The organism is Variovorax sp. N23, from assembly GCF_025486315.1.
Taxonomy (GTDB): domain Bacteria; phylum Pseudomonadota; class Gammaproteobacteria; order Burkholderiales; family Burkholderiaceae_C; genus Variovorax.
On record NZ_JAOOPY010000007.1, the window covers coordinates 112,230 to 168,482 of the forward strand.

The following is a 56,253-nucleotide window of genomic DNA, read 5'->3' on the forward strand; positions in this document are numbered from 1 at the left end:
ATGAGAAAGGCGCCGAGCTTGAACTGGCGGGTGGATGAAACCATGGGTCGAGTGCCTGAAGAGGAAAAGGAGAAGAAACAAAAGCCTGCGAACGGATCGCAGCGATCACCACGCCAACTGCAGCCGCCACGGCTGGCCGGTGTCGGCCGCACCGACCGGCTGTGCGGCGAGGGGCGCGCGGTCGCTGTCGAAGTCGAGGAAGTCGCTCAACACGTCGTCGCGCAGGGCGATGAAGGCCGGATCGCTGCGGTTGCGCGGGTGGGGCAGGTCGACGTCGACGATGCGCCGGATGCGTCCCGGCGATGGCTGCATCACCACCACGCGGTCGCCGAGGAACACCGCCTCTTCCACGTCATGGGTGACCAGCAGCATCGTGATCTTTTCCTTCTGCCAGATGCGCTGCAGTTCGTTCTGCAGCCGCGAGCGGGTGAGCGCGTCGAGCGCACCGAAGGGCTCGTCGAGCAGCAGCACGCTGGGGCGGTTGACCAGGCCGCGCGCAATGGCCACGCGCTGGGCCATGCCGCCGGAGATCTGGTGGGGCCACGAGCGCTCGAAGCCGGTCAACCCGACCAGCGCCACGTGTTCCGCCACCAGTTCGGTTTTCTCCTTCGCCGTGAAAGGCGCATTGCGCAGGCCGACCGCGATGTTCTGCGCGACCGTGAGCCACGGAAAGAGCCGGTGGTCCTGGAAGACGATGCCTCGCTCGCGTCCGGTGCCGGCGATGGCCTGGCCGCCGAGCAGGATCTGGCCTTCGTACTGGCTGTCGAGGCCGAGGATGAGGCGCAGCAGCGTCGACTTGCCGCAGCCGCTGGCGCCCACGATGCTCACGAAGCGGCCCGCCGGCACGTGCAGGTCGATGCCTTCGAGCACCTGCAGCTCGCCGCTTTTGGCCTGCGCGTGGGTGTAGCGCTTGCCGAGGCCGCGGATATCGAGTTCGTTGTTGGAGGCAGAGGATGTCGAAAGAGTGCTCATTGGGATCTCAGGTTGTGCGGCCGGTCCAGCGCGCCAGCCTGCGTTCCAGCGCGCGGGCCGCTGCATTCATCAGCCAGCCGACCGTGCCGATCACGACCATGCCGAAGATCACCAGGTCCATCTGGAAATGCTCGCTGCCTTCGATCAGCGTGTTGCCGATGCCCTTGCCGGCCACCAGCAGGTACTCGGCGCCGATGGTCGCAAGCCAGGAATAGATCAGCGCGAGGTACACGCCCGTGAAGATCGCGGGCAGGGCCGCCGGCAGCACCACCTGCGTGACCGTCTGCCAGCGCGTGAAGCCGTACACCCGCGCCACCTCCAGCAAGCCGCGCGGCACGGTGCGGATGCCGTCACAGGTGTTCACGACCACCGGCACCAGCGCGGCCAGCGACAGGAAGACGACCTTCGCCACGTCGCCGAGGCCGAACCACACCGAGATCAGCGGAATCCATGCGAACAGCGAGATCTGCTTGAAGGTGTTGAAGCTCGGTCCGACGATGCGGTTGAACATCGGCGACAGGCCCAGCAGCATGCCGAGCAGCAAGCCTGCCACGGTGCCGATGGTGAAGCCGGTCGCCTCGCGCGCCAGGCTGGCGCTCAACGCGCGCCAGAGCCGCCCGCTCAAGACCTGCTCGACGGCGGTGTCGAACACCTTGGCCGGCGACACCAGCAAGGCCGAGTTGACGACGTCGAGAGACGACAGCAGCCACCACAGCGCCACGGCCACCACCGGCAACACGAAACCGCGCCAGCGGCCGCGCTGTTCGGGGCGTAGCGGCTGGACCACCGCCAGTTCGGCGGCGTCTCGCGTGGCGCCGCTCATGGCTCGGCCCCGCCGGGTTGTCGCCGGTGCACCGCGGTCTCGAGCCGGTCGAGCAGCCGGTCGATGGCATAGCCAATGGCACCCACCACGATCACGGCCGCCATCACCAGGTCGAGCTGGAACAGCTGTCGGCCGTAAACGATGAGGTAGCCCAGCCCTTCGCTGGAGGCCACCAGCTCGACCACCACCAGCGACAGCCAGGCCTTGGTGAAGCCCAGCCGGATGCCGGTGAAGAGCGTGGGCACGGCATGCGGCAGCACGATCTCCAACACCTGCTGGCGCCGGCTGTAACCGTAGACCTCGCCGACCTCGCGCAGCGCCACGGGCGTCTGGCGAAAGCCCTGCAACGTGTTGAGCGCCACCGGCACCAGGGCCGCCTTGGCGATGAGGATGTACTTCAGCGGCTCGCCGATGCCCACGATCAGCAGCACGAAGGGCAACCATGCCAGGACCGGGATCTGCACCAGCGCATTGAAGGTCGGCAGCACGTAGGCCTCGAAACGTCGCGACAGGCCCATGGCGGAGCCCAGCACGAGCCCCAACAGCGTGCCGACGGCGAAGCCCACGCCCACGCGCATGAAACTGGTGCTCACGTGCAGCCACAGGTCGCCGTTGACCGCCAGGTCGCGCAGGGTTTCCCAGACGAAGAGGGGCGGCGGCAGCACCTGCGGCGAGATCCAGCCTTGCTCGGCGCCGATGAACCACAACGCCACCAGCGCAACGGGCAGCAGCCAGGGCAGGGCGGCGTCCGCCGCTCTCGTGGCCGTTGCGGCAAAGCGTCGCCAGGGGAGCGATGCACGCGCCGGCCCGTGCTGGCCCTTGCCGTGCAATACCGCGGACAGCTCGGCTTCCGCGCTCATCGCGAGGCGATCGACGAGCCCGCTTTCTTGGGCTGGCCCTTGGCATCGAAGGCCGTCCAGTAGTCCTCCAGACCCTGCTTCTTCAGCGCCGCCTTCAGGTAGCGCGTGTCGAACCAGTCGTCGACCGTGACCTCGCGGCGGATCAGCTTGAGCTTGAGCGCGTCGGCCACCACGGCCTTGTAGCGCGCGATGATGAAATCGTCGACCAACGGCGAGTTCCTGATGGTCAGTGGCTGCTGGTCGAACTCGGCCGCCCATGACGCGACCGGCGTGCCGCTGCGCGCCCAGACGCGGAAGAGTTCGTCGCGGTTCTTCTCGTCCGACGACCAGCGCGCGGCGCGCACGAACACGTCGACCACGCGCTGCACCTCGGCCGGATTGGCCTGCTCGAACTCGCTGCGTACCAGCAGGGAGGCCTGGCGCGTGAGGGCCGGGTCCTTGCCCTGCGTGGAATACACCACCTTGGCCAGTCCCGCATCACGCACCTTGAACCACTCGTAGCCTCCGAAGGCCGCGTCCACGCCGTTGGACACCAGCGCGGCTTGCGCGCTGCCCGCGTCCAGGTTCACGCCCTTCACGTCGCGCTCCGCCAACCCGCTTGCTGCCAGCACGTTGATGGCGACCAGATGCCCGTTGGTGCCGCGAAAGATCGACACGTTGCGGCCCTTCAGGTCTTTGACCGACTCGATGTCGGACTTGGGAGGCGTCACCAGGTAGAGGTTATTGCGTGCGCCGCTCACCATCAGCAGCTTGGTCTTCAGCCCGTTGGAGCGTCCGACGATTTGCGGCAGGTCGCCCTGGTAGGCGAAGTCGATCTGCTTGTTCGACAGCGCCTCGTTCACCGCCGGCCCCGCGCCCTTGAAGAACAGCCACTCGACCTTGATGCCCGAAGCCTTGAATTCGTCCTCCAGCCAGTTGTTGCTGCGCGCCACGCCGCCGGGCGAGCCACCGAAGGTGACCGGGTCGCCGCCGCCGGCCGATGCGACGCCGATTCGGATGGTGTCGGGCGCGGCGTGGGCCGATGCGGCCAAGGCCAGGGCGAGCGTCGCGGCCCAGTGCACAAGACGTGTGATGCTGCTCATTTCGTATCCTTCAGCGCGAGCTTGCGGCCGACCTCGGTGCCTTCGAAGAAGCGTGGATTCGCCTCCGTGTAGAAGCGGTGCGGGTTGTCGAAGACGAAGGCCTTGAAGTCGGTGGCGGAGATTACGCCCTGCTGCACCAGGTCCCAGGTCTCGGCCAGCGGCTCGGTGAACTCGGGCACGTCCCAGTGGCCCACGTCGGACGACCAGATCGCGTTGATCTTCACGCCCAGCGGATTCACCTTGTCGTTGAAGGCGGCGGCCACCGTGCGGTCGTCGGCTTCGGAGCCGAAGTAGAAGTTGTTCACCCAGCGGTCGCGGATGTCTTCGACCTTCTCGATGCCTGCCAGCGCGAAGTCATCGATCTCCGATTCGTTCGGCTCGCGGCTGTGCGGCAACGCGGAAATGCCCAGGCTGTCGCGCAGCAGCGTGGACTTGTCGAGCGTGCGGCCCTTCAGAAGGTCGTCCCCGTATTGCTCGAACAGCGAGGCGAGCAGTTCGATGTCGGCCTCCGCCGGATCGTAGTTGCGCACCGCGTGCTTGTTGCGCTTTTCAAAGCGGTCCACCAGGTGTGTGTAGACATGCGACCCCCAATCGGCGCCGCCTTCGAGCAGGCCCACACGCAGCCCGGGAAAGCGCCGGGTCACGCCGCCGAAGAACAGCGCCTTGGCGAAGGCTTGCGAGCCGTCGGCGAAGTGGCCGATGTGGTTGTTCATGTAGTTGCTGATCGACTGGCGCCCGGTCCAGCCCTGGCTGCCGTAGTGCGTGGTAACCGGCACGCCGAGTTCGACCACCTTGGCCCAGAACGGGTCGTAGTCGTGCTCGCTGTCGATGCCGTAGAAGTCGATGTAGCCGACCTGCTTGGCGATCTCGGGGTGTTCCTTGGCCGGATACTTCTCGGCGATGGCGCGGATCGGCCGGCGCACGCCGCCGGCGATGTTGATCACCTTCAGGCCCAGCGTCTTGACTGCGAACTCGAGCTCCTCGATGCCCTCCTGCGGCGTGTGCAGCGGGATGCCCGCGACCGGGGTCAGGCGGTCGGCGTAAGGCCGGTACTGGTCGGCATGGAAGTGGTTGATCGCGCGATGCAGCGGCTGGCGGTATTCGCTGCCGGCGGCGGCTGGCGAGAGCACGTCGTTGGGAAACAGGATCGAATAGTCCGAGCCTTGCTCGCCCAGACGCTCGTGCAGCAGCGCGGGCAGCGTGTAGGTGGCCAGGTCGTAGGTGTTGCGCGTCACGCGGGCCCACCAGGGCGCCCGCAGCGTGCGATGGAACTGGCGTTCCTCGGCACTTTGTTGGTACCAGTCCTTGCCGCCACCGTTGCGCGTGACGAATCGCCCACCCAGCGCCTTGCGCAACGCATCGACCAGCTGGTTGCCGCCGTACTGCGCCACGTAGTCCTCCAGCACCGGCGCGAAGTCGTTGACATGGACATCCGTGTCGATCACCGGATGGTCGAGGCCGGCCTTGACGGCGGCGGAGCGCGAAGCGTGCGCGCGTTTCAAACGATCGTTCATCTGCGGGTTCCTCGATGGGGGAAGGAGCCGTGCAGGCTACGCGCCGGCCGTGCGCTCGCCAAAGAAGGCTTTTGGTGTTGCTTAGCCGTTGCTTGCATAAGGCGAGGCCGCGCGAGGAGGAGCGAAGAGGGCATGCCGCGCATGCAGGAAAAACAGATATCGAAGCGCGCATCCGTTGTTTGGCCCGCCGCAACGCGCGGCTAACCTGCGGCCCCGCTGCATGTGATGCGGCCCCTTCGGCTTTCCGAGAAAAAGACATGACGACACCCTGGACTTCCACGCGGCCGATGCCGCAGCGCACGGCATCGACCGTGGTCGCCGTTCTTGCCTTCGCGGCACTGACCGTCACAGCCCAGCCGCGGCCGGGCGGCACGCTGACCTGGCTGATCAACCCCGTGCCCTCGTCGATCGTTCCGCTCACCACCACGGCAGGCGGCAATGCCGAGATCGGCCCAAAGGTGGTCGAGGGCCTGTTGACCTACGACTACGAGCTCAAGCCCAAGCCGCTGCTCGCGACTGCCTGGTCGCAGAGCGCGGACGGCCTGCAGTACACCTTCACGCTGCGCAAAGGCGTGAAGTGGCACGACGGGAAGGACTTCACCTCCGCCGATGTCGCGTTCTCGATCCTCACGCTCAAGCAGGTGCATCCGCGCGGGCGCGGTACCTTCGCCAACGTGGTGGAGGTGAAGACGCCCGACCCTCACACGGCCGTCATCGTGCTGAGCAAGCCCTCGCCGTTCCTGCTGACGGCGCTGGCCTCCACCGAGTCGCCGATCGTGCCGAAGCACCTCTACGAGGGCACCGACATCGCGTCCAACAAGTACAACAGCGCACCGGTGGGCACCGGGCCTTTCATCTTCAAGGAGTGGGTGCAGGGCAGCCACATCATCCTGGAGCGCAATCCGAACTACTGGGACAAGCCCAAGCCCTACCTCGAGCGCGTGGTGGTGCGCTTCGTGCTCGACGCCGCGGCGCGTGCAGCCGCGCTGGAGTCGGGCGCGGCCGACTTGGCCAACGGCACCGGTGGCATTCCGCTGTCGGACGTGGAGCGGTTCAAGAAGCTCCCCGGCATCGAGATCGACGCCCGCATCTCGCCCTACCTCGGCAGTCACCAGCAGATCTACTTCAACCTGGACACGCCGGTGCTGCAGAAGCGCGAGGTGCGACAAGCGATTGCGCAGGCCATCGACGTGAACGCGTTCGCCAAGACGGTGTGGTACGGCTACGGCACGCCGTCGGCTTCGCCGATCGGCAAGGGCATTGCGCGCTACCACGACGCGAGCATCCAGCCTTATCCGTACAACCCGAAGGAGGCCGAGGCGGCGCTCGATGCGGCCGGCCTCCAGCGCGGCGCCGGCGGCACGCGCCTGAAGCTGCGGCTGCTCTACAACCCCTTCCAGGATCGGCGAGCGGCGGACTTCGTGCGCCAGTCGCTGGGCCGCATCGGCATCGACGCGGCGGTCGAGAACTACGACTTCGCGACCTACGTCACCAAGGCCTACACCGAACGGGCCTTCGACATCACGCTGGAGAGCCTCACGAACCTGTTCGATCCCACGGTCGGTGTGCAGCGCGTGTTCTGGTCAAAGAACTTCAAGATCGGCCTGCCGTTCTCCAACGCGCCGCACTACGTGAACCCGGAGGTGGATCGCCTGCTGGAGGCCGCGGCGGTCGAGGTGGACGAGGTCAAGCGCCGCCAGCTCTTCGTCGACTTCCAGCAGATCGTGCACCGTGACATCCCGTCGATCGAGCTGGGCGCCAATCCGCAGATCACGGTGGCGGCGAAGAAGGTGCGCAACTATGCGCCGACGGGCGAGAACATCCGCGGGAGCTTCGCGGACCTGTACTTCCAGCCGTGAACCGAGTCGTGGTTTCGTCGGGCCAGAGGCGCGGGTCGCAAGCCTCGGGCTCGTCGTGCTACTTCTTCGCCTCATCCACCCACACGTCCGCCAGGTTCGACTCCACTCCATCGGCCGTCAGCGAGTGGTCGTGCACGCGCTGGTTGGCGATGGTGATGAACACCGGCTGGTAGAGGTTCAGGTCGGGCACGTCACGTGCCACGGTGTCCTGGAAGTCCTTGAAGAGCTTCAGCCGCTTGGCGCGGTCGTTCTCCACGGCCGCGTCTTCCAGCAGCTTGTCCACCACCGGGTTCTGGTAGTGCGTGCCGTTGGAGAAGGGCACACCCTTGATGAAGTTCTTCGACCAGTACAGCCGCTGCACGCCCACCGTCGGGTCGAACAGGTTGCTCGCACCGTTGGTGGTGAAGGCAAAGTCGCGGTCGGTGTAGATGCGCTTGATGAAGGCGCTGGGGTCTTGCGCACGCACGGTCACCGCGATGCCGATGCGCGCCAGCGTCGAGCGCAGGTAGTCGGCCAGCCGCGCGCCGTCGGAGCCGATCGGGTTGAAGTCGAGCGGCACGCTGAAGCGCACGCCACCGGTCTTCTTCGGATAGCCGGCTTCGTCGAGCAGCGCATTGGCTTTCTTCAGGTCGACGGCGTAGGGAGAGGGCGCCGGGTCGTGGAAGGACTTCAGGCCGGGCGCGATCGGCGAATAGCTGACTTGACCGTAGCCGTAGTTCACCACCTTCACGATCACGTTGCGGTCCACCGCGTGGGCCACGGCCTGGCGCACCTTCTCGTTCTTGAAGTACTCGTTGTCGAGGTTGAACTCCAGCCGCGTCACGTTCGACGAGTAGCTGTTGCCCTTGGTCTCGAAGCGCAGCGCGGGCACCTTCTTCAGGCGCTCCAGGTCGGCCAGTGGTACGGGCGTGCGGTAGCCCAGGTCGACGGTGCCGGTCTCGAAGGCCACGGCGGCGGCCGCCGGGTCGGTCACGAAGCGCACGATCAACTGGTCGACGAAGGGCTTGGGCTTGTCCCAGTAGTCCGTGTTGCGTTCGTACACGATGTGGCTGCCGCGCACCCATTCCTTGAACTTGAACGGGCCGGTGCCGATGGGCGCGTTGTTGTTCGGGTTGTTGCCGGGGTCGGTGCCTTCGTAGATGTGCCGGGGCACGATGGGCGTCTCGGTCGCGACCAGCGCGCGGATCAGGTACGGCGCGGGCTTGGACAGCCGCAGGACGGCGGTGTACTTGTCGGGCGTGTCGATGGCGGTGAGGTTGGCGAAGGTGTTGCGCCCGCGCGGGTGGATCTTCTTGAGCAGCTCGATGGAATACGCCACGTCGGCCGAGGTGAAGTCCTTGCCATCGTGCCACTTCACGCCCTGGCGCAGCGTGAAGGTGTAGGTCAGGCCGTCGGGGCTGATCGTCCACTGGGTGGCCAGCTGCGGCTGCGGGTTGACGTCGTAGTCGTACTTCAGCAGGCCTTCGGTGACCTTGGCGCTCACACTCAGGATGGGCGTGGCGACGTTGCCGATGGTGACGAGCGCGGTCGGCTCGCTGGTTGTCAGCAGTGTGAGCGTGCCGCTGTGGTTGGGGGGGGCTGCGTGGGCGGCGAGGCCCACGGCGAGCAGTGCGGCGAGGAGGGCGCTGCGAAGCGGGAAGGAACGTGTCGAGAAAAACATGGTGTGAAAAACAGGGTCGGAAAAAAAAGAAAAAAGTCAGGCGCCGACAGGTTCGGCCGGTGCGGCATCGGCCTGCGCCGTGGCGGCTTGCGGCGACACCAGCCCTTCGCGCAGGTCGCGCGCCACCAGCGCCGGGTCGCGCTTGGACGGGTCGCCCAGGCCACCGCCACCGGGCGTCTCGACGATCAGGCGATCGCCCGCCGGCACGATCTGCCGGCCCTTGGCGCGCAGCGTGGCGCCCGAGGCGAGCCGCAGCGCACCCGACGCGCCATGGCCACCGCCGAGCGCGCCGCGCGCGGGGTTGGCGACGCGGTCGAAGGCCGCGGCGATCAGGAAGGCGGCGTCCGGCTGCGCATGCCGAACCTCGATCACCTGGCCCAGGCCGCCGCGCGCGGCGCCGGTGCCACCGGAGTCGGCGCGAAACTCCTTGCGCTCGAAAACGACCGGGGCCTGGGTCTCCAGGATCTCGAGCGACACGTTGCGCACGCCGCTAGGGAATGCGGTCACCGACAGCCCGTCCTTGCCGGGCCGCGCGCCGGTGCCGCCGGTGGAGAAGCTGATGACGTTGAAGCGTGGGCCGCGGCGCACCGCCTCGGCGTCGGCCTGGCTCGTGCCCGCAAGCACCTCGCCGCCGACCAGTTGCAGGTTCCACAGCGACGAGGCGCCCTCGGCCGGCACGCGGCCGGGCCGGGCCTGGCGCAGCGCGCCGAACACCGCGTCGGGCAGCAGCTGGCCGACCACATGGCGCGCCGTCACCGCGGCCGGATGCAGCGCGTTCAGGATGCAACCCGCGGGCGCCTCCACGCGGATGGGTGCGAGCGAGCCTGCGTTGTTCGGCACGTCGGGCCCGATCAGGCAGCGGATGCCGAAGGAGGTGTAGGCATCGGTGTAGGCCTTGGGCACGTTGATGCCGCGCGCCACGCTGCCGGAGGTGCCGGCATAGTCGACCGTGATGCCGTCGTCGGCGATGGTCACCGACACCTGCAGCGTGATCGGCGCGTCGTAGCCGTCGGCCACCAGGGTGTGGTGCCATGTGCCGCGCGGCCAGTCGCGCAGCGCCTCGCGCATGGCCTGGGCCGAGCGTGCGATGACGAAGTCGCCCAGCGCCTCGAGGTCGTCGAAGCTGAACTCGCGCAGCAGCGTGCGCAACCGCCGGCCGCCCACCTCGTTGCAGGCCACCAGCGCGTACAGGTCGCCCTCGACCTGCTCGGGGTCGCGCACGTTGGCGCGGATGATGGCGCGCACGGCTGGGTCCACCGTGCCCTGGCGCACGAAGCGCAGGATGGGCAGGAACAGGCCCTCGTGGTAGATCTCCAGTCCGTCGGGGCTGGAGCCGATGCCGCCGATGTCCACCACGTGCAGCGTGGAGGCGAACAGCGCCACGGGTTTCTTCGCTTCGCCTTCGCCATGGAAGATGGGCGTGACCATCGTCATGTCGAACAGGTGGCCGGTGCCCTTCCACGGGTCGTTGGTGAGGAACACGTCGCCGTCTTCCATCGTGTCGATGGGAAAGCGCTGCAGAAAGTGCTTGACCGATTCGGCCATCGAGTTGACGTGGCCGGGCGTGCCGGTCACGGCCTGCGCGATCATCTGGCCATCGGGCAGGAACACCCCCGCCGACAGGTCGCCGGCCTCGCGCGTGGAGGTGCCGAAGGCGGTGTGGATCAGCACCTGCGCCTGCTCCTCGACGACGGAGAGCAGCCGGTTCCAGGCGAGCTGGTTGCGGATGAGCTGGCGGCTGGCCAGCGCCTTTGGGGTAGGGGTGGTGCTCATGCAGCGGTTCCTGCGAAATTCTTGTGGGGGGTGGTGGTGGTCTGCGTGACCAGTCCGGCCTTCAGGTCCCGTGCCACCAGCACGGGGTCGCGCTCTGCCGGGTCGCCCAGGCCCGCGCCGCCGGGCGTCTCGACCACGAGCACGTCGCCGGCCGGAATGACCTGCCGGCCCTTGCCGCGCAGCACGGTGCCCGCATGCTTGAGCCGCGCGGCACCCGGCGCGCCGTCGCCGCCGCCGAGCGCGCCGCGCGCGGGAAAGCGGATACGGTCCCAGGTGGCCGAGAGCACCATCGGGTCGCCGTCGGCGTTCTCGATCTCGATGACCTGCCCGAGGCCACCGCGCGACGCACCGACGCCGCCCGAGTCGGCGCGGTACTCCTTGCGGCGAAACAGCAGCGGCGCCTGGGTCTCGAGGATTTCGAGCGACACGTTGCGCACACCGCTCGGATAGGCCGTGGCCGACAGCCCGTCCTTGCCCGGCCGCGCGCCGGTGCCACCGGTGGAAAAGCTCACGATGTTGAAACGCCGCGCGCGCCGCAGCGCATCGTTCGGGCCGCCCTCGATCGGCTGCCCGCCGAAGAGGCGGATGTTCCACAGCGACGACGCGCCTTCGGCCGGCACGCGCTCGGGCCGCGCCTGGCGCAGCGCGCCAAACACCAGGTCGGGAAGCATCTGGCCGATGGCTGCGCGCGCCGCGACGGCGGCCGGCGGTAGCGCGTTGACGATGGAGCCTTCGGGCGCGACCACGCGAATAGGCGCGAGCGAGCCCGAGTTGTTCGGCACGTCCGCGCCCACCAGGCAGCGGATGCCGAAGGAGGTGTAGGCGTCGGTGTAGGCCTTGGGCACGTTGATGCCACGCGCAATGCTGGCCGACGTGCCCGCGAAGTCGACCAGGATGCCGTCGTCCGACACGGTGACTGCCGCATGCAGTTCCAGCGGCGTGTCGTAGCCGTCCACTGTCATGTGGTTGCGCCAGGTGCCCTTGGGCCATTCGCGCAATGCCTCGCGCATGGCCAGCCGCGAGCGCTCGATGATGTAGTCGCCCTGCGCCTGCAGGTCGGCCAGCTTGAACTCGCGCAGCAGGCGCTGCAACCGCACGGCGCCCACGGCGTTGCAGGCCACCAGCGCATGGAAGTCGCCTTCGACCTGGCCGGGCTCGCGCACGTTGGCGCGCACGATGTCGAGCACGGCTTCTTCGATCACGCCCTGGCTCACGAAGCGCAGTGGCGGTAGGAACAGGCCCTCGTGGAAGATCTCCAGCGCATCGGGCCCGGCGTTGACACCGCCGATGTCGACCACGTGCACGGTGGACGCGAAGAGCGCTACGGGCCTGCCGTCGTGGAACACAGGTGTGACCATGACCACGTCGAACAGGTGGCCCGTTCCTTTCCACGGATCGTTGGTGACGAACACGTCGCCGTCGCGCATGGTCTCGATGGGAAAGGCGCGCAGGAAGTGCAGCACCGAATCGGCCATCGAGTTGACATGGCCCGGCGTGCCGGTGACCGCCTGCGCGACCATGCGCCCGTCGGGCAGGAACACACCGGCCGACAGATCGCCGGCCTCGCGCGTCGGCGTGCCGAAGGCGGTGCGGATGAGTGCCTGCGCCTGTTCTTCGACCACGGCGAGCAGGCGGCTCCAGACCAGTTGCTGGCGCAGGGCCTGGCGGCCGGCGGAAGCCGTCATGCGGCCTCCGCTTCGACGAGCTCGGCCCGGTCTTGCGGAGCCACGGTGGTGTCGTTCAGGACCAGCGCACCGAGGCGGCTGGCACGCGCCTCGAAGCCCGCGATCACGTGCGTGGTTGTCTCGTCTTCCACGACCAGCGCCGGGCCTTCGATCCATCGGCCGGCACCGAGTGCGGTGCGTTCATAGATCGGCACCTCGGTCCACTGGCCCGCGTCTGCGTCGTACAGGCGGCGCGTGCCCGACGGCGCTGCGCGGCCGGTGTCGGCCACCACCTCGTCGGGCTCAGGCGCGGCGCGGCCGCCGGCCTCCACCGCGACCGACCAGCTTACCGCCTCGGCCGCGATATGCGGCAGGCTGCGGCCGTAGAGCGCGGCATAGCGTTCCTCGAAGCGCTGGTGCAACGCCTTGCTCGCGGCCGCGTCGAACTGGCCTTCGGGCAGCTCGACCGGAATCTCGTGGCCCTGGCCCGCGTAGCGCATGAAGGCCTGCCGATGGCGCACCAGCGCGGCACCGGGCGCGGCGCGCAGCACCACGTCGTCGGCGGTGGCGGTGAGCTCGCCGAGCAGCTTATCGACAGCCGCGTGGTCGATGCGGTCCAGCCGCTGCGCGAGGCTGCGCACCGTCTGATACGCCACCGGCGCCCACAGAAAGCCGAGCGCAGAACCGACACCGGCCGAGTTGGGAATCACCAGCCGTGCCACGCCCAGCTTGCGCGCGAGCAGCGCGGCATGCAGCGGCGCCGCACCGCCGAAGGCGATGAGCGTGCTTTCTTCGGCCACCTTGCCGAGTTCGGACGCATGCACGCGCGCGGCGTTGGCCATGTTCTCGGTGACGACCTCGATCACGGCTTGCGCGGCGGACTCGACGTCGAGGCCGGTCTGCGCGGCAAGGCCCTGCAGCAGCGCGTCGCGCGCACGCTGCGGGTCGAGCCGCACCTTGCCGACGGCGAAGCGCGCCGGGTCGATTGTGCCTAGCGCGGCGTGCGCGTCGGTCACGGTGGGCAGCTCGCCGCCCAGGCCGTAGGCGGCCGGGCCGGGCGAGGAGCCCGCGCTGTCGGGCCCGACCTGCACCACGCCCAGGTGGTTCACGCGCGCGATCGAACCACCGCCTGCGCCGATCTCCACCATCTCGATGACCGGGATGCGAATGGGCAGGCCCGAGCCCTTCAGGTGCCGGTGCACCCGGCCGAACTCGAAGCTGCGGCTGATCTGCGGTTGGTAGTCGTCGATGAAGCAGATCTTGGCCGTGGTGCCGCCCATGTCAAAAGAGAGCGCGCGCGTAGCGCCGATCTGCTCGGCCACCTGGCGCGCCAGGACCGCACCGCCGGCCGGACCGGACTCGACCAGTCGCACCGGTTCGTCGATGCCGGCCTGCAGCGTGGTGATGGCTCCGCCCGAGGTCATGAGGAAAGGTTCGGCGCGCAGGCCGAGCGCGCTGGCGCCTTCCTGCAGGCGGCGCAGGTAGCCCGCCACCTGCGGCTGCACATAGGCGTTGGCGCTGATGGTCGACAGGCGTTCGTACTCGCGGATCTCGGGGCACACGTCGGAGGCCAGCGACACCCACAGGCCGGGCGCGTGTTCGCGCAGCAACTCGCGCACGCGGCGCTCGTGCGTGGGGTTGGCATAGCCGTGCAGGAAGCACACGGCCACGCTCTCGATGCCGTCGGCCAGCAGTTGCTTCGCGAGCACGGCCACTTGCGCTTCATCCAGCGGCGTGATCACGCGGCCGGCTGCGTCCACGCGCTCGACCACACCGTGGCGCCAGTGGCGCGGTACCAGCGGCGCGGGCTTGTCGAGGAACACGTCGTACTGCGCGAAGCGGTCTTCCAGGCCGATCTCCACCAGGTCGCGAAAGCCGTGCGTGGTGAGCAGCGCGGTGGGCGCGCCCTTGCGCTCGATCAGCGCGTTGGTGGCCAGCGTGGTGCCGAGGATCAGCAGGTCGACGTCGGCCCAGCCGGCGCTGGCCTGCTGCAGCACTTCTTCCACGCCGCCGAGCACGGCCTGCTCGGGCGCGGTCGGCGTGGTGAGGACCTTCAGCGTGTGTTTCTCGTCGCCGCGCAGCAGCACCACGTCGGTGAAGGTGCCGCCGACGTCGACGGCGACACGCACGCGCGGGTCGGAGGATGGATGGGGGTTCGAGGCCATGAGGTGAGGTGTTCGTATGGAGAGAAATCAGCGCTGCGCCTTGGCAGCGGCGGCGGCAAAGGCCTGCGACAGGTCGGCGATCAGGTCCGCCGGGTCTTCAAGCCCGATGTGCAGCCGCACCGCCGGCGCGTCGCCGGTCCACTGCCGGTGCTCGCGCAGCCGCTCGGGCTGGGCGGCCAGCGCCAGGCTTTCGTAGCCGCCCCAGGACGCACCGATCCCGAAGAGCGCGAGCGCATCGACGAATGCGTCGGCCGCGGCCGGCGTGGCATGGCGGAACGCGAAGGTCACGAGGCCGCTGGCGCCGCTGAAGTCGCGCTTCCACAGCGCATGGCCCGGGTCGGAGGGCAGCGCCGGATAGAACACGCGCGCCACCTGCGGCTGTTGCTGCAGGAACTCGGCCACTGCGGTCGCGTGGCGCTGGTGCTGCGCGAGCCGCACAGGCAGCGTGCGCAGGCCGCGCAGCGCGAGGTAGGCGTCGTCGGCGCCGATGGTCAGGCCGAGCGCCTCGTAGGCGGTGGAGAGCTTGGCGGCCAGCGCCGGGCTGTCGACCACCACGATGCCCTGCATCAGATCGGAATGGCCCGAGATGTACTTGGTGGCTGCCTGGATCGAGATGTTCGCGCCCAGTGCCAGGGGCTTGTAGAACCAGCCGCCGCTCCAGGTGTTGTCGGTCGCGACCGTCACGCCGCGGTCGCGCGCGATGGCGCTGAGCGCCGGCAGGTCGAGCACCTCGTAGAGCAGCGAGCTCGGCGATTCGAGGTACAGCAGGCGCGTGTTGGGGCGGATGCGGCTTGTCAGGTCGTCGTGCGCGGGCGAGAAGTACTCGACCTTGATGCCCAGGCGCTGCAGCAGCGTGCTGTCGACGCGGCGCAGCGGCGCGTAAACGCCGTCGGCCACCAGCGCATGGTCGCCGGGCGATAGCAATGCGAGCAGCACCAGCGTGATGGCCGACAGGCCGGAGGGCGTGAGGAAGGCGCGATGCCCGCCTTCGAGGCCCGTCACCGCGTCTTCGAGCGCGCGGTGCGTGTCCAGCCCATGGCGGCCGTACGAGGCCACGCGCTCGCCGGCCGTGCGGCGGTGGTGGTAGTCGGCGTGCGCGGCGGTGTTCTCGAAGCGCACGGTGCTGGTTCGCACCACGGGCACGTTGACCGGGCCGCTGCCGTCGCGCAGGGCGGGCGCGCCAGCGTGCAGCAGGCGGGTGCCGGCGCCCAGCTTCTTTGCGCTCTTGCCCTCGCTCATGCCGCCACCTGGCTCGGCGTCATCTGCGTGGCGTTGTAGTTCACGACCGCGCCGGTCGCCAGGTTCACGCCGATGCGCTGCGAGAGCGTTTCCAGCGGCCGGCCATACAGGTGGAAGTGCAGCGTGGGCTGCTCGCCAATCACGTGGATGCTGTGCAGGTCGTCGGCCAGGAAGCCGATCGACGTGCCCGGCTGCACGGTCACTTCGCGGTCGAGTTCGAGCCTGGCCACGGCGGGGTCGCTGCCGTCGTCGGTGCGGCGGTAGACGCGGTTCTCTTCCTGGCCCTCGACCGCAACGATGGTGGCCCAGGTCGTGTGGTTGTGCGGAATCGAGGTCTTGCCGGGGTTGATGGAGTTCAGGTAGAGCGCCACGCCGTCGTCGCCGTCCGCGGGGTTGAGGCGGTAGCGCGTGGAGGCGCCGACGCCCTCGTCGATGGCGGGCGGCGGAAAGTCGGCACGGGTGAACAGCGCGCTGTGCGAGGCCAGCTGTTCGAGCCGCGCCGTGATGCGCGCGAGCACCTCGCGGTCGAAGGGCTGCGTGGCGGCGATGGCGCGCACGTCGTTCAGAGCCTGGTCAATGGCGGCGCGGCGTTGGGGGGCGACGTCCGCGGAAGAAGGGGTGGAGGTTGCTGTTGTCATGGTTCTTGGGGGAAGCAAGGTGGGTTCAGAGTGCGAAGCGCAGCCGCTCGAATGGCAGCGTCTCGGAGAATGGGGCCGGCAGGGCCCGCGGCATCGGCGAGGCACGCTGGCCTTCGCCCAGCGCGCGGTGCAGGAAGGCGCGGGTGCGCTCGCTCTCGGGCGCGCCGAAGATCCGTGCCGCCGGCCCGTGCTCGACGATCACGCCGGCCTCGGTGAAGTACACGGTGTCGCTGATCTCCTCGGCAAAGCGCATCTCGTGCGTGACCAGCACGCAGGTCAGGCCGTCGCGCACCAGGTCGCGGATGACGGTGAGCACTTCGCCCACGGTCTCGGGGTCGAGCGCGGAGGTCACCTCGTCGAACAGCATCAGCTCGGGCCGCATGGCCAGCGCGCGCGCGATGGCCACGCGCTGCTGCTGCCCGCCCGACAGTTCGCCGGGGTAGGCCGCTTCCTTGTGCGACAGGCGCACCTTGTCGAGCAGCGCGCGCGCGTCGCGCTCGGCCGTGGCGCGGTCGCGGCCGGCCACGCGGGTGGGTGCGATGACGAGGTTCTCAAGCACCGTGAGGTGCGGGAACAGGTTGTATTGCTGGAACACGAAGCCCACGCGCTTGCGCAGCGCGATGAGCTCGGCCTCGGTGCGCAGCGTGTCTACGCGCGTGGCGGCCACGCGGATCTCGCCGCGCTGCGGGCGCAGCAGCCCGGTGATGCAACGCAGGATGGTCGACTTGCCTGATCCCGAGGGGCCGATGATCGACACCGCCTGGCCGCGCTGCACCTCGAAGTCGATGCCCTTGAGCACCGGGTTGGCGCCGAAGGACAGGTGCACCTCATGCAGGGAGACCAGCGGTGCGTTCGCCGCGGTGGCAGGCGCGGCGGCAAGGAGGGAGTCAGTGGCGTTCATGGCGGCGTTCCAGCGCGCGGGTGGCGCGGGCGATCGGGTAGCAGTAGGCGAAGAACAGGCCCAGCAGCGTGCAATAGACGAGGATGGTGAAGTCGGTGCGCGCCACGGTGTTGCTGGCGATCTGCGCCGTGTCCACCACGTCGTGCACGCCCACCAGCGAGGCCAGTGAGGTGCTCATGGTGATGCTGGCGTAGAGGTTCATCCAGGGCGGCAGCATGCGCCGCACGCATTGCGGCAGCACGATCAGGCGGAAGATCTCGCCGCGGCGGAAGGCCAGGGACTGCGCGGCCTCCCACTGCGCGCTCGGGATTGACTGGATCGCGCCGCGGAAGATCTCCGCCACGATGGCGCTGGCCGGTAGCGCCAGCCCCAGCACCACCTTGATCCAGTCGGGGAAGGGGACGATCCATCTCGCGACCTGCAGCTCGAACGGGAACACGTAGGTGGTGAAGTAGATGAGCACTAGCACCGGCGCGTTGCGAAAAACCTGCACGTACCAGCGCACCAGCACGCGCAGCGCGCGCGAGGGAGACAGGGACAGTGCGCCGATCGCCAGCCCGGCGAGCGTGCCCAGCGCCATTGCCAGCACGCTGATCTCGATGTTGACCAGCAGCCCGCGGAGCAACACCGGCAGCCAGCGCCAGAGGTGGGTCACGACGGCCGGCGTGCTGCCGGTGGCGCTCCAGAACGTGAGCACCGCGGCCACGCCGAGAGCGGCCAGCGTCCAGGGATTGCGCCACGGGCCGGCATCTGCACCGGCCGCCGCCGGTCGGCCCGCGGGGTTCAGGGCGTGTTCACTGGCCATAGCCGGGCATCCTCCAGCGTCGTTCGAGCCAGCGGCCCGCCAGGCTCACCAGCCAGGTCAGCAGGCCGAAGTACAGCAGGATCAGCAGCAGCAGCTCGAGCACGTTGTCGCGCTGCGTCCAGATCATGATCGACTCATAGGTCACGTCACCCACGGCGATGGCGGAGGCCACCGCCGTCATCTTCACCAGGTCCACCAGGTTGTTGACCAGCGAGGGCAGGGCGAAGCGCACCGCCAGCGGCAGCTCCACGCGGGCAAGCAGTTGCCGCTGTGAAAAGCCCAACGAGCGCGCGGCCTCGAGCGTCACGCGCGGCACCGCCTCGATGCCGGCTCGCAGCGCTTCGGCATGGAACGCACCCTTGTGCAGCGACACCACGATCACCACCCAGACGAAGGGACCGAGCGGGTTGGTGCCGCCCAGTGGTTTCAATTGCTGGGTGATGAGCATGTTGAGCACGAGGAAGGCGCAGTACAGCTGCACCAGCGTCGGCGTGTTGCGCGTGACCTCCACGAAAGCGCGCGCCGGCCGTGCCAGCCAGGGGCGGCCCGACGTCAGCGCCGCGGCGATCGCCACGCCTGAGAGCAGGCTGCCCGGAATGGTCAGCAGGCACAGCTGCAGCGTCACGCCCAGGCCGCGCACGAAGGCCTGGCGCTCGCCCGCGTCGAGCGCGAAGGCATAGTTCAAGCCCAGCGGCTTGAGCGCCGCCACCAGGGCCGGGAGCAGGCCGTCGGTCATCGGCTCACGGGGCCACGGCGATGGCGGCTGCGGGCGCAGGCGCAGCAAGCCGCAGCGCACCGACCGCACGTGCGATGCGTTGCACGGCCTCGGCCAGCACCGCGTCGCTGGCGGCGATGGATACGCGGAAGTAGGGCGAGAGGCCATAGGCCGCGCCGTCCACCACGGCCACCCCCTCGGCATCGAGCAGCCAGTCCACCACGTCGGCATCGGAGGCGATCGGTCGCCCGTCCGGCCGCAACCGGCCGATGAGTGCGCCGCAACGCACGTAGGCGAAGAAGGCGCCCTGCGGCGCCAGCAGCGACAGGCCGGGCACGGCTTGCAGCGCCTCGGCCACGAAAGCCGCACGCCGTGCATAGGCTGCGCGCGAGGCGCTCACGAAATTCTGATCCTCGGCATCCAGCGCCCAGGCGGTGGCGGCCTGCCCGATGGCGTTCGGCCCGCTCGAGGCCTGCGACTGGATCACCTCCATCGCCCGCACCAGCGCCTGCGGTCCGGCGCCCCAGCCGATGCGCCAGCCGGTCATCGCATAGGTCTTGGATGCACCGTTGACCAGCAGCGTGCGCTCGCGCAGGTCGGGTGCGACGTGCAGCAGGTGCGCCGGCCGTTCGGGCGTGAACCAGATGTGTTCGTAGATTTCGTCCCACAGCACGAGCACGCGCGGATGGCGACGCACCACCTGGGGCCAGTGCGGCGAGTTCGTCGGCGGTGTAGACGGCGCCGCTGGGGTTGCCCGGTGAGTTCAGGATCAACCAGCGCGTGCGTGCGGTGAGCGCGTTCTCCAGCGCCTGCGGCGTCAGCTTGAAAGCGCTGGCCTCGTCGGCCGGCACGATCACCGCCGTACCCTCGTTCACCGCCACGATGTCGGGAAAGGATGGCCAGTACGGGGCGGGCAGCACCACTTCGTCGCCCGCGTCCAGCGTGGCGGCCAGCGCATTGAAGATCACCTGCTTCGCGCCGTTGGAGACGATCAGTTGCGACGGCGGGTAGTCGAGCGCGTTCTCGCGCCGGTACTTGGCGCTGATCGCCCGGCGCAGCGTGGCCGTGCCGGCCGTCGGCGTGTACTTGGTCTCGCCGCGCACCATGGCGGCGATGGCGGCATTCTTGATCGGCTGCGGCGTGTCGAAGTCGGGCTCGCCGGCGGTCAGCACCAGCACGTCGTGCCCCTGCGCGATCAAGGCCGAGGCGCGTGCGCTGGCCGCGGCGTTAGGCGAGAGCTTCACGCGTTGCACTCGGCGGGACAGTGGGAAGGAGTGGGTCGTCATGATGTCGCTTCGGGGCTGTCGGGTGCCTATTGCGCACGCCCTTCGAAGGGCGCCCGGTCGTACTGGCCTCGCCGTGCCTTCTGGTTGGCGGCGACGAAATACGCATCCGGCACGCCATACTTCTTTGACAGCGTGACCAGCAGGCCGCTGCGGTGCCACTCCTGGATCGCCTGGTCGACAGAGGCCTGGGTGTCGGCTTCGTTGCGCCGCGTCCAGACCACGGTGGGCGAAGGGATCAGCTGGTCCTGCGTGGCGAGCTCGAAGTCGGTCCATTCGGCTGCGCTCGCTCCGGTCAGCGTCTGCAGCATCGCCGGCTGGATGTGGACCGAGGCCGCGCAGGTGCCGCCCTTGAGCGCCAGCAGCGATTCAGGGATGCCCTTGAGGCCCTTGACCACCGCGCCGTAGGTTTCCTGCAACGGCTTCGCAAAGTTGCTGCCCTGCGAGACGCAGGCGACCTTGCCACGCAGGTCTTCCCACTTGTGGATGCCACTGTTCTTGGCCACGATGGCCGCGCCGCCGACCAGGTTGTAGGGCGTGGGTGCGAAGCTCAGGATCTCGCTGCGTTCCTGCGTCCACTGGATGTTGGCGATCAGCAGATCGACCTTGCCGGCCTGCAGGAACTGCACCCGTGTCGAAGCATGCACCGGCACCACTTCCAGCTCGACGCCCAGGCGCTTGGCGATGTCGCGCGCCAGATCGGTCTGGAAGCCCCCCACTTTGCCGGTGGCGGTGTCGAGTAGGCCGAAGGGCGGCTCTGGCGCATCGACGCCGACGGACAACTTGCCGCGTTGCTTGATCTTGTCGAGCGTGGCGTCGGCATGGGCCGTGGCCGCGAGGCCGACGGCCAGCAGCGTGAGCGCGCAGAGAGCGCGTGGAAAGCGAGTGAATTTCATGGAAAGCATTCCTCATCCCGCGCGAGCGCGGGTTGGTCGAGACACGGAAGACGTGAAACAGGGGGCCGGCCGCGATGGCCCTGCCGGCGGAGCACCGCCTAGGGCGCTGCCTTGAAGCGGGCCTGCAGCTCCGGCAGTAGCGACTGCGGCGGTTCGATGTGGTTGCGCTTCTCGGTCTCGATCAGCCAGCCACTGCGATGCCACTGCTGGACCACCTTGTCGACGGCGGCGATGGTGTCTGCCTCGCCCTTGCGGGCCCAGACGACCGAGGGCGCCGGCAACAACTCTTCGGTGATCGGCGCCACGTAGCCGGCCCATTCGGCGTTGCTGCGCAGCAGCGGCTGGATGAGCGTGGCGTCATGCACGGCCGCGACGCAGTTGCCGCCGCGCAGGGCGAGCAGTGATTCGGACGAGGTCTTGAAACCGCGCACCTGTGCGCCGTACTGGTCCTGCAGCGGCTTCACGTAACTGCTGCCTTGCGAGGCGCAGACCACCTTGCCGCGCAGGTCTTCCCACTTGGCGATGCCGCTGGTCTTGAGCACGGCGGCCGTGCCGCCGACACGGTAGAAGGGCGTCGGCGCGTGACCCAGGATCTCGCCGCGGTCGGCGTTGTATTCCATGGACGCGATCAGCAGGTCGACCTTGCCCGATTGCAGGAACTGCACGCGGTTGGAGGGCTGCACCTGCACCAGCTCGACCTCTGCGCCCAATTGCCTGCCCAGATCGCGCGCCAGTTCGGGGTTCCAGCCGACCAGCTGCTGGGTAGCCGGGTCGATCGAGCCGAAGGGCCCGCCGCTGACCATCACACCGATGGCGACCTTGCCGCGCTGCTTGATGCGGTCGAGCGTCGCATCGGCATGGGCCGCGCCCGTAACGATGCACAGGAGGGTGGCCAATTCGATGGCACGGCGAAAGTGGGGGAAGAGGAAGTGCGAACCGGAAGTCATCGAACGGGAAGCCTGAAGAGGCGAAGCATTGCAGAGGGCGATCTTCCGATTGCCCCGCCGCGCATGCAACGAACACATTCAGCTATCGATATGCGTTTCTTCGTCAGGGCGCCGGCGCGTGCGCGGGAATGCGAAAGCTGGCCAGTTCCTCAGGCGCGCATTGGGCGACCAGCCCAAGTTCCCAGTCGAGATAGCGGCGTGCCGCGTCGAGGTTGCCATCGTGGCGATCGTGCACGAAGAACAGGTAGTCGATGGCTTCAACGTCGCTCGGCGATTCGGGTGTGGCTTCCTGCGCCCAGCCCGCCGCTTCGAGAGCCTCGGCCGTCGCCCACCACAGACGCTGCCAGCCGGCCTCGCGAAGATCCAGTGCGGCGAGGCGTGCAGTGCTTTCGTCGGGCGCGATCAGCAACACGGGCCGCGTCAGATCCCCGCTGGTCGCGGTCGATGCGTCGGTGATCACGCGGGGGCGGATGGACCACACCGCGCCGCGTGCATGGCGCGCTCGGAACGCCAGGGCAGAGCGCAAGTCAAGCACCGCAGCGGATGTGTCGGGACCCTCACGCCACGCGACCAGTGCATCGGCATCCGCGTTCTGTACCCCGGGCGGGCGCTGTACAGGCTCGCGTGCTGGGACGTACAGCGCGGCGGCCAGGCCTTCTTCGACCAGTGCGGCCTCATGGCCGAGGCGGCGCAGCCACACGGCCACGATCGGCGCGCGCACGGCGTCGTCGTCCAGCACCAGGATGCGTGCATGCCGCACGCCAATCTGCAGATCCGTGGCCTGCAACAGCTGGCCGCCCGGCGCATGCCGGGCGCCCGGCAGGCCACCGGCCGCGAATTCTTCCGCCGTGCGCACATCGAACACGAAGGTGGTGCGGGCGCCGTCGTCCAGCCAAGCCTGGGCTTCGACTGCAGTGAGCGTTGGCACGGATGCGCGTCGTGCCGCCGCGGCCGCGGCGTCTCGTGCGGCCTTGCGCTGCGCCGCATCGGGCGATGGCGGCAATGTTCGAGCGCTGCCGCGTTCCAGTTCCAAGCCTGCCAGTGCCCAGCCCTGCGTGCCGTTCTCCAGCGCGAATACCGGATTCGGGACGCCGAGGTCGCGCAGGATCTGCGCACCGACGATGCTGCGCGTGCGGCCTGCGCAGTGCACCACGATCGGCGTCGCCGGGTCGGGCGCGAGCACGCGCCAGCGCAGCGCCAACTCACCGTTGGGCACGGGAACGGCGCCAGGCAGTGTCATCTTCCGGTGCTCCTCGAGCGTGCGGCCGTCGAGCAGCACCAGGGGCTCGCCCGCGCGCTGGCGCCGCGCCAGTTCATGGGCATCGATGTGCGGTACCTCGAAGGCATGCTCGGCGATCTCGCCGAAGGTCTTCGACGGCAGGTTGACGCCCTTGAACAGGGTGTGACCGGCGCGCTCCCAGGCGGGCGCGCCGCCCGCGAGCACCCACACGTCGTCATACCCCAACGCACCGAGCCGACCGGCGGCGCGGTGCGCCAGCGCAGAGTCTGCGTCGCCGTCGTCGAAGAGCACGGTGCGTGTGGCACGCCGCGGCACGAGGCGGGCCACCTCGGGCTCGAGACGGCTGTAGCCTGCGTGCACTGCGAAGAACGGATGCCCTTCGCCGTATTGGCCGTGCTCGCGGATGTCGAGCAGCGCCAGCTCGCGGCCATCCTGCAGCCATTGGTGCAGCGTGCCGGCCGAGATGGCGGGTGCGCGCGTGGCGGGGGCTGTCGCGATGGGTTCGGAGGTCTCAGAATGCAAGGTCATCGCGATGTGCCTACTTGGCAAAATAGTCCGGCAGCCGATAGCCGGCCCACACCGGTTGGGCCTTGAAGAACGCCTGGAATTCGGCCGACTGGTAGGCCTTTACGATGTCCTTGGCGAACTGCGCATTCTCATTGCCGCGCTTGACGGCCACCACGTTGACGTAAGGCTGCGTCATGTCCTCGAGCTTGAGCGCATCGGTCAGCTTGAGGCCCGAGGCCACGGCGAAGTTGCCTTGCACAGCCACCACGTCGGCGTCTGCGAGCGAGCGCGGCGCCTGCGCGGCTTCGATCGGTACCAGCTTCAGGCGCTTCGGGTTGGAGGTCACGTCGCGCTCCGAAACGCTCAACGGATTCACATTGGGCTTGAGCTGCAGCCAGCCGAGCGCAGCCAGAATGTTGAGCGCGCGGGTTGCGTTCACCGGGTCCGAGGGCAGCGTGATCGTGGCGCCATCGGGCACGGCAGCAAGCGACTTGTAGCGCTGCGAATAGAGGCCCATGGGCGGCGTCGGCACGTTCACGATCGGCACCAGGTTGAAACCCTGCCGCTGGTTGGTCGCTTCCAGGTACAGCGTGTGCTGGAAGATGTTGGCGTCGATCTGCCCGCGCTCCACCGCGTCGTTGGGCTGGACGCCCTGGCTGAACTCGACGTACTTGATCGTGTAGCCCTGCTGCTTGAGCAGCGGCTCGATGCCCTTGGCAAACGCATCGCGGTAGGGGCCGGGCATGAAGCCGACGCTGAGGTCCGCAGCCTGCGCGACGCCGGCGACCAGCAAAGAGACGAGGGCGAGCGCCAAGCGCGAAGTCTGCTGGCAGGGAAAGGTACGGGGTGAAAGCGAAGGCAAGAGGAACTCCGACGGGCGGGCGCTGGAAGCGCATCGAGAAAGGGTGGGCGCCACCATTGCGTCAGCCGGCAGCGAGCGCACTCTAAGCGCAGGGCGGCGAACGCCAAAGAAGGTTTGTGTGCTTGCTTATGCAGCTTTCGCTTTCGCACGGCGCACGAATAACGATCCTCGTTTTTCTGCCTTGGGCATGGCGAGTACTGCCCCTAACCTTCGGCGCTTTCATTCGATCGCTGTCCCGCTGGGCCCAGCATGTCCACGGAGATTTCGAGCGCCATGGTGTCCTCATTGAATCGGCGTCTGCTGCTGCAGGGCAGCTTCGCCGCCGCCACCTTGCCGCTGTTCGGCACGGGCCACGCGCAGCAGCCGCAGGCAGCGTCGCCACAACGTGGCGGCACCTTGGTCATCTCGCTGGCGCCGGAGCCGCAGATCATCACGGCCGCCTTCCTCACGACCATGCAGGTCACGATGATCGCCGGCAAGATCAGCGAGGGCCTGGTGTGGTTCGACGACAAGCTTCAGCCGCAACCCGAGCTGGCCGAGTCCTGGGCCTTTGCGCCGGACGGCCTGTCGCTCACGCTGCGCCTGCGCCGCGGCGTGAAGTGGCACGACGGGCACGACTTCAGCTCGGCGGACGTGGCCTTCTCGCTGCTCAACGTGTGGCAGAAGATCCACCCCGGCGGCCGGCTGGCCTACGCGTCGGTGCAGGCAGTCGACACGCCCGATGCGCACACCGCCATCCTGCGGTTGTCGCGGCCGACGCCCTATCTGCTGAGCTTCCTGAACGTGTACGGCGCGCAGGTCGTGCCCAAGCACCTTTACGAAGGCACCGACCTCCTGAAGAACCCGGCCAACACCGCGCCCATCGGCACCGGCCCGTTCCGCTTCAAGGAGTGGGTGCGCGGCAGCCACATTGCGCTGGAGCGCAATCCGACCTACTGGCGCGAGGGGCTGCCGTACCTCGACGGCGTGGTGTTCAAGTTCATCCCCGATGCCGCGGCGCGATCGGTCGCGCTGGCCAGCGGCGAGGTGCACGTCGCGCTGGCGTCCAACATCCCGGTGTCGAACCTCAAGCAGTTCTCGGACAAGAAGAAGTTCGCCATCAACACGACCGACGGCAGCTACCTCGCATCGATCCAATTGGCCACCGTCAACGTGCGCAAGCCTGTGCTGGCCGACAAGCGGGTGCGGCAGGCGCTGATGTATGCGCTGGACCGTGAGGCGCTGCTGCGCGTGGTCTTCGGCGGCTACGGCAAGGTGGCGACCAGTTCGATCCCGTCGACGGTGCCGGCCTTCCACAGTGCCAAGGGCCGCCAGTACAGGCATGACCCGAAGCAGGCTGAAGCGCTGCTCGAGGCCGCCGGCTTCCCTCGCAAGAGCGACGGCAAGCGGCTGAAGCTGACGCTCGACTACGGCAGCGGGTCGCTCGAAGCCACGCGGACCGCCGAGTTCATGAAGCAGTACTACGGCCGGGTGGGTGTCGACCTCGAACTGCGCGCGTCCGACGCCGGCGTCTACATCCGCCGCGTGTTCGGCGATGCCGATTACGACCTGTTCCTTACCAGCCTGCACAACCTGCCGGACCCGAGCCTGGGCGTGCAGCGCTGGTACTGGAGCAAGAACATCGCCAAGGGCGTGCCGTGGAGCAACGGCGCCGGCTACGTCAACCCCGAACTCGACCGGGTGATGGAAGCGGCCGCCGTCGAACTCGACCCGGCCAAGCGCCGCGGCCTCGTCGACGAATGGCAGGCCATCGTGCAGGAAGAGGTGCCGATCCTCGACCTGATCGAACTCGACTGGACCACCGTCTCCAGCAGCCGCTACCGCAAGGTGCGGGCACAGGGCGACGGGCTCTACGCCTCGCTGGCCGATGCCTATCTCGTCTCGGCCGACTGAGCGCTCCCGACCTCCCTCACATTCCTCCATCGACCTTTCCTGCTGCGACCGATCTCTTCATGCATCCGAACCGACGACACTTCATCCATTCCGCGGCCACGCTCGGCGCCATCGCCACGGCCGACAGCCTGTTTGCCCTCTCGGCCTTCGCACAGACGACCGGCACGAAGCCGGTGCGCGGCGGCATCCTCAACGTCGCGGTCTCGCCCGAGCCGACGCTGCTGACCTCGGCCTTCATCACCACGATGAACATCGGCCAGGTGTCGAGCAAGGTGCTCGAAGGGCTGGTGAGCTACGACCTGAAGCTGCAGCCGGTGCCCGAGCTCGCAACCTCGTGGGAGGTCGCGCCGGACGGGCTGACCGTGACCTTCCGCCTGCGCAAGGGCGTGAAATGGCACGACGGCAAGGACTTCTCTGCGGCCGACGTGAAGTACACGCTGCTCGAAGTCTGGAAGCCGCTGCATCCCTTCGGCCGCGCCGCCTTCGCCAACGTGACGGCGGTCGACACGCCCGACCCGCACACGGTGATCGTGCGCCTGTCGTCGCCGGCGCCGTACCTGCTCAACTACATCAACACCTACGGCGCGCAGATCCTGCCAAAGCATCTGTACGAAGGCACCGACGTGCTGAAGAACCCGGCGAACAACGCGCCGGTGGGCACCGGCCCCTTCGTCTTCAAGGAATGGGTGAAGGGCAGCCACGTGCGGCTGGAGCGCAACCCGAACTACTGGGGCCGCGGCCCGGGCGGCGAGCAGCAGCCTTACCTCGACGGCGTGGTGTTCAAGTTCATTCCCGATGCCGCCGCGCGCACCGTGGCGCTGGAGGCCGGCGAGATCGACGTCGCGCTCGGTTCGAGCATCCCGCTGTCGAACCTCAACAAGTTCAGCGACAAGGCGAAGTACACGATCAACCTGGACGACGGCCGCTACCTCGCGACCATCTTCCTCACGCAGTTCAACGTGCGCCGGCCGGCGCTGTCGGATAAGCGCGTGCGCCAGGCCTTTGCGCACGCCATCGACCGCAATGCGCTGCTCAAGGTGGTGTTCCTCGGCTACGGCAAGGCCGCCACCGGTCCGGTGCCGTCGTCGGTCGTCAACTACTACTCGCCCGAGACCCGCCAGTACCCCTACGACCTCAAAAAGGCGGCGGCGCTGCTGGACGAGGCGGGCCTGAAGCCGGACAAGGACGGCAAGCGGTTGAAGATCACGCTGGACTACGACGCCGGCGGCGGCGTCACGGCGACCCGGCCGGCGGAGTTCATCAAGCAGTCGCTTGCGCGCGTGGGCGTCGACGTGGAGCTGCGCGCGGGCGACACCGCCACTTACCTGCGCCGCGTCTTCAGCGACCAGGATTACGACCTGATGATCTCCAGCCTGCACCGCCTGCCCGACCCGACGCTCGGCGTGCAACGGCTGTTCTGGACGAAGAACATCGTCAAAGGCTCGCCGTGGACCAACGGCTCGGGCTATTCGAATCCCGCACTCGACCGCATCATGGAGGCGGCTGGCGGCGAGGCCGACGTGGCCAAGCGCAAGGCGCTCATCAAGGAGTGGCAGCAGATCGTGCAGGAGGATCTGCCGGTGCTCGACTTGGTCGAGCAGACCTGGGTCACGGTGTCGACCGCGCGCCTGCACAAGCAGGTGCTGCAGGGCGACGGCCTCTTCGCGTCGTACGGCGACGCCTGGCTCGACGCGAAGAAATGAGCCAGCGCACGGCGTCCCCGCTCTGGGGCTTCCTGAAGAAGCGGCTGCTGCAGGTGCTGCCGGTGGTGTTCGGCATCGCGCTGCTCAACTTCCTGATCCTGCAGGTTGCGCCCGGCGACGTGGTCGACGTGATGGCCGGCGAGGCCGGTGCCGCCACGCCGGAGTACATGGCGCAGCTGCGCGCGAGCTTCGGGCTCGACCAGCCGCTGTACCTGCAGCTCGGCCACTACCTCTGGAACATCGTGACGCTCGACCTCGGCTTCTCGTTCCGCCAGAACATGCCGGTGTTCGACCTGGTGATCGATCGACTGCCGGCCACGCTGCTGCTGATGGTCGCGGCCATCGCCATCGCGCTGGTGCTCGGCGTCACGCTGGGCGTGCTGTCGGCGCTCAAGGTGCACACCTGGGTCGACAACCTCAGCTCGCTGTTCGTGCTGGCCGCGTACGCGATGCCGACCTTCTGGCTCGGGCTGATGGCGATCGTGCTGTTCTCGGCGCGTCTGGGCTGGCTGCCGTCGGGCGGCATGGTGGACATCAGTGCCAACCACACGGGCTTCGCCTGGGTGGTCGACGTCGCACGCCACGCGGTGCTGCCGGCCGCCACACTCGCCACCTTCTACCTGGCGGTGTATGCCAAGCTGGTGCGCTCCTCAATGCTGGAGCTGTATGGTGCCGACTTCATCCGCACGGCCCGCGCCAAGGGCGCCGGCGAGACGCGCATCACGCTCGTGCACACGCTGCGCAACGCCTTGCTTCCGCTGGTGACCATGTTGGGCTTCCAGATCGCCTCGCTGCTGAGCGGCGCGGTGCTGGTCGAGTCGGTCTTCAGCTGGCCCGGACTCGGGCGCCTGGCCTTCGAGGCGATCCTGGCGCGCGACTTCAACCTGCTGCTGGGCATCCTGCTGCTGAGCTCGATCCTGGTGACGCTCATCAACATCCTCGTGGACGTGCTCTATGCGTGGCTCGACCCGCGCGTGCAACTCGCATCTGCCGGAGCGCACGCATGAAGCCCGTCCTGGTGAATGGCACGAACGGTGCCGTGACGCCCGTCCGCTACGACGGCGGCCGTCTTGCGCGTGCGGCAGGTTTCGCGCGCGAGGTCGCACGCAACCGCCCGGCCCTGGTCGGGTTGGTGCTCATGCTGCTCGTGGTCGCGACCGCGACGCTGGGCCGCTGGTTCTTTCCCGGCGACCCGTGGGACATGGCCGGCTCGCCGATGCTGTGGCCCGGCGAAGACGCCGCGCATCCGCTGGGCACCGACTTCATGGGGCGCGACCTGGCGACCGGGCTGGTGTCGGGCGCCGGCGTCTCGCTGCTGATCGGCCTGGTCAGCACCTTCATCTCGGCCTTCGTCGGCATCACCATCGGTGCGTTGGCCGGCTACTACAGAGGCCGGGTCGATGCGGTGCTGCTGCGCGTGATCGAGGTGTTCCAGACCGTGCCGAGCTTCGTGCTGGCCGTCGTGCTGGTGGCGCTGTTCAAGCCGTCGGTGGCGACCGTGGTGTTCGCCATCGGGATCGTGTCGTGGCCGCCCACCGCGCGGCTGGTGCGCTCGCAGTTCCTGCAGCTGCGCGAGCGCGAATTCGTGCTGGCCGGGCGCACGGCGGGCATGAGCCATGCGCGGCTGATCCTCACGCAGATACTGCCGAACGCGCTGCCGCCGGTGGTCGTGGTGTCGACCCTGGCGGTGGCGCATGCGATCCAGACCGAAGCGGCACTGGCCTTCCTCGGCCTGGGCGACCCCAACGTGATGAGCTGGGGCACCATCATCGGCAGCGGCCGCGAACAGGTCACCGACGCCTGGTACATCTGCGGCCTGCCGGGCCTCGCGATCGTCGTCACGGTGCTGGCCTTCAACCTGCTGGGCGAGGGCCTGAACGACGCCATGAACCCGCACCTGCGGCGGAGGTAGGCGCATGGCCCTGCTCGAAATCCACGAACTCCAGACCTGGTTCGATACCCGCGCCGGCGTGGTGAAGGCGGTGGACGGCGTCTCGCTGAGCGTCGACCGCGGCGAGACGGTCGCGCTGGTCGGTGAAAGCGGCAGCGGCAAGTCCGTCACAGCATATTCGATCCTGCGGCTGATTCCGCGCACGCAAGGTCGCATCGCGGGCGGTCGCATCGTCTTCGACGGCACCGACCTCGTCACGCTGCCCGAGGCCGGCATCCGCGCGCTGCGCGGCAACCGCATCTCGATGATCTTCCAGGAGCCGCTGTCGGCGCTCAACCCGGTGCTGAGCATCGGCAGCCAGATCGCTGAGGCGATCCGCCTGCACCGGCCGGTCGACCGCAAGGCGGCCTGGGACCAGGCGGTGCACCTGCTCGACCGCGTCGGCATCCCGATGGCGCGGCGCCGCGCGGACGACTTTCCGCACCAGCTCTCGGGCGGCATGCGGCAACGCGTGGTCATCGCGATCGCGCTGGCCTGCGAACCTGACCTGTTGATCGCCGACGAGCCGACCACCGCGCTGGACGTCACGACGCAGGCGCAGATCCTCGAGCTGCTGCAGGAACTGCAGGCCGAGCGCGGCATGGGCCTGCTGCTGATCACGCACGACCTGGGCGTGGTGGCCGAAGTGGCCGACCGCGCCGCGGTCATGTACGCCGGGCGGGTGGTGGAGCAGGGCACTGTCGCGCAGCTGTTCGATGCGCCGGCGCATCCGTACACGGCCGGCCTGCTGGCATCGATGGCGCTGGGCGAGCTGGTGCCGGGCAGCCGGTTGCCCGAGATCGCGGGCACCGTGCCTTCGCTGCTCGACATGCCGCCCGGCTGTGCTTTTGCGCCGCGCTGCCCGCAGGCGCGCGCCACCTGCCTCGGCGCGCGGCCCGTGCTCGATGCGGTGGGACAGGGCGCGGCGCATCGTGTCGCGTGCTTCTTACCGCTTGCGGCCGTCGCTTCGGCTGAAGCGCGTGAACTGCTGCGGGAGGTGGCATGAGCACGCCGCTGTTGAGCCTGAAGAAGGCCATCAAGCACTACCCGACCCAAGCCGGCACGGTGCACGCGCTCGACGGTGTCGACCTCGAGGTCGGACGCGGCGAGACGCTGGGCCTGGTCGGTGAGAGCGGCTGCGGCAAATCGACCGTGGCACGCGTCGCGCTGCGCCTGACGCCGCTGACCGCGGGTCGGATCGACTTCGACGGTGAGGACGTGACGAAGCGCGAAGGCAAGGCCTTGCAGTCGGTGCGCAGCCGCCTGCAGATGGTGTTCCAGGACCCGTATGCCTCGCTCAATCCGCGCGTCAATGTCGGCCGTGCGCTGGAGGAGCCGCTGGTGGTGCAGCAGCGCGGCACCGCGGCCGAGCGGCGCGAGCACGTGGCCTGGGCGCTGGCGCGTGTCGGCCTGCGGCCCGAGATGGCCACGCGCTACCCGCACGAGTTCTCAGGCGGGCAGCGACAGCGCATCGGCATCGCGCGCGCGCTCATGCTGCGTCCGGAGCTGATCGTCTGCGACGAGGCCGTGTCCGCGCTCGACGTGTCGGTGCGCGCGCAGGTGCTGAACCTGCTGCTCGGGCTGCGCGAGGAGTTCGGCGTGTCCTATCTCTTCATCTCGCACGACCTGTCGGTGGTGCGGCACATGTCCGACCGCATCGCTGTGATGTACGCCGGCCTGGTGGTCGAGCAGGGAACGCGTGATGCGGTGTGGCGCGCGCCGCTGCATCCCTACACCCGCGCCCTCATGTCCGCGATTCCACGCACGCAGCCGGGCGCGGTGCATCGCGCTCGCACTGTGCTCGCGGGCGACCTGCCTGATCCGCTGCAGCCGCCCGTGGGCTGCCGCTTTCATCCACGCTGCCCGCAGGCAGCAGACCGGTGCCGGCAGGAGGCGCCCGCGCTGCGGCCGGTCGCCTCGCAATGGGTCGCCTGCCACTTCGTCTGACCTAATCCGCCTTGATGCCGCTGACCTTGACGATCTGCGCGTAGCGTTCGTACTCCGCTGCCACCTGGAGAGAAAAGGCGCGCTGCGTGTCGCCCGTGCTCTCGATGCCCTGCGCGGCGAGATCGGCGCGCACGGCCGGGCTGCGCACGATCGGCGTCACCGCCGCGCCGATCGCGTCGACGACCGCCTGTGGCGTCCGCGCCGGCGCGAAGAGGCCGAACCAGGTGCCGGATTTGAAGCCCGCGTAGCTGTCGGCCACGGTGGGTACGTCGGGCAGGAGCGGATGCCGCGCCTCACCGCCGACCGCCAGCGCGACCAATCGGCCGCTGCGGATGTGCGGTAGCGCGGGCCCGATGGCGATGAACATCACGTCGACCTGGCCGGCGATCACGTCCTGCATGCCCAGCGGGCCGCCGCGGTACGGGATGTGGGTGACATGGATCCCGGCCCGCTGCTTGAGCAACTCCATGCCGAACTGCTGCGGGCTGCCGTTGCCGGCAGATGCATAGTTGTACTGTCCCGGCTTGAGCTTCGCGGCACTGGTGAAGTCGCGCAGCGTCTTGAATCCGGTCCGTGGGTTGGCCACCAGGACGAAATCGATCTTTCCGAGCGACACGACAGGCACCAGGTCGGCACGCGCGTCGTAGGGCAGGCCAGGCAGCAGCTGGGGCAGGATCGTGATCGGGCCATCGGCGCCTACCAGCATGCTGTAGCCGTCCGCGGGCGCCTTCGCGAGCGCCTCCGCCGCGACGATGCCGCCGGCCCCCGCACGGTTGTCGATCACGACGGGCTGCTTCCACACATCGGACAGGCGCGGCCCGAGATAACGGGCCAAGACATCGGGCGCGCTGCCGGGCGTGTTGGCCACTGTGATGTGGACGGAGTGGGTCGGCCAGTTCGGGACCGGCGTCTGCGCCTGCACCGACGCGATGTGCACGGTGCTGCAGATCAGCACGAAAGCGGTTTGAAGGAATGTCGATAGACGCATGAGGTCTTCCGGTTCAACGCGTGGCGCGCGATGGCGCAGCGGCCGACAGGGGCTTCACGAAGCGCAGTGTCATGCGGTCCGACTCGCCGATCGCCACGTACTTCGCCCGGTCAACCTCGCCACCTCGCAACGTGGGCGGCAGCGCCCACACGCCTTGCGCATGGTCGTGCGTGTCGCGCGGGTTGGCATTGACCTCGCTGGCGGCCTGGAACACGAAGCCGGCGGCGCGGGCGCGTTCGACGACGAAGTCCTGCGGAACGTAGCCGCTGTCGATCACGCGTGCCAGCGAGGTGCCGGGCGGCGCGCGGTGCTCCTCCACGCCCAGCACACCCCCGGGCTTGAGCACGTCGAAGAAGGCGCGCAGCGTCTCGTCGAAGTGCCCGTCGGCGATCCAGTTGTGGATGTTGCGGAAGGTGAGCACGGCGTCCGCACCACCCGGTGGATGAATGTCGGTGAAGTGCGTGACTGGCAAGGTGCCGAGCACCACGCGCCTGTAGGTCACCGGGTCGGCTGCGAGTTTGGCGCGGAATGCGGCGCGGGCGCGGCGCTGCTCGCTCGTACCGTCGGCGGGATAGTGCGCTGCGTACAGCCGGCCGTGCGGATTCAGGAAGGGCGCGAGGATCTCGGTGTACCAGCCGCCGCCGGGCGCGATTTCGATCACCTGCCAGTCGGGGCGCAGGCCGAAGAACTCCAGCGTCTCGAAGGGATGGCGTGCACCGTCGCGTGCGCGGTTGGCCGCGCTGCGTTGCGGCCCATCGACCGCGGCGTGCAAGGCCGCGGCGGACGCCGCGGTCGGTCGGTCGACGGCAGCCGCGGCTCCTGCCAATGGCAGCAGGGCCAGCGTCGCGAGGATCCTTCGGCGAATGCTGGAGCGCTCGGTGGACGCATCGGTGGGGTCGAGCGGGGTGGTGCGGTCGTTCATCGGGTTTCCGGTGTTTGGCATGACGGGCTGGTGCGCGGTTGTGAGGATGGCATATCGCGGCGCGCCTTGCAGGGGTGCGGACCAACGCAGACCGAATCTCGAAACTCGGAATCCGTCTTTGGCAGCCGGAGGCCCCGTCCCCACAATGGGGCTACGACAGGCGGCGTTCTGCCACCGATCGAACCATCCTGTTCCTCCATGAGCGAATCGTCCTTGTCCCTGTCCTCCCGCGCACCGGTGGCGTGGATCGCCGGCGTGGGTGCGGCTGCCGGCCTCGGCGCTGCGCTGGCGCGGCGCTTCGCCGAAGGCGGCTACACCGTGGCCCTGACGGGTCGAACGCCGCAGCAGCTGGAAGCCGTGAGCGCGGCCATCCACGAAGCCGGCGGCCGCGCGCATGCGTTTGTTGGCGACGTGGCGAGCGAGGCCCAGGTCCAGGGCATCGGCCAGCGCGTGCGCGCGCTGGGCCCGCTGTCGGTGGCAGTGTTCAACGCGGCCAGTGCGGTGCGTGCCCCCACGCTCGAAATCACGGCCGAGCAGTTCACCCAGGCCTGGCGCACGACCACGCTGGGCGGGTTCCTTTTTGCCCGAGACGCGGTGCAGGCGCTGCTGGCCAACGGCGTCAGCGCGCAGTCGCCGCAGGGGCGCGGCAGCCTGCTCTTCACCGGCGCCACTGCGGCCCTGCGGGGCAAGCCGCCGTTCGCGGCCTTCGCGGCGGCCAAGGCTGGGCTGCGGTCGCTCAGTCAGAGCCTGGCCCGAGAGTTCGGGCCGCAGGGCGTGCATGTGGCCCACGTCGTGATCGACGGTGGCATCGACGGCGAACGTCTGCGCGCCGGTGCACCGCAACGTGTCGAGCAGGCCGGTGAGGACGGGCTGCTCCAGCTCGAAGCCATCGCCGAAACCTACTGGCAACTGCATGCGCAGCACCGCAGCGCGTGGACCCAGGAGATCGATCTGCGTCCCTTCAAGGAACCGTTTTGAGGACATCCCGATGAGTGCCGTCTTGAACCGCTGGCCCGGTGCCGTGACCTTGCCGAGCGTGCAGGCCGAACTCAACTACCTTCGGCCCGGTGAACCGGGAGAGGGCCGGCCTGTGAGCTACACCTTCGAGCCGCCGCCGGGCGTGCCATGGACGACGGGTGAACTCGCGCCCACGCGCTTGTCGATCCACGACGGCCGCCCGCTCGCCGCCCTGGGCGAGTTCTCGCTGGATGGCAGCGGCTTCGCCTATCGCGGGCACCGCAGTGTGGTCAGGGATTTCTCGGACGACGCTGCGATCCGCTCCGTGTACTACGCCGAGTCCGAACAATTGCTGCGCGACGTGACCGGCGCCAAGAAAGTCGTGGTGTTCGACCACACGCTGCGCGACAGCGCGCTGGGCTCGCGGGCCACTTCAGCGCTGCGTGAGCCGGTGCGCCGCGTGCACAACGACCAGACCTTCGTCTCCGGGCCGCGGCGCGTGCGGGACCACCTGCCGCCGGACGAGGCCGAGGAACGGCTCACCAACCGTTTCGCCATCATCAACCTGTGGCGGCCACTGGCCACGGTCGAGCAATGGCCGCTGGCGCTGTGCGACGCACGCACCATCGCGCCCGGCGATCTGGTGCCAAGCGATCTGGTCTACCGCGACAAGGTGGGCGAGACCTATGGCTTTCTGCACAACCCCGGCCATCGCTGGTACTGGTTCCCAAGGCTGCGGCCCGACGAGGTGCTGCTCCTGAAGATCTACGACTCGCGCGAGGACGGCACCGCGCGCCTGACTGCGCATACCGCGTTCGAACAGCCGGGTCAGTCGCCCGACGCGGCGCCGCGCCGCAGCATCGAACTGCGCGCGCTGGTGTTCTGGCCGGCCGATCGCCGCCACTGAACCGTGACGACACGGCATGGACGTCAACCGCCGAGTCCGCATATGCATAGCTGAAATGCTTCTAGGCCGAGGCGTGCGAAGGGCCATGCAAGGCGGCACAGTCGTGTGTCTTGCAAACTCCGACAGCGCGAGGCCCTCTTGAAGATCTTTTGGTTCCTTCCGACCCATGGCGACAGCCGGTACCTGGGCACCGCCCATGGCGCACGCAGCGTGAGCCACCGCTACCTGCGACAGGTGGCGCAGGCTGCGGACGAACTCGGTTACGAAGGTGTGTTGATCCCGACGGGGCGTTCGTGCGAAGACTCCTGGGTCGTCGCGTCCTCTCTGGCGCCCTTCACGGAGCGCCTGAAATTTCTGGTCGCCATCCGCCCCGGCATCATCTCGCCCACCGTGTCAGCGCGCCAGGCCGCGACGCTGGACCGCTTCTCCGACGGCCGCTTGCTGATCAACGTCGTGACCGGTGGTGACCCGGACGAACAACATGGCGACGGCAGCTTCCTCACGCACGCGGAGCGCTACGAGGTCACCGACGAATTCCTCCGCATCTGGCGCGGCGTGGCGGCGGGCGAGACGGTCAACTTCAGTGGCAAGCACCTTCGGGTCGAGAACGCGAAGACGCTCTATCCGCCGGTCCAGAAGCCCTATCCGCCGCTGTGGTTCGGTGGGTCGTCCGATGCCGCCATCGAACTCGCGGGCGAGCAGGTGGACGTCTATCTGACCTGGGGCGAACCCCCGGCTGCCGTGGCCGAAAAAATCGCCAAGGCGCGCGCCGCGGCGGCAAAACACGGACGCACGCTGCGCTTCGGCATCCGCCTGCACGTGATCGTGCGCGAGACCTCCGAAGCGGCATGGCGCGCGGCGGACGAACTGATCTCGTACGTCACCGACGAAACAGTCGCTGCCGCCCAGAAGGCATTCTCGCGATTCGACTCCGTCGGCCAGCAGCGCATGGCCGCCTTGCATGGCGGGCGGCGCGACCAGCTCGAGGTGTCGCCCAACCTCTGGGCCGGCGTCGGCCTGGTGCGCGGCGGGGCGGGCACGGCGCTGGTGGGCGATCCGCACGAGGTCGCGGCGCGCATTCGGGAATACGCCGAGCTGGGCATCGAGACCTTCATCTTCTCCGGCTACCCGCATCTGGAAGAAGCGTACCGGCTGGCCGAACTGGTGTTTCCGCTGCTGCCGCTCGATCTGCTGCGGCCGCCGGGCCAAGCCAACCTCACCGGGCCATTCGGCGAGGTCATCGCCAACGACATCGTTCCGCCGCCCCGCACACCGGCCTGAGCGTTTCTTCGTCCGTTTCATTCACCTGCGCGCCGTGCTTCCTGCGGCGCCATCGACCTTCACTTTCCGCTCCATATGGCCCACAAACTCAAGATCGTCGCCGTCTCCGGCGGCTTGCAACGCCCATCCCGCACCCTTGCACTGGTCGAGCAGCTGCTCGAAGGTCTCGCCGCTGCCGGGCCCGTTGCGCAGACACGTCTGATCGAACTTGGCGAGATCGTGCCGAAGTTCGGCAACGTGCTGCAACGCGCGCAACTGCCGCCAGAGGTCGAATCGATCCTGCGCGACATCGAGACGGCCGACCTGCTGCTGGTGGCCAGCCCGATCTACCGCGGCTCCTACACCGGCCTGTTCAAGCACCTGTTCGACTTCGTGCACCACGAGTCGTTGATCGACGTGCCGGTGCTGCTGGCAGCGACCGGCGGCAGCGACCGCCATGCCTTGGCGATCGACCACCAACTGCGCCCGCTGTTCAGCTTCTTCCAGGCCCACACGCTCCCGATCGGCGTGTATGCGACCGACAAGGAGTTCGACAACTACCGCGTCAGCAACGACGCGTTGCGCGCCCGCATCGCGCTGGCGGTGGAACGTGCGGTGCCGGTGCTGCGCCAGCGCGCCGAGCGACCGCTCACGGTGCCGACGCTGGCGCTCGTCTAAGGACGTCATGTGAGGATCCAGGCGCGCGGCCTGGGCCCTCAACCTGCTCAGCGATGCACTACACGCCGCGCTCGACCCGCGCCTGCGCCGTTCGACGCGCACTGAGCCGGTGGTGCTGTGACCACTCTTCTTCGAGTACTCCATGCCCCCATCTCCTGAGACACCCACGCCCGCCACCCGGTTGCCGAGCCGCCCCGACCCGAGCCGCGTACACCGCATCGCGAACGACGCCGAGGCCCTGGAAGCGGCGCATCGGCTCGCCGCCGAGTTCGCGCCTGGTGCCTCGCAACGCGACCGAGAACGCCTGCTGCCTTGGGACGAACTCGACCGTTGGTCCGAGAGCGGACTCGGCGGCATCACCGTGCCGCGCAACCATGGCGGCGCCGACGTGTCCTTTGCCACCCTGGCCGAGGTGTTCGTGATCCTGTGCGCGGCCGATCCGGCGCTCGGCCAGATCCCGCAGAACCACTTCGGCGTGCTGGGCGTGTTGCGCGAGATCGGGAGCGACGAGCAGAAGCGCCGTTTCTACGCCGAGGTGCTGGCGGGCGGCCGTCTCGGCAACGCCGGACCGGAACGCACGTCGAAGACCATCCTGCAGGGCGCGACGCGGCTGCAGCGCACCGCCGATGGCCTGCGCCTGAGCGGTCATCGCTTCTATTCCACCGGCGCACTGTTCGCGCACCGCATCCCCGCGCGCGCGCTCGACGACGAGGGCCGCGCCGTGCAGGTCTGGGTGCCGCGCGATGCGCCGGGGCTCACGGTGATCGACGACTGGTCCTCGTTCGGCCAGCGCACCACGGCCAGCGGCAGCGTGGTGTTCGAGCAGGTGGCAATCGACGAAGCCGACGTGCTGCCGATCTGGCAACTGGGCGACCGGCCTGGCCTGTTCGGTCCCAACTCGCAGATTGTGCAGGCGGCCATCGACCAGGGCATCGCCCAGGCGGCTGTGGCCGATGCCATCGGTGTCGTGCGCGAGCGCGCGCGGCCCTGGATCGATTCGGGTCTGGCGCATGCCCACGACGACCCGTACCTCATTGCCGACGTCGGCCGACTGCAGATCGACCTGCATGCCGCCCACGAGGTGCTGCTGGAGACCGGCCGCATCTTCGATGCCATCGCCGCGTTGCCCGTCGTCACGGCCGAGGACAGCGCCCGCGCCTCGGTCGCCGTGGCGGAGGCCAAGGTGCTGACCACCCGCATCGCGCTGGAAGCCAGCGAGAAGCTGTTTGAGCTGGTCGGCTCGTCGGCCACCCGTGCGCAGCACAACCTGGACCGCCACTGGCGCAACGCACGCACCCACACGCTGCACGACCCGGTGCGCTGGAAGACGCATCTGATCGGCAACCACCTGCTCAACGGTGTTCTGCCGCCGCGCCACTCATGGAACTAATCGCATGCCTGCGCTGACACCCCGGGCAACAGCACCGGCTCTCGCCCCCTCGGTTCGACCCGCAACCATCCGCGACGACGCGCATGCCATCGAGGTGGCACGTGTGCTAGCCCGCGAATTCGCACCGGGCGCCGCGGCGCGCGACCGCGACCGGCTCCTGCCCTCGGCCGAGCTCGACGCCTTCGTCGCCAGCGGCCTGTGGGCCATCACCGTGCCGCGCGCCTTCGGTGGCGCTGGCGTGTCGAACGGCACGCTGGCCGAGGTGGTCGCCATCATCTCGGGGGCAGACGGGTCGCTCGGCCAGATTCCGCAGAACCATTTCTATGCGCTCGAGGTCCTGCGCGTGGGCGGCACCGAGGCGCAGCAGCGCTTCTTCTACGGCCGCGTGCTGTCCGGCGAGCGCTTCGGCAATGCGCTGGCCGAGATCGGTCACAAGGATTTCAAGCGCCGCACGCGGCTCGTGCCCGAGGGCGACGACTTCCGTGTCGACGGCCGCAAGTTCTATTGCACCGGCGCGCTGTATGCGCACTGGATTCCCACGCTGGTGGTCGCCCTCGAGAGCGGGCGCGAGGTCACCTACCTCGCCTTCGTGCCGCGCGACGCCGAGGGCGTGCAGATCACCGACGACTGGGACGGCTTCGGCCAGCGGGTGACCGGCAGCGGCTCGGTGACCTTCGACAACGTCCACGTCAAGGCCGACTGGGTGGTGCCCTTCCTCGCGTCCTTCGAGCGGCCGACGACCATCGGCCCGTTCGCGCAGATCCTGCATGCGGCGATCGATCTGGGCATCGGCCGCGGTGCGATGCAGGCGACCTTGCCCTTCGTGCGCGAACGCTCGCGCCCCTGGATCGACGCCCAGGTCGAACGTGCCAGCGACGATCCGCTGCTGATACAGCAGGTCGGCGACATCGCCGTGCGCCTGCGCGCGGCCGAGGCGCTGGTGCGACGTGCCGGCCGCATCGTCGATGCCGCGCAGCAGGATCCCACCGAGCGCAGCGTCGCTGCGGCCTCCATCGCCGTGGCCGAAGCGCGCGCCCTCACCACCACCGCGTCGCTGGATGCCGGCACGCGGCTGTTCGAACTCGCCGGCACCGGCGCCACGCTCGACGGCCTGGGCCTGGACCGCTTCTGGCGCAACGCGCGCACCCACACGCTGCACGACCCGGTGCGCTGGAAGTACCACGCCGTGGGCAACTACTACCTCAACGACCGCCTGCCGCCCCGGCACGGCGCGTTGTGAATCTCCGCATCTCTTGTCATCACCTGGAAACCATCCCATGCGTCTCTTGCCTCTTCGCCGCCGTCTCATGTTGCTGCTCACCGGTCTGCTGCTGACCGGTGCGGCGCAGGCCGCCGATCCTGTCGTGCTGAAAGTCGGCGACCAGAACTACTACAACATCCGCGCCTCCTTCGAACTGTCGAAGGCGCTGGAAGGCGCGCCGTACAAGGTGGAGTGGTCGGGCTTCCAGGCTGCGGCACCGCTGTCGGAAGCGCTCAACGCAGGGGCCATCGACATCGGTTTTCTCGGCGATTCGGGCTTTCTCTTCCTGGCCTCGAAAAGTACGACGGCCCGGCTGATCGGCGTGACGCGCCAGAACCCGCAGACCGTGGCGTTGCTGGTCCCGAAGGATTCCACCGCCAAGACCATTGCCGATCTCAAGGGCAAGAAGGTTGCCTACTGGCCCGGCGCCTGGAGCCAGCAATTGACCCTCGGCGCGCTCGACAAGGCCGGCCTGCCGGCCGACCACGTGCAGTTCGTCAAGCTGATGCCGCTGGACGCCGCGAGTGCGCTGCCGGGCGGCAGCATCGACGCCTTTCCGGTCTGGGAGCCCTACATCTCGCAGCAGATCGTGCAGTCGGGCGCGCGGCCGCTGTTCACGGCCGAGGGCGTCATTCCCGCCCTGAGCACCATCGCGGCCTACGGACCCTCGGTCGACAGCAAGCGCGCAGCCATCGCCGACTTCCTGGTGCGCCTGAAGAAGGCCCGCGCCTGGGTCGACGCGAACACGGACGCCTACGCCGACGCCTGGGCGCAGCGCGCCAACCTCGACCGCGCGGTGTCGCGCCACTGGCTGCGGCAGGCCAAGCTCACGGTGGGACCGGTCGATGCACAGGCCGCCCGGGACCTGCAGGGCACGGCCGACTTCCTGCACAAGGTGGAGGTCCTGCCCGTTGCGTTCGACACCCGCAAGGTGATCGATACCTCGTTCACCCCGTCGCTGGCGCATTGAGCCCGGCGTGTTGCCTTCACCCCCTTCATCCCGGAGCTTCGATTGACTTCATCCAGCACCCGCGGCCAATCGGCCGTTTCACGCCGACGCGCGTTGCAACTCGCTACCGCCGGCTCGTTGACGGCACTCGTCGGCCTGCCCGCCGTGGCGGCTCTGAAAGAGCCGCCGGGCACCACCAAGCTCCTCAAGGTCGGCGTCACCACCGGCCCGCACGAGCAGGTCTTCGAGGTCGTCAAGCGCGTGGCCGAGCGCGACTACGGCCTGAAGGTCCAGATCGTTCCCTTCACCGACTACAGCAGGCCCAACGCCGCGCTCGATGCCGGTGACCTCGATGCGAACAGCTTCCAGCATCGCCCCTTCCTGTCCGCGCAGGTGCGCTCGCGCGGGTACAAGATCGTCGGCTTCGGCGGCACCTGGATCGGGCCGATCGCCATTTACTCGAAGAAGTTCAAGACCATCGATGCCTTGCCCGAGGGTGCGCGCATCGCCATCCCGAACGACCCCGCCAATGAGAGCCGCACGCTGCTGCTGCTTCAGAAAGCCGGCGTCATCAAGCTGCGCACCGGCATCGATCCGATCGAAGGCATCAACGCCACGCCGCGGGACGTGATCGACAACCCGAAAAAACTCCGCTTCGCGGAGATCGAGGCGGCGCAACTGCCGCGCACGCTGGACGACACCGACGCATCGGCCGTGAACGCCGACTACGCCCTCAAGGCGGGCCTCAACCCGGTGCGCGACGGCATCCTCGTGGAAGACAAGGACGGCCCTTACGCCTGCCTCATTGCCGTGCGCGAGCAGGACCAGTCCCAGCCCTGGGTGCAGCAACTGGTCAAGGCCTACCAGACCGACGAGGTGCGCGACTTCATCGTCAAGACCTTCGGCGGCGGTGTGGTCCCGGCCTTCTGAATTCGCGAGCGGACACCCATGACTTCGAAGAAGCAGATCCTGCTCAACGCATTCAACATGAATTGCGTCGGCCACATCAACCATGGCCTGTGGACGCATCCGCGCGACGAGTCCACGGCCTACAACACGATCGAGCACTGGACCGGCATCGCGCGCACGCTCGAGCGGGGCCTGTTCGACGGGCTCTTCATCGCCGACATCGTGGGCGTGTACGACGTCTACCAGAAGAACGTCGATGTGACGCTGCGCGAATCGATCCAGTTGCCGGTCAACGACCCCATGATGCTCATCTCGGCCATGGCGGCCGTGACGCAGAACCTGGGCTTCGGCGTGACGGTCAATCTCAGCTACGAATTGCCCTACCTTCTGGCGCGTCGCTTCTCGACGCTGGACCACCTCACGCGCGGGCGCATCGGCTGGAACATCGTGACGGGTTACCTCGACAGCGCCGCGCGCGCCATGGGGCTCTCGGAACAACTGCCGCACGACGAGCGCTACGACCGCGCCGACGAGTTCTTGGAGGTGCTCTACAAGCTGTGGGAAGGCAGCTGGGAGGAGGGTGCGGTGCGCCGTGACAAGGCCGCGCGCGTGTTCACCGACCCGGCCAAGGTCCACAAGGTCCAGCACCAGGGCCGCTACTACCAGGTCGATGGCTACCACCTGGCGGAGCCCTCGCCGCAGCGCACACCGGTGCTGTTCCAAGCGGGCAGCTCGGGCCGCGGCCAGCAGTTCGCCGGACGGCATGCGGAATGCGTGTTCATCTCTCCGCCCAACAAGGCGGCCGCACGCAAGAGCGTCGATTCGCTGCGCGAGCAGCTGGTGCGTTCGGGCCGGCGCGCCGACGACGTGAAGGTGTTCGTGGGCGCTGCCGTGGTCACGGGTGCCACCGAGAAGCAGGCGCGGGAGAAGCACGAGGACTACAAGCGCTACGCCAGCCGCGAGGCAGGCCTGGCGCATTTTTCCGCCAGCACCGGCGTTGACTATTCGCAGTACGACCTCGACGAGCCGATCCGCTACGGCCCGACCAACGCCATCGAATCGGCGGCCCGCACTGCCGAGCAGCACGGCTGGACGCGGCGACAGCTGCTGGAGATCTTCGAACTGGGCGGCCGCTACCCGGCCATCGTGGGCGACCCGGCCCGGGTGGCCGACGAACTCCAATCGTGGATCGACGAAACCGGTGTGGACGGCTTCAACCTGAGTCGCACCGTGGCGCCCGAGAGCTACGAGGACTTCGTCGACCTGATCGTGCCTGAGCTGCAGGAGCGGGGTGTCTACAAGACCACGTACGCACCCGGCACCCTGCGCAAGAAGCTGTTCCGCGAATCGGATCGCCTGCCGGCGCGGCACGCAGCGTCGCAGTTCCGGCCCGTGCCAGCGACCGTTGCCTAGAGTGCGTGGGCCTGTTCGAGGGCGTGTCGCACCGACGCGATGACCTCGCCCACCGCCGCGCCATCGCGATCGCGTGGCTGGGCGAGCGGCACGGCGATCGGCGGAAAGATGCGGCCGGGGTTGGCTTCGAACACCACCACTCGATCACCCAGGTAGACCGCCTCGTCGATGTCGTGCGTCACCATCAGCACCGCGACGCGGTGGGCGCGTGCCACGCGCAGCAGCAGCTCCTGCAGCTTGAGGCGGGTGAAGGCGTCGACGGCGGAGAAGGGCTCGTCGAGCAACAGCACGCGCGGCTGAACGAACAGGCCGCGGGCGATGGCGACCCGCTGCGCCTGCCCGCCGGACAGTTCCTTGGGCAGGCGGCCGCCCAGCCCCGGCAGGCCGACCTCGTCGAGCAGTGCGGCGACGCGCGAGGCGTCGACCACACCGCCCGCGTCGAAGCCGACGTTGCCGGCGACCGTCAGCCACGGGAACAGGCGAGGCTCCTGGAATACGAAGCGGATGTCGCGTGTCGGTCCCGAGAGCGGCTGCCCGTCGAGGCGCACCTTGCCCGCATAGTCCCGGTCCAAGCCGGAGGCGATGCGCAGCAGCGTGCTCTTGCCGCAGCCGCTGGCGCCGACCAGCGTGACGCACTCGCCTCCGTGCAGCTGCAGGCGGATGTCGTGCAGCACCTCCTGGCCGGCGAAGGACTTGTGCCGCACGTGGATGTCGAGCAGGGGAGAAGGGGTGGTCATGGTGCTGTGCAGAGAGATAACGTTCAACGCCGTGTGGCCACCGTGTCGCGCCACGACAGCCAGCAGTTCTCGAGCCACTGCATGCCGCTGTCGGTGAGCTTGCCCATCACGGCGAGCAGCACGATGGCGCCCAGCACGATATCGGCGCGGCCGGTTTCGCGGCCGTCGGTGAGGAGGTAACCCAGGCCCCGTGTCGCCGCGATGAGCTCGGCCGCGACCATGAACATCCAGGCCAGCGACAGGCCGTTGCGCAGCCCGGTCCACACCGCCGGCAGCGCGGCGGGCAGCAGGACCCGGCGGGCCATCGCCAACGGGCCGAGGCCGGCCATCTCCGCCACCTCGACCAGCTTCCGGTCGACGTCGCGCAGGCCCGATGCGACCCCCATGTACACGGGGAAGAAGGCGCCGATCGCGATGAGCGCCAGTTTGGCGCCTTCGTCGATGCCGAGCCACAGCAGCAGCAGCGGCACCCATGCGAGCGACGGGACGGCGCGCAGCGCCTGGAAGCTCGGATCCAGCAGCGCCTCGGCGCGCCGGCTCAGGCCGACCCACACGCCCAGGGCGACCGCAAGCGCCGCGCCGGCCGCGAAGCCGACGGCGACGCGCGCGGTGCTGACCAGCACGTGCGTTGCGAGACCTTGCTGCGCCAGTTCGTACAGCGTGCGCGCGATGTCGCTGGGCGGTGGCAGCAGGTGCGCCGGCACCCAGCCGGCCTGCACGGCAAGCTCCAGGCCGAGCAGCACAAGCACCGGCAGTACCACGCCGAGCCAGCGCGACGGGCGCGGGGAGGGCGTGTGTCGCTGCTGCTGCGGTGGCGGTGCAGCGATGTGCTTGCGCGTGTCGGTGTTCGAGGTCGCAAGCGCCGACCCGGGCTCCAGCGCGTTGAGCGGTGGCCGTGAGCTCATGCGCGCGTCAGGCCGCCACGCCGGCGAGCTGCGTGCGCGCGAACTGGGTGTCGACCAGATCGGCGATCACCTTGTTCAGGTTCGTGCCCGGTCGCACCAGCTGTTCCTCGAGCAGGATCGGCGATGCCGCCTGCAGCGCCTTCACATGCTCGCTGGAGGGTTGCGGTGCGCTCAGGTCGGTGCGCAGCTTGAGCTGGAGCAGCGCCACCTCCAGGCTCACCTTGGCTTCTTCCGACAGGATGCGTGCGGCCTCTGCCGTGTTGGCGAGGGTCCACTTGCGGGCGCGCTCGTAGGCGGCGATCACGCGGTGCAACGCTTCCGGGTGGCGCGCCTGGAAGTCCTCGCGCACATTCAGGAATCCGTAGGTGTTGAAGGCCACGTTGCGGTAGATCAGGCGGGAGCCGGCGTCCAGTTCGCTGGCGGCCATCAACGGGTCGAGCCCGGCCCAGGCATCGACGCGCCCCTGTTCGAGTGCCACGCGCCCGTCCGCATGCTGTAGGCCCACATGCTCGATGTCGCTGCGGCGCAGCTTCACGGTCTGCAGGGCGCGCAGCAGGAAGAGATACGGGTCGGTGCCCTTGGTCGCCGCGATCTTCTTGCCCTTGAGGTCGGCCAGCGTGCGGATCGGCGAATCCTTGCGCACGACGAGTGCGGTCCATTCGGGGCGGGAGAAGATGTAGGGCGTGCGGATGGGATTGCCGTTCGCGCGGGCCAGCACGGCGGCCAGGCCGGCGCTGGAGCCGATGTCGATGCTGTTGCCGTTGAGGTACTCGAGCGCGCGGTTGCTGCCGGCGCTCAAGACCCACTTGACGTCGATGCCGTCCTTCCTGAAGTCCTGCTCCAGCCAGCCGAAGCGGCGCAGCACCAGGCTGGTGGGCGAGTAGTAGGCGTAGTCGAGGCGGACTTCCTTCGGTGCATCGGCAGCGCGTACGAGCGCGGGCAGGGCAAGGGTCGTGGCGCCAGCAACGGCACCGTGAAGGACTGAACGGCGTTTCATGGGTCGGCTCCTGCAGGACGATGGGCAAAGCCAGCAACGTTAGCGCCGTGCCCGCGCCGCGGCAAAGCCGAAATTCGAGCTTGCTTATGCGCTCGTCGTCGTGTCCCGCCGTGCCCTGTCGCGCATCACGCCGCCTCGGCGAACGGCGTGCGGATGTCCGCCAGGAACTGCTGTGCCCGCGGATGCTGCGGCCGGTTGAAGAAGTCCTGCGGCGTGGCGCGTTCGAGCACGCGCCCCTCGTCCATGAACAGCACGCGGTCCGCCACGTCGCGCGCGAAGCCCATCTCGTGCGTGACGCAGACCATCGTCATGCCGTCGCGCGCCAGGTCGCGCATCACCAGCAGCACCTCGCCGACCATCTCCGGGTCGAGCGCGCTGGTCGGTTCATCGAACAGCATCAGCGGCGGCTTCATCGCGAGTGCGCGTGCGATCGCCACGCGCTGCTGCTGCCCGCCCGACAGGTCGGCCGGGTAGGCCGCGGCTTTGTGGGCAAGGCCGACGCGGTCGAGCAGCGCCATCGCGCGCTCGTCGGCCTCGCGCTGCGTGAGCCCGCGCAGCTGCACCGGCGCCAGCGTGCAGTTCTGCAGCACGTTCAGGTGCGGAAACAGATTGAACTGCTGGAACACGAAGCCGATGTGCGAGCGGAACTCGTTGAGCCGGGTCTCGCGCGCGTGGATGTCCTGACCGTCGACCCGGATGGTGCCGGACTCGATCGGCTCGAGCCGGTTGATGGTGCGGATGAGGGTCGACTTGCCCGAGCCCGAGGGGCCGCAGACCACGACCACCTCGCCGCGCTGCACGGTCTCGGTGATGTCGACCAGCGCGTGGTAGGCCCCGTACCACTTGTTGACCTTGTCGAACTGGATCATGGGGAATGACTTTCAGGTGTGCTTAATGCGGCACGGGGCGGCACCGGGCGCCGGGCCCGGCCGCGGACATGCCGCCGCTCCAGCCACCACGCGACGCGCGACAGTCCGAAGCAGAGGACGAAGTAGCTCAGGCCGAGGAAGAAGTACACCTCGGCCGGCTTGGTGAACACCTGCGAATTGATTTGCGAGGCGATGAACGACACCTCGGTCAGGCCGATGATGTAGCCCAGCGAGGTCTCCTTGATGGTCGAGACGAACTGGTTCACCAGCGACGGCAGCATCGAGCGCACCGCCTGCGGCAGCACCACCGACCGCAGGCTGCGCCAATAGCCCAGGCCGAGCGAGCGCGCGCATTCGACCTGGCCGCGCGGCACGCCCTGAATGCCGGCGCGGAAGATCTCCGCCAGATACACGGCGTCGAAGATCACCAGTGCGATCAGCATGGTCGTGAACTGGTCGGTCTTGACGCCGGTCACGCTCGGCAGGAAGAAGTAGGCCCAGAAGATCGTCATCAGCAGCGGCGTGCCGCGCACCACGAACACCAGCGCGGTGACGGGGCCGCGGACCCAGGCGAAGGGGCTCACGCGGCCGATGCCCAGCAGGACCCCCAGCGGAAGCCCGAGCAGCAGGCCGAGCGACGCCAGCACCACGGTCAGCGCCAGTCCGCCCAGCGGCCCGTTCGGGTATTGGCCGACGAGGAAGTACAGCCAGTAGGTATCGATCAGTTCCAGCATCGCATCGTCCTCAAGCGGGCCGGACGGGATAGCGTTGCTGGTACCAGGCCGCGAGGCCGGTGATGACGAGCGAGACCGTGAGGTAGGCCGCAGTGGCGAAGCCGAAGGCCTCGAAGCTGCGGAAGGAGGCGCTCTCGACCTTGCCGGCCTGGTACATCAGCTCGGCCGCGCCGATCACGGTCGCGATGCTGGTGTTTTTCCAGAGGTTGAGCGTCTGCGAGATCAACGGCGGCACGGTGATGCGCAGCGCCTGGGGCAGGATGACACGGCGCATCGTGGCCAGAAAGCCGAAGCCGAGCGCGCGCCCGGCCTCGAACTGCACCGGCGGGATCGCACGGATGCCGCTGCGGATGTCTTCCGCCATGAACGCCGCGGTGTAGAGCGTGAGCGCGATCACGGCGCTGACGGCCTCGATGTTGCCGGCGTAGAGCCAGGCCTTGACGGCATCGGGCAAGAGCTCCGGTGCACCGAAGTACCAGAACAGCATGTGCGCCAGCAGCGGGATGTTGCGGATCGACTCGACGAAGCCGAAGCCGATCCACCGCAGCGCCGCGACGGGCGCCAGCCGAAGCAGGGCCACGAGCAGCGCCAGCGGCAGCGCGAAGACGAGCGTTGCCGCCGCGAGTTGCAGCGACAGCAGCAGGCCGGCCACGAGCATGTCGTGGTAGGCGCCGCGCAGCAGCATGGAATAGTCGAACAAGGGCATGCAAAGCAACGATGCGAAGCAAAGCCCCAGCACGCGAGGTGATGGGGCTCGGCGCTCGGCGACGCAGCAGGCTCAGCCGTCGATCTTGTCGGACTCGAACTTGAACGGACGCTTGTCGAACTTGGTCTTGGTCGTCGGGCCGTACCATTTGAAGAAGATCTTCTCGGCCTGGCCGGATGCCTCGAGCTCGCGAAGCGTCTCGTCGACGACGGTCTTGATGCCCGTCTCACCCTTCTTGATGCCCAGTGCCAGCGGCTCGACACTCAGATTGGTCGGCAGGATCGCGTAGTCCTTGCCGCGTTCGCCCAGCTTGCCCAGATCGTCGATCAGCGAGCTCTCGTCGTTCACGTAGGCGATGCCCTTGCCCTGCTGCAGCGCCAGGAAGGCTTGCTGCGTGGTCTCGAAGGTCACGACCTCCACGCCCGGCACCGCCTTGCGGATGTTCGGCTCCTGCGTGCCGCCCTTGACCGTCAGCACGCGCTTGCCGCTCAGCTGCGGCACGTCGGCGATGCCGCTGGTCTTCTTGACCAGCACCTTCTGGCCGGTGATGAAGGTGGTCAGCGAAAAGTCGATCTGCGCCTCGCGTTCCTTGTTGTGGGTGAGCGATGCCGCCAGCAGGTCCACATGGCCCTGCTGCAGTTCGGGGATGCGCGCCGCGACGGCGATCTGCTTGAACACGGGCTTGACGCCGATCTTCTTCGCGACCGCATTGCCCAGGTCGACGTCGTAGCCGATCAGCTCACGTGTCTTCGGGTCGACGAAGCTGTTGGGTTCGTCGGTGCCGAGCACGCCGATGACGATCTGGCCCTTCTTCTTGATGTCCGCCAGTTGGTCGGCGTGGGCCAGGCCGGCCAGCGCGAAGCTGGTGGCAATGATGGCTGCGAAAAGACGATGGCGCATGTTCAGGTCTCCCAGTGTTGGATATGGCGGGGCGACGGTATGTCCCCTTGCTCCCGGAAAGGAGCCTATCCAAGGCGAGAAAAGAGGAAACGAAGCAATTCGCATATCGACATGACACATCGGCTACTTGAGCCCGAACCCCAGCCCTTTCAACACGCCATGCAACACGTCGCGCCCGGCCAGCGCCTCGGGCCCTCGCACGCGATGAGCCACCTGCTCGGTCCAGTCTTGTTCCGGCAGCCCCTGTTCACGCTGGAATGCGCGCAGACGCTGGTTGTATGCCGCCAGTGCTTCGAACGGCGGTGCACCATACTGTTCGCGAAACAGAACAGTTTCCTGCGGCAGGCGCGGCTTCACCGACGCAGGTGCTGCCGGGTCGGGGCGTCCGATGGCGAGGCCGAACAGTGCAAAGACGTGCGGCGGCAGGCCGAGCTCGGCCGCGACCTCTGCCGGCTTGTTGCGGATGCCGCCGGTGTAGACAGCACCCAGGCCGAGCGATTCGAGTGCGACGACCGCGTTCTGCGCGGCCAGCGCGGTGTCGATGGCGCCGAGCAGGAACAGTTCGAGGTAGTCCAGCGCTTCGGACGGAACCGAACGGGCGCGTCCGATCTCCTCCAGCCGATGCAGGTCGACCAGCCACAGCAGGAACACCGGCGCCCGCACGACATGCTTCTGGTGGCCTGCCAGCGCGGCCAGCCGGGCCTTGCGTTCGGGGTCTTCGACCGCCACCACGCTCCACGGCTGAAGGTTGGAGGACGAGGCTGCCGACTGCGCTGCCGCCACCAGCAGTTCGAGCGTCCCGGCCGGCAAGGCGTCGGGCAAATAGGCCCTGACCGAGCGGTGGGCGAGCAAGGTGTCGAGCGTCGCGTTCCACGCGTCGGGCGCAGTCAGTGCGGTATCGCGATAGCGTTCGTGCAGGCGAGACGCGGACGTTGCGGTTGGCGGCGGTGGGAAGACGGACATGGAATTCCTTCAATGCGGTCGCGCCAGCATAGGCCGTTGCGTACGATCCGTACCGGCATAAGCTCAGGCGAAAAGCTTCGTTGTCATCCGTGGTGCCACGGCGCGACACTCCGAGGCGATGAACGCCGCTCTCTCAGTCCGCCCAGACCCTTCGCCGTCGCGCCCTCCTGGTGTCGAAGGCATCGAGGGATCCGAAGGGCAGACCGATCGACTGGTGGACTGGCTGCTCGACGGCCTCGAATGGAACGCGAGCGTGTTCCACGTGGGGCAGTACTGCGGGCGGTGGCGCGCCTCGACCGCGGGCCGCGCCCGGGCGAGCTTCCATCTGATCCTCGAAGGCCGATGCTGGCTGCATCTGCCGGGCCGTGAGTCCATTGCGCTGGCGCCGCGCGATGGCGTGTTCCTGATGCGCGATGTGCCGCATTTCCTCTCGCCTTACCAGGATCCCGACATCGACTGCGCGCCGCGCGCGATGCAGCCCCTGTCGGCCACGCCGGCGTTGGGGGAAACCGGCCTGGCCTGTGGTTTCTTTTCCTTCGACGGGCCGTTCCGGGACCTGGTGGCCGATGCTTTTCCCGAATACCTGGTGCTGCGCGCCGACGACCGCACGATGGCATCGGCCGCCACGCTTTTCGACCTGATGCGCAGCGAGGCGCATCGCACGGGCCTCGAACCGTCGGTCGTGATGGATCGCCTGGCCGGGTTGCTGTTCTTCTACGGACTGCGCCATGTCTCGCGCGAAGACGTGCAAACGCGTGGGCTCTGGAGCTTGCTGCGCCGTCCGGGCTTCGCGCCCCTGGTGTCCGAGTTGCTGCAGTCGCCCGAACGGACCTGGACGGTGGACGACATGGCGGCGCGCGTGCACCTCTCGCGCGCGGCCTTCTTCAGGCAGTTCTCGGAGGCCTGCGGGCAGTCGCCCCTGCAGTTCCTGCTGCTGTTGCGGATGCAACTGGCCGCTGGGCGTCTGGCGCAGGGCGAATCCATCGGGCGGGTGGCCGAAGCCGTGGGCTACGCGTCGTATGCCGCGTTCTCGCGCGCCTTCAAGCGGGTGGTCGGCGAACAGCCGGGCGCCTGGCAGCGCGAGCGTACGAACGGGCACAAACGCGAGACGCGCGGTCATTGAGCGGCGTCGTCGACGCACGAAGAATCGGTGCATCGCCGTCGCATCGGCTCGACCCACTCGACATCCTCGCCCATGACACGCCTGACCCTGCACACCGAAGCATCTGCCCCCGAGGGCAGCCGCGCCTTCGTGGCGCGCGCCATCACCAACAACGGCTTTCTGCCCAACCTCATCGGCGTCCTGGCCAACTCGCCGCAGGCGCTGGAGACGTATCTCACGGTCGCGCAGATCAACGCCAAGGGATCGCTAACGCTGGCGGAGCGTGAGGTGGTGCAGATCACCGCGGCAAGGGTGCATGGCTGCGATTTTTGCGTGGCCGGCCACAGTGCCGCGGCATCGAAGCAGGCCAGGCTCGACACCGACACGGTGATCGCGCTGCAACGCGGCCAGGCCACCGGCGATGCGAGGCTCGATGCGTTGCGGGTGTTTGCGGAGGCGATCATCGCCACGCGCGGGAATGTCGATGATGCTGCCCTCGCGGCGTTGCGCGATGCCGGTTATTCCGATCAGCAGGCTCTGGAGGTCGTGCTCGGCGTGAGTCTGGCGACACTCTGCAACTTCGCCAACAGCCTGGCGCGCAGCCCGGTCAATGCGCAGTTGCAACCTTACTTGCCTGAGAACTTCCAGGCCGGTGCCGGGGACGCGCGTGCCGTCTGAGTCCGTTCATGACTGGCTCGACGCCCATGCCGAGGCGCTCGACGCGGACAGCGGCAAGGCAAAGGAGGTGTTGCCGCGCCTGGCCGCCGCCGGGCTGTTTCGTCTCGGTGTTCCGCGTGAGCTGGGCGGGGAGGGCGGCATCGGCGATGCCATCGAGGCGATCGCCGGCGTGGCCGAACGATCGCTGGCTGCTGCCTTCACGTTCTGGGGGCATCGCGCCTTCATCGAGTACGTGGTCCAGTCGCCCAATGCGGTGCTGCGGGAGCGCTGGCTGCCGCGGCTGCTCGACGGCACGGTGGCTGGCGCGACCGGCCTGTCGAATGCAATGAAGTACCTTGGGGGCATCGAGTCGCTGGGTGTGCGGGCCACAACGCACGGTGAGGGCGGTGGCTGGCTGCTCGAAGGCGCGGTGCCCTGGTGCACCAATCTGCGCGCGCCCGAATTCGTGGCCGCCGTGGCGGTGGCGCGTGAAGACGGCCCGCCGCTCATCGTCGCCCTGCCGTCGGGTCGGGCCGGTTTTAAGCGCAGTGCCGACCTCGACCTGATCGCACTGCGCGGCAGCAACACGGCGTCGTTGCGCATCGACAGTGTGGTCATCGATGCATCGGATCTGATCCATGCAGACGGCACGCAGTTTCTGCCGCAGGCGCGGCCGGCCTTCCTGGGCCTGCAGTGCGGGCTGTCGATCGGTCTTGCGCGCGTGGCGCTCGATGCCGCATCGCAGCGCAGCGGGGCCGGGCGCGAGGTGCTCGGCGCGGAGATCGATGCGCAGCGCCAGGCCCTGCGCGAAGCCACCGACGCCTTGAAGGCGGGTTTGGGCAGTCTTGGGCTTCTGGCACAGCCTGTCGAACTCTTCAAGCTGCGCCTGGCACTGGCCGACATCGTGCAGCACGCGGTGCAGCTCGAACTGCAGGCCAGCGGTGGGCGCGCCTACCACCGCGACCAGGCACTGAGCTTCGCGCGCCACTGGCGCGAGGCGGCCTTCATCCCGATCGTGACGCCGAGCGTGACGCAACTGCAGGGCGAGTTGCGCAAGCACGAGGCTCGGCTCCGCGCTGCGGCATGAACGCGGTGCCGACCGTGCACGTCCGAGAAGCTCCGGCCGAGACCGGCGAGGGTCCCGTGCTGCAGGCGCATGCTCTGTCGTTCCAATACGTCGGCGCGCCTCCTGTCTTCGAGGGCGTGTCGCTCCAGGTCGCCCCGCGCGAGATCGTCTGCCTGCTTGGCGGCAGCGGTTGCGGCAAGTCGACCCTGCTGCGGGTGCTGGCCCGGCTCGAAACGACCCATGCCGCGCGCGCCGAGGGGCAGGTGGATTTTCTTGGCCAGCCACTCACGTCGCCGCATCCGCGGGCGGCCCTGTTGTTCCAGCAGCCCAGCCTGCTGCCCTGGCTGGACGCGGCACGCAACGTCGGCTTCGGCCTCGACTTCGCAAGGCAACCGGCGCTGTCGAAGGCGGCACTGTCGCAGCGCGTGGCCGACGCGCTGGAGGCGGTCGGCCTGGCGGGGCAGGGCGGCCGCTACCCGGCACAACTCTCGGGCGGCATGGCGCAACGCGTGGCCCTCGCCCGAGGTCTGGCGCGCCAGCCGCAGTTGCTGCTGGCCGACGAACCCTTTTCGGCGCTCGATGCCATCACCCGCGCCGAGATGCAGGAGCTGCTGGTGACGCTGGTCGACCGTTGGCACACGGCGGCCCTGCTCGTGACGCACGACATCGACGAGGCCATCGCGGTCGGCGACCGCATCCTGCTCATGGGCGGCCGGCCCGGCCGCATCGTGCGCGAATGGCGCGTCGACATCGGCCGTCCGCGCGAGGCCGACGCAGCCGCCGTCACTGCGCTTCGCCTGGACATCCTGACCGCGCTGCACGGCGTCCGGCAGCGGGCGCCGGCTGCTGCCGCATGACCGGCATCCCTTTCCCTCTTGAAGAATGGCCATTCGAATGAACGATCGCACCCCTCCCTTCGAACGCTCCGCCGCAAGCCGGACGCCACACGTCTGCGCTTCGCCGGCCTGCGATTGCGGACTCACGCGGCGCGACATGCTGCGCCTGTCCGCCTTGACCGGCGCTGCGGTGGCCGCGCCCTTTCTCTCCGCGGGCGATGCGCGCGCGCAGGCCTTCAAGGGCGACGACCAGCCGGTGAAGATCGGCTACTTGCCGATCACCGATGCCACGCCGCTGCTCGTGGCGCATGGCCGCGGGCTCTTTGAGAAGGAAGGCCTGAAGGCCGAGGCGCCGCGTCTGTTCCGCTCCTGGGCACAGATCGTCGAAGCCTTCGTGTCGGGCCAGGTGAACGTGGTGCATCTGCTGACGCCCGCGACGCTGTGGGTGCGCTACGGCGCGAAGTTCCCCGCCAAGATCGTGGCCTGGAACCACATCAACGGCTCGGCGCTGACGGTGCTCCCGGAGATCGGCCAGGTCGCCGATCTGGGCGGTCGCACGGTGGCCGTCCCCTTCTGGTATTCGATCCACAACATCCTGCTGCAGGACGTGCTGCGCAAGGAAGGGCTCACCGCCGTCACGCGCGCGCGCGGCGCGACGGTCGGTCCGAAGGAGGTGAACCTCGTGGTGCTGGCGCCGGCCGAGATGGTTTCGGCGCTGGCGGCCAAGTCGATTGCCGGCTTCATCGTTGCCGAGCCCTTCAATGCAGCGGCCGAGATCGCCGGGGTGGGCAAGGTGCTGCGATTCTCCGGCGACGTCTGGAAGGACCATGCCTGCTGCGTGACCTTCCTCGCCGAGCGCGACGTGGCGGAGAAACCCGAGTGGGCCCAGCGCGTGACCAGTGCCATCGTCAAGGCGCAGTTGTGGACCCGCGGCAATCGCCTCGAGACGGCGACGCTGCTGTCGAACGCAGGTGAGCGCCGCTACACGCCGCACCCACCGCAGACGCTGGCCAAGGTGCTTGCCGCCACCGACTATGCCGACTACGAGCAGCGCGGCATCGTGCAGCACAAGGGATGGGCCCAGCGGCGCATCGACTTCCAGCCGTACCCGTATGCGTCGTACACCGAGCAGCTCGTGCGCGCGATCAAGGCCACCAAGGTCGAGGGCGACACGGCCTTCCTCGATGCGCTCGACCCGAAATTCGTGGCGAGCGACCTGGTCGACACGCGCTTCGTGCGCAAAGCCATCGACAGCGTCGGCGGCCCGCAGGTGTTCGGTGTGCCGGCCGACTACACGCGTCGCGAGACGATCGCCGCTTGAGCGTGGCGCGCCGCATCCTGCTGCCGGGCGCGGGCATCGTCGCCGCGCTGCTGCTCTGGTGGCTGGGGAGCCATCTGCTGACGGCGCGCACACCCGTGGCCACGGCCTTCGCGCCCTGGCCATCGGCCAAGGCGCTGGCCGCGCTGCTCGCGGGCGCCGACATCTGGTACCACGCACGCCTGAGCCTGCAGCGCGTGAGTGTCGGGCTGCTGCTGGCTTTCGCCTTCGGCGTGCCGCTGGGCGTTCTTACGGGCCTGTCGCGCAGTTTTTCGCAGGCCACCACGCCGGTGTTCCAGTTCCTGCGGATGATCTCGCCGCTTTCCTGGATGCCGATCGCGGTGATGGTGCTCGGTGTGGGCGATGCACCGGTCTACTTCCTGCTCGCTTTCGCGGCGGTCTGGCCGATCCTGCTGAGCACCGCGGCGGGTGTGGCCCAGCTCGACGCCAACTGGCTGCTGCTCGCGCGCAGCCTGTCGGCCACGCGGCGCGAGACACTGTTCCGCGTGATCCTGCCGGGCATCACGGCGCAGATCCTGACCGGCGTGCGGCTGTCCATCGGCATCATTTGGATCGTGCTGGTGCCCGCCGAGATGCTGGGCGTGTCGGCCGGCCTGGGCTACTTCATCCTCGACACGCGCGACCGGCTCGCGTACTCGGAACTGATGGCCGCCATCGTGCTCATCGGCGCGCTCGGCTATCTCCTGGATCTGCTGGCGCGTTGGATGCATGCGCGCTGGTTGCATGCGTAGCGGCCCCGCCTGACGGCCGCATCCCGGTCGATTCCGGCGAGTGGGCTCGACGTCCAGGCCGCTCGCAGTCAGGCGTGGAGCAGGGCGGCCCTGCCGGCGCGCTGCCGCTCGTAGCTCTTCACCTGTGCATACGCCACGGGCAGCAGGATGGTGTCGGCGGTCGACCAGCGGCCGCGGCGCAGGAAGTCTCCCAGGATGT

At 68.5% G+C, this 56,253-nt stretch carries 52 protein-coding genes and 1 pseudogene (2 of these 53 running past the window's edge); 22 read left to right on the top strand and 31 right to left on the bottom strand.

The features are described from left to right. From N8A90_RS12860 to N8A90_RS12885, 6 genes are all read right to left on the bottom strand, one after another. A protein-coding gene (locus N8A90_RS12860; RefSeq protein WP_262075297.1) for an LLM class flavin-dependent oxidoreductase crosses the window boundary here: on the bottom strand, nucleotides 1-44 show its 5' portion. Its footprint begins 1,342 nt before the window's first position; only the first 44 of its 1,386 coding nucleotides appear in the window; its start codon is at nucleotides 42-44; its stop codon lies beyond the left edge, outside the window. Nucleotides 45-105: 61 nt separating this feature from the next. After that, a complete protein-coding gene (locus tag N8A90_RS12865; protein WP_262075298.1) occupies nucleotides 106-972 on the bottom strand; it encodes an ABC transporter ATP-binding protein in 867 nt (288 codons plus the stop codon). Between the two features lie 7 nt (nucleotides 973-979). Continuing rightward, a complete protein-coding gene (locus N8A90_RS12870) occupies nucleotides 980-1,795 on the bottom strand; it encodes an ABC transporter permease (protein ID WP_262075299.1) in 816 nt (271 codons plus the stop codon). Then, complete coding sequence (locus tag N8A90_RS12875; protein WP_262075300.1) at nucleotides 1,792-2,655, bottom strand: ABC transporter permease; 864 nt, start codon at nucleotides 2,653-2,655, stop codon at nucleotides 1,792-1,794. The genes N8A90_RS12870 and N8A90_RS12875 overlap by 4 nt, the downstream gene beginning before the upstream one ends. Then, entirely contained in the window at nucleotides 2,652-3,737 is a 1,086-nt protein-coding gene (locus N8A90_RS12880; protein ID WP_262075301.1) for an ABC transporter substrate-binding protein, read from the bottom strand. Before N8A90_RS12880 ends, N8A90_RS12875 begins: the two co-directional genes overlap by 4 nt. Beyond that, nucleotides 3,734-5,251 (bottom strand): amidohydrolase family protein, encoded by a 1,518-nt coding sequence (locus N8A90_RS12885; protein WP_262075302.1) that lies wholly within the window; start codon nucleotides 5,249-5,251, stop codon nucleotides 3,734-3,736. Before N8A90_RS12885 ends, N8A90_RS12880 begins: the two co-directional genes overlap by 4 nt. 257 nt (nucleotides 5,252-5,508) lie before the next feature. Here N8A90_RS12885 and N8A90_RS12890 point away from each other — a divergent pair, with 257 nt between their 5' ends. After that, complete coding sequence (locus tag N8A90_RS12890; protein WP_410087672.1) at nucleotides 5,509-7,110, top strand: ABC transporter substrate-binding protein; 1,602 nt, start codon at nucleotides 5,509-5,511, stop codon at nucleotides 7,108-7,110. Between the two features lie 58 nt (nucleotides 7,111-7,168). On the opposite strand, the gene N8A90_RS12895 is transcribed toward N8A90_RS12890, so the two are convergent. From N8A90_RS12895 to N8A90_RS12960, 14 genes and pseudogenes are all read right to left on the bottom strand, one after another. After that, nucleotides 7,169-8,770: an ABC transporter substrate-binding protein gene (locus N8A90_RS12895; RefSeq protein WP_262075303.1), complete on the bottom strand. Its 1,602-nt coding sequence runs from the start codon at nucleotides 8,768-8,770 to the stop codon at nucleotides 7,169-7,171. Between the two features lie 36 nt (nucleotides 8,771-8,806). After that, entirely contained in the window at nucleotides 8,807-10,543 is a 1,737-nt protein-coding gene (locus N8A90_RS12900) for a hydantoinase B/oxoprolinase family protein (RefSeq protein ID WP_262075304.1), read from the bottom strand. Continuing rightward, nucleotides 10,540-12,228 (bottom strand): hydantoinase B/oxoprolinase family protein, encoded by a 1,689-nt coding sequence (locus N8A90_RS12905; RefSeq protein WP_262075305.1) that lies wholly within the window; start codon nucleotides 12,226-12,228, stop codon nucleotides 10,540-10,542. The genes N8A90_RS12900 and N8A90_RS12905 overlap by 4 nt, the downstream gene beginning before the upstream one ends. Further along, on the bottom strand, nucleotides 12,225-14,372 hold the full coding sequence (locus N8A90_RS12910) for a hydantoinase/oxoprolinase family protein (protein ID WP_262075306.1): 2,148 nt from the start codon (nucleotides 14,370-14,372) through the stop codon (nucleotides 12,225-12,227). The genes N8A90_RS12905 and N8A90_RS12910 overlap by 4 nt, the downstream gene beginning before the upstream one ends. Before the next feature lie 27 nt (nucleotides 14,373-14,399). Further along, nucleotides 14,400-15,611, bottom strand: coding sequence for a cystathionine beta-lyase (metC, locus tag N8A90_RS12915; protein WP_262075307.1), 1,212 nt, complete (start codon nucleotides 15,609-15,611; stop codon nucleotides 14,400-14,402). Further along, nucleotides 15,608-16,249, bottom strand: a complete 642-nt coding sequence (locus N8A90_RS12920; protein WP_262075308.1) for a cysteine dioxygenase family protein — start codon at nucleotides 16,247-16,249, stop codon at nucleotides 15,608-15,610. The genes metC and N8A90_RS12920 overlap by 4 nt, the downstream gene beginning before the upstream one ends. Before the next feature lie 25 nt (nucleotides 16,250-16,274). Beyond that, nucleotides 16,275-17,150 carry an amino acid ABC transporter ATP-binding protein gene (locus tag N8A90_RS12925; RefSeq protein ID WP_262075309.1) on the bottom strand — a complete coding sequence of 292 codons (876 nt, stop codon included), beginning with the start codon at nucleotides 17,148-17,150 and terminating at the stop codon, nucleotides 16,275-16,277. Then, nucleotides 17,137-17,955: an amino acid ABC transporter permease gene (locus N8A90_RS12930; protein ID WP_262075310.1), complete on the bottom strand. Its 819-nt coding sequence runs from the start codon at nucleotides 17,953-17,955 to the stop codon at nucleotides 17,137-17,139. Before N8A90_RS12930 ends, N8A90_RS12925 begins: the two co-directional genes overlap by 14 nt. Continuing rightward, a complete protein-coding gene (locus tag N8A90_RS12935; protein WP_262075311.1) occupies nucleotides 17,945-18,691 on the bottom strand; it encodes an amino acid ABC transporter permease in 747 nt (248 codons plus the stop codon). Before N8A90_RS12935 ends, N8A90_RS12930 begins: the two co-directional genes overlap by 11 nt. A 4-nt stretch (nucleotides 18,692-18,695) precedes the next feature. Next, nucleotides 18,696-19,956 (bottom strand): annotated as a pseudogene (locus N8A90_RS12940) (aminotransferase class I/II-fold pyridoxal phosphate-dependent enzyme). A gap of 26 nt (nucleotides 19,957-19,982) precedes the next feature. Then, nucleotides 19,983-20,849: a transporter substrate-binding domain-containing protein gene (locus tag N8A90_RS12945; RefSeq protein ID WP_262075312.1), complete on the bottom strand. Its 867-nt coding sequence runs from the start codon at nucleotides 20,847-20,849 to the stop codon at nucleotides 19,983-19,985. Between the two features lie 98 nt (nucleotides 20,850-20,947). Further along, the gene (locus N8A90_RS12950; protein WP_262075313.1) at nucleotides 20,948-21,796 is read right to left on the bottom strand and encodes a transporter substrate-binding domain-containing protein; all 849 of its coding nucleotides are present in this window, start codon (nucleotides 21,794-21,796) and stop codon (nucleotides 20,948-20,950) included. A gap of 103 nt (nucleotides 21,797-21,899) precedes the next feature. Next, nucleotides 21,900-23,564, bottom strand: a complete 1,665-nt coding sequence (locus N8A90_RS12955) for a rhodanese-like domain-containing protein (RefSeq protein WP_262075314.1) — start codon at nucleotides 23,562-23,564, stop codon at nucleotides 21,900-21,902. 10 nt (nucleotides 23,565-23,574) lie between these two features. Continuing rightward, nucleotides 23,575-24,357: a MetQ/NlpA family ABC transporter substrate-binding protein gene (locus N8A90_RS12960; protein ID WP_262075315.1), complete on the bottom strand. Its 783-nt coding sequence runs from the start codon at nucleotides 24,355-24,357 to the stop codon at nucleotides 23,575-23,577. A 297-nt stretch (nucleotides 24,358-24,654) separates the two neighbouring features. Between N8A90_RS12960 and N8A90_RS12965 the strand changes: the two genes are divergently transcribed. From N8A90_RS12965 to N8A90_RS12990, 6 genes are read left to right on the top strand one after another with little or no spacing between them, the layout of a single operon-like run. Further along, nucleotides 24,655-26,298 (top strand): ABC transporter substrate-binding protein, encoded by a 1,644-nt coding sequence (locus N8A90_RS12965; protein ID WP_262075316.1) that lies wholly within the window; start codon nucleotides 24,655-24,657, stop codon nucleotides 26,296-26,298. 59 nt (nucleotides 26,299-26,357) lie between these two features. Beyond that, nucleotides 26,358-28,001: an ABC transporter substrate-binding protein gene (locus N8A90_RS12970; protein ID WP_262075317.1), complete on the top strand. Its 1,644-nt coding sequence runs from the start codon at nucleotides 26,358-26,360 to the stop codon at nucleotides 27,999-28,001. Further along, nucleotides 27,998-29,008, top strand: a complete 1,011-nt coding sequence (locus N8A90_RS12975; protein WP_262075319.1) for an ABC transporter permease — start codon at nucleotides 27,998-28,000, stop codon at nucleotides 29,006-29,008. Before N8A90_RS12970 ends, N8A90_RS12975 begins: the two co-directional genes overlap by 4 nt. After that, the gene (locus tag N8A90_RS12980; RefSeq protein WP_262075321.1) at nucleotides 29,005-29,913 is read left to right on the top strand and encodes an ABC transporter permease; all 909 of its coding nucleotides are present in this window, start codon (nucleotides 29,005-29,007) and stop codon (nucleotides 29,911-29,913) included. The genes N8A90_RS12975 and N8A90_RS12980 overlap by 4 nt, the downstream gene beginning before the upstream one ends. Before the next feature lie 4 nt (nucleotides 29,914-29,917). Then, nucleotides 29,918-30,937 carry an ABC transporter ATP-binding protein gene (locus N8A90_RS12985; RefSeq protein ID WP_262075322.1) on the top strand — a complete coding sequence of 340 codons (1,020 nt, stop codon included), beginning with the start codon at nucleotides 29,918-29,920 and terminating at the stop codon, nucleotides 30,935-30,937. Then, nucleotides 30,934-31,878 carry an ABC transporter ATP-binding protein gene (locus N8A90_RS12990; RefSeq protein WP_262075323.1) on the top strand — a complete coding sequence of 315 codons (945 nt, stop codon included), beginning with the start codon at nucleotides 30,934-30,936 and terminating at the stop codon, nucleotides 31,876-31,878. The genes N8A90_RS12985 and N8A90_RS12990 overlap by 4 nt, the downstream gene beginning before the upstream one ends. A gap of 1 nt (nucleotide 31,879) precedes the next feature. Here N8A90_RS12990 and N8A90_RS12995 read toward each other — a convergent pair whose 3' ends face one another. Together N8A90_RS12995 and N8A90_RS13000 are read right to left on the bottom strand one after the other, a co-directional pair. Next, nucleotides 31,880-32,866: a Bug family tripartite tricarboxylate transporter substrate binding protein gene (locus N8A90_RS12995; RefSeq protein ID WP_262075324.1), complete on the bottom strand. Its 987-nt coding sequence runs from the start codon at nucleotides 32,864-32,866 to the stop codon at nucleotides 31,880-31,882. A gap of 13 nt (nucleotides 32,867-32,879) precedes the next feature. Beyond that, complete coding sequence (locus N8A90_RS13000; RefSeq protein WP_262075325.1) at nucleotides 32,880-33,788, bottom strand: class I SAM-dependent methyltransferase; 909 nt, start codon at nucleotides 33,786-33,788, stop codon at nucleotides 32,880-32,882. Between the two features lie 198 nt (nucleotides 33,789-33,986). Between N8A90_RS13000 and N8A90_RS13005 the strand changes: the two genes are divergently transcribed. From N8A90_RS13005 to N8A90_RS13045, 9 genes are all read left to right on the top strand, one after another. Further along, the gene (locus N8A90_RS13005; protein ID WP_262075327.1) at nucleotides 33,987-34,766 is read left to right on the top strand and encodes an SDR family NAD(P)-dependent oxidoreductase; all 780 of its coding nucleotides are present in this window, start codon (nucleotides 33,987-33,989) and stop codon (nucleotides 34,764-34,766) included. Between the two features lie 10 nt (nucleotides 34,767-34,776). Further along, a complete protein-coding gene (locus tag N8A90_RS13010; RefSeq protein ID WP_262075329.1) occupies nucleotides 34,777-35,652 on the top strand; it encodes a CmcJ/NvfI family oxidoreductase in 876 nt (291 codons plus the stop codon). Between the two features lie 138 nt (nucleotides 35,653-35,790). Then, nucleotides 35,791-36,933 (top strand): FMNH2-dependent alkanesulfonate monooxygenase, encoded by a 1,143-nt coding sequence (gene ssuD, locus N8A90_RS13015; protein ID WP_262075331.1) that lies wholly within the window; start codon nucleotides 35,791-35,793, stop codon nucleotides 36,931-36,933. Between the two features lie 75 nt (nucleotides 36,934-37,008). Then, nucleotides 37,009-37,590 (top strand): FMN reductase, encoded by a 582-nt coding sequence (gene msuE, locus N8A90_RS13020; protein ID WP_262075333.1) that lies wholly within the window; start codon nucleotides 37,009-37,011, stop codon nucleotides 37,588-37,590. A 142-nt stretch (nucleotides 37,591-37,732) separates the two neighbouring features. Further along, nucleotides 37,733-38,980, top strand: a complete 1,248-nt coding sequence (locus N8A90_RS13025) for an SfnB family sulfur acquisition oxidoreductase (protein ID WP_262075335.1) — start codon at nucleotides 37,733-37,735, stop codon at nucleotides 38,978-38,980. Between the two features lie 4 nt (nucleotides 38,981-38,984). Then, the gene (locus N8A90_RS13030) at nucleotides 38,985-40,220 is read left to right on the top strand and encodes an SfnB family sulfur acquisition oxidoreductase (RefSeq protein ID WP_262075336.1); all 1,236 of its coding nucleotides are present in this window, start codon (nucleotides 38,985-38,987) and stop codon (nucleotides 40,218-40,220) included. A 37-nt stretch (nucleotides 40,221-40,257) separates the two neighbouring features. Further along, on the top strand, nucleotides 40,258-41,211 hold the full coding sequence (locus tag N8A90_RS13035) for an ABC transporter substrate-binding protein (RefSeq protein WP_262075338.1): 954 nt from the start codon (nucleotides 40,258-40,260) through the stop codon (nucleotides 41,209-41,211). 93 nt (nucleotides 41,212-41,304) lie between these two features. Further along, entirely contained in the window at nucleotides 41,305-42,120 is an 816-nt protein-coding gene (locus N8A90_RS13040; RefSeq protein WP_410087673.1) for a MetQ/NlpA family ABC transporter substrate-binding protein, read from the top strand. Between the two features lie 18 nt (nucleotides 42,121-42,138). Beyond that, nucleotides 42,139-43,512, top strand: coding sequence for an LLM class flavin-dependent oxidoreductase (locus tag N8A90_RS13045; protein WP_262075339.1), 1,374 nt, complete (start codon nucleotides 42,139-42,141; stop codon nucleotides 43,510-43,512). Here N8A90_RS13045 and N8A90_RS13050 read toward each other — a convergent pair. From N8A90_RS13050 to N8A90_RS13085, 8 genes are all read right to left on the bottom strand, one after another. Next, nucleotides 43,509-44,249 (bottom strand): ABC transporter ATP-binding protein, encoded by a 741-nt coding sequence (locus N8A90_RS13050; protein WP_262075340.1) that lies wholly within the window; start codon nucleotides 44,247-44,249, stop codon nucleotides 43,509-43,511. The two genes, N8A90_RS13045 and N8A90_RS13050, sit on opposite strands and share 4 nt — an antisense overlap. A 23-nt stretch (nucleotides 44,250-44,272) precedes the next feature. Continuing rightward, entirely contained in the window at nucleotides 44,273-45,154 is an 882-nt protein-coding gene (locus N8A90_RS13055; RefSeq protein WP_262075341.1) for an ABC transporter permease, read from the bottom strand. 7 nt (nucleotides 45,155-45,161) lie between these two features. Then, entirely contained in the window at nucleotides 45,162-46,151 is a 990-nt protein-coding gene (locus N8A90_RS13060; RefSeq protein WP_262075342.1) for an aliphatic sulfonate ABC transporter substrate-binding protein, read from the bottom strand. A gap of 125 nt (nucleotides 46,152-46,276) precedes the next feature. Further along, entirely contained in the window at nucleotides 46,277-47,020 is a 744-nt protein-coding gene (locus tag N8A90_RS13065; RefSeq protein ID WP_262075343.1) for an amino acid ABC transporter ATP-binding protein, read from the bottom strand. Further along, entirely contained in the window at nucleotides 47,017-47,754 is a 738-nt protein-coding gene (locus N8A90_RS13070; RefSeq protein WP_262075344.1) for an amino acid ABC transporter permease, read from the bottom strand. The genes N8A90_RS13065 and N8A90_RS13070 overlap by 4 nt, the downstream gene beginning before the upstream one ends. 10 nt (nucleotides 47,755-47,764) lie before the next feature. Next, nucleotides 47,765-48,460 (bottom strand): amino acid ABC transporter permease, encoded by a 696-nt coding sequence (locus N8A90_RS13075; protein ID WP_262075345.1) that lies wholly within the window; start codon nucleotides 48,458-48,460, stop codon nucleotides 47,765-47,767. Nucleotides 48,461-48,532: 72 nt separating this feature from the next. Then, nucleotides 48,533-49,360, bottom strand: a complete 828-nt coding sequence (locus tag N8A90_RS13080) for an ABC transporter substrate-binding protein (RefSeq protein WP_262075346.1) — start codon at nucleotides 49,358-49,360, stop codon at nucleotides 48,533-48,535. Between the two features lie 123 nt (nucleotides 49,361-49,483). Further along, nucleotides 49,484-50,323, bottom strand: coding sequence for an NADPH-dependent oxidoreductase (locus tag N8A90_RS13085; RefSeq protein ID WP_262075347.1), 840 nt, complete (start codon nucleotides 50,321-50,323; stop codon nucleotides 49,484-49,486). 118 nt (nucleotides 50,324-50,441) lie between these two features. On the opposite strand from N8A90_RS13085, the gene N8A90_RS13090 reads away from it, so the two are divergent. The 6 genes from N8A90_RS13090 (at nucleotide 50,442) to N8A90_RS13115 (ending at nucleotide 56,054) form a co-directional block, all read left to right on the top strand. After that, on the top strand, nucleotides 50,442-51,446 hold the full coding sequence (locus N8A90_RS13090) for an AraC family transcriptional regulator (RefSeq protein ID WP_410087674.1): 1,005 nt from the start codon (nucleotides 50,442-50,444) through the stop codon (nucleotides 51,444-51,446). A 72-nt stretch (nucleotides 51,447-51,518) separates the two neighbouring features. Further along, a complete protein-coding gene (locus N8A90_RS13095) occupies nucleotides 51,519-52,103 on the top strand; it encodes a carboxymuconolactone decarboxylase family protein (protein WP_262075348.1) in 585 nt (194 codons plus the stop codon). Then, nucleotides 52,093-53,169, top strand: coding sequence for an acyl-CoA dehydrogenase family protein (locus N8A90_RS13100; RefSeq protein WP_262075349.1), 1,077 nt, complete (start codon nucleotides 52,093-52,095; stop codon nucleotides 53,167-53,169). The genes N8A90_RS13095 and N8A90_RS13100 overlap by 11 nt, the downstream gene beginning before the upstream one ends. Continuing rightward, entirely contained in the window at nucleotides 53,166-54,005 is an 840-nt protein-coding gene (locus N8A90_RS13105; protein ID WP_262075350.1) for an ABC transporter ATP-binding protein, read from the top strand. Before N8A90_RS13100 ends, N8A90_RS13105 begins: the two co-directional genes overlap by 4 nt. Before the next feature lie 136 nt (nucleotides 54,006-54,141). Further along, complete coding sequence (locus N8A90_RS13110) at nucleotides 54,142-55,305, top strand: ABC transporter substrate-binding protein (protein ID WP_262075351.1); 1,164 nt, start codon at nucleotides 54,142-54,144, stop codon at nucleotides 55,303-55,305. Between the two features lie 2 nt (nucleotides 55,306-55,307). Beyond that, complete coding sequence (locus N8A90_RS13115) at nucleotides 55,308-56,054, top strand: ABC transporter permease (protein ID WP_410087679.1); 747 nt, start codon at nucleotides 55,308-55,310, stop codon at nucleotides 56,052-56,054. Between the two features lie 68 nt (nucleotides 56,055-56,122). Here N8A90_RS13115 and panE read toward each other — a convergent pair whose 3' ends face one another. Continuing rightward, nucleotides 56,123-56,253 carry the end of a 2-dehydropantoate 2-reductase gene (panE, locus tag N8A90_RS13120; protein WP_262075354.1) on the bottom strand. It continues 811 nt past the right edge of the window, so only the last 131 of its 942 coding nucleotides appear in the window; its start codon lies off the right edge, out of view; it ends in the stop codon at nucleotides 56,123-56,125.

Coding starts and splice junctions, on each gene's coding strand:
- N8A90_RS12910 (WP_262075306.1), bottom strand. CDS start 14,372: ATGGCCTCGAACCCCCATCCATCCTCCGACCCGCGCGTGCGTGTCGCC.
- N8A90_RS12890 (WP_410087672.1), top strand. CDS start 5,509: ATGACGACACCCTGGACTTCCACGCGGCCGATGCCGCAGCGCACGGCA.
- metC (WP_262075307.1), bottom strand. CDS start 15,611: ATGAGCGAGGGCAAGAGCGCAAAGAAGCTGGGCGCCGGCACCCGCCTG.
- N8A90_RS12975 (WP_262075319.1), top strand. CDS start 27,998: ATGAGCCAGCGCACGGCGTCCCCGCTCTGGGGCTTCCTGAAGAAGCGG.
- N8A90_RS12965 (WP_262075316.1), top strand. CDS start 24,655: ATGTCCACGGAGATTTCGAGCGCCATGGTGTCCTCATTGAATCGGCGT.
- N8A90_RS12970 (WP_262075317.1), top strand. CDS start 26,358: ATGCATCCGAACCGACGACACTTCATCCATTCCGCGGCCACGCTCGGC.
- N8A90_RS13080 (WP_262075346.1), bottom strand. CDS start 49,360: ATGCGCCATCGTCTTTTCGCAGCCATCATTGCCACCAGCTTCGCGCTG.
- N8A90_RS12955 (WP_262075314.1), bottom strand. CDS start 23,564: ATGACCTTGCATTCTGAGACCTCCGAACCCATCGCGACAGCCCCCGCC.
- N8A90_RS12930 (WP_262075310.1), bottom strand. CDS start 17,955: ATGGCCAGTGAACACGCCCTGAACCCCGCGGGCCGACCGGCGGCGGCC.
- N8A90_RS12925 (WP_262075309.1), bottom strand. CDS start 17,150: ATGAACGCCACTGACTCCCTCCTTGCCGCCGCGCCTGCCACCGCGGCG.
- N8A90_RS12880 (WP_262075301.1), bottom strand. CDS start 3,737: ATGAGCAGCATCACACGTCTTGTGCACTGGGCCGCGACGCTCGCCCTG.
- N8A90_RS12985 (WP_262075322.1), top strand. CDS start 29,918: ATGGCCCTGCTCGAAATCCACGAACTCCAGACCTGGTTCGATACCCGC.
- N8A90_RS13030 (WP_262075336.1), top strand. CDS start 38,985: ATGCCTGCGCTGACACCCCGGGCAACAGCACCGGCTCTCGCCCCCTCG.
- N8A90_RS13005 (WP_262075327.1), top strand. CDS start 33,987: ATGAGCGAATCGTCCTTGTCCCTGTCCTCCCGCGCACCGGTGGCGTGG.
- N8A90_RS13025 (WP_262075335.1), top strand. CDS start 37,733: ATGCCCCCATCTCCTGAGACACCCACGCCCGCCACCCGGTTGCCGAGC.
- N8A90_RS13000 (WP_262075325.1), bottom strand. CDS start 33,788: ATGAACGACCGCACCACCCCGCTCGACCCCACCGATGCGTCCACCGAG.
- N8A90_RS12900 (WP_262075304.1), bottom strand. CDS start 10,543: ATGAGCACCACCCCTACCCCAAAGGCGCTGGCCAGCCGCCAGCTCATC.
- N8A90_RS13045 (WP_262075339.1), top strand. CDS start 42,139: ATGACTTCGAAGAAGCAGATCCTGCTCAACGCATTCAACATGAATTGC.
- N8A90_RS13050 (WP_262075340.1), bottom strand. CDS start 44,249: ATGACCACCCCTTCTCCCCTGCTCGACATCCACGTGCGGCACAAGTCC.
- N8A90_RS12875 (WP_262075300.1), bottom strand. CDS start 2,655: ATGAGCGCGGAAGCCGAGCTGTCCGCGGTATTGCACGGCAAGGGCCAG.
- N8A90_RS12905 (WP_262075305.1), bottom strand. CDS start 12,228: ATGACGGCTTCCGCCGGCCGCCAGGCCCTGCGCCAGCAACTGGTCTGG.
- N8A90_RS13075 (WP_262075345.1), bottom strand. CDS start 48,460: ATGCCCTTGTTCGACTATTCCATGCTGCTGCGCGGCGCCTACCACGAC.
- N8A90_RS13010 (WP_262075329.1), top strand. CDS start 34,777: ATGAGTGCCGTCTTGAACCGCTGGCCCGGTGCCGTGACCTTGCCGAGC.
- N8A90_RS13065 (WP_262075343.1), bottom strand. CDS start 47,020: ATGATCCAGTTCGACAAGGTCAACAAGTGGTACGGGGCCTACCACGCG.
- N8A90_RS13060 (WP_262075342.1), bottom strand. CDS start 46,151: ATGAAACGCCGTTCAGTCCTTCACGGTGCCGTTGCTGGCGCCACGACC.
- N8A90_RS13105 (WP_262075350.1), top strand. CDS start 53,166: ATGAACGCGGTGCCGACCGTGCACGTCCGAGAAGCTCCGGCCGAGACC.
- N8A90_RS13090 (WP_410087674.1), top strand. CDS start 50,442: ATGAACGCCGCTCTCTCAGTCCGCCCAGACCCTTCGCCGTCGCGCCCT.
- N8A90_RS13035 (WP_262075338.1), top strand. CDS start 40,258: ATGCGTCTCTTGCCTCTTCGCCGCCGTCTCATGTTGCTGCTCACCGGT.
- N8A90_RS12980 (WP_262075321.1), top strand. CDS start 29,005: ATGAAGCCCGTCCTGGTGAATGGCACGAACGGTGCCGTGACGCCCGTC.
- N8A90_RS12920 (WP_262075308.1), bottom strand. CDS start 16,249: ATGACAACAGCAACCTCCACCCCTTCTTCCGCGGACGTCGCCCCCCAA.
- N8A90_RS13110 (WP_262075351.1), top strand. CDS start 54,142: ATGCTGCGCCTGTCCGCCTTGACCGGCGCTGCGGTGGCCGCGCCCTTT.
- N8A90_RS12990 (WP_262075323.1), top strand. CDS start 30,934: ATGAGCACGCCGCTGTTGAGCCTGAAGAAGGCCATCAAGCACTACCCG.
- N8A90_RS12870 (WP_262075299.1), bottom strand. CDS start 1,795: ATGAGCGGCGCCACGCGAGACGCCGCCGAACTGGCGGTGGTCCAGCCG.
- N8A90_RS13085 (WP_262075347.1), bottom strand. CDS start 50,323: ATGTCCGTCTTCCCACCGCCGCCAACCGCAACGTCCGCGTCTCGCCTG.
- N8A90_RS13055 (WP_262075341.1), bottom strand. CDS start 45,154: ATGAGCTCACGGCCACCGCTCAACGCGCTGGAGCCCGGGTCGGCGCTT.
- N8A90_RS12995 (WP_262075324.1), bottom strand. CDS start 32,866: ATGCGTCTATCGACATTCCTTCAAACCGCTTTCGTGCTGATCTGCAGC.
- N8A90_RS13070 (WP_262075344.1), bottom strand. CDS start 47,754: ATGCTGGAACTGATCGATACCTACTGGCTGTACTTCCTCGTCGGCCAA.
- N8A90_RS12950 (WP_262075313.1), bottom strand. CDS start 21,796: ATGACTTCCGGTTCGCACTTCCTCTTCCCCCACTTTCGCCGTGCCATC.
- N8A90_RS12885 (WP_262075302.1), bottom strand. CDS start 5,251: ATGAACGATCGTTTGAAACGCGCGCACGCTTCGCGCTCCGCCGCCGTC.
- msuE (WP_262075333.1), top strand. CDS start 37,009: ATGGCCCACAAACTCAAGATCGTCGCCGTCTCCGGCGGCTTGCAACGC.
- N8A90_RS12895 (WP_262075303.1), bottom strand. CDS start 8,770: ATGTTTTTCTCGACACGTTCCTTCCCGCTTCGCAGCGCCCTCCTCGCC.
- N8A90_RS12935 (WP_262075311.1), bottom strand. CDS start 18,691: ATGACCGACGGCCTGCTCCCGGCCCTGGTGGCGGCGCTCAAGCCGCTG.
- N8A90_RS12945 (WP_262075312.1), bottom strand. CDS start 20,849: ATGAAATTCACTCGCTTTCCACGCGCTCTCTGCGCGCTCACGCTGCTG.
- N8A90_RS12865 (WP_262075298.1), bottom strand. CDS start 972: ATGAGCACTCTTTCGACATCCTCTGCCTCCAACAACGAACTCGATATC.
- N8A90_RS13095 (WP_262075348.1), top strand. CDS start 51,519: ATGACACGCCTGACCCTGCACACCGAAGCATCTGCCCCCGAGGGCAGC.